The following is a 55,961-nucleotide window of genomic DNA, read 5'->3' on the forward strand; positions in this document are numbered from 1 at the left end:
CCCGCGGAGGTCCACCAGCCGCTTGATCTTCCCCACGGACCGTTCCAGCGTCTCCGGATCGACCACCTCGACGTTGACGGAGACCCCGATCCCCTGCTTGACGGCCCGGACCACGGCGGCGGCCGCGGCCTCCCGCCGGGCGGCATCCGCCTCCCGGCGCGCCTCCACCCGTACCGTCAGGGCGTCCATCCGGCCCTCCTTCGTCAGCCGTAGCTGGAAATGGGGAGCCAGACCGGCGGTCTTCAGGAGGATCTCCTCGATCTGGGTCGGATACATGTTCACCCCGCGCAGGATGATCATGTCGTCGCTGCGGCCCGTGATCTTCTCCATCCGGCGGAAGGCCGGCCGGGCCGTCCCCGGCAGCAGCCGCGTCAGATCCCGGGTGCGGTAGCGGATGACGGGCATGGCCTCCTTGGTGAGGGAGGTGAACACCAGCTCGCCGGGCTCGCCCTCCGGCAGGACCGTGCCCGTCAGCGGATCGACCACCTCGGGGTAGAAGTGGTCCTCCCAGATGTGGAGCCCGTCCTTGGTGGAGGCGAACTCCTGGGCCACGCCCGGCCCCATCACCTCGGACAGCCCGTAGATGTCCACGGCGTCGATGCCGAGCCGCTCCTCGATCTCCCGGCGCATCTCCTCGGTCCACGGCTCCGCGCCGAATATGCCCGTTCTGAGCGAGGTGGCCCGCGGGTCGATCCCCTGGCGCTCCATCTCGTCCAGCAGGGTCAGCATGTACGACGGGGTCACCATGATGACCTCCGGCCGGAAGTCCTGGATGAGCCGGACCTGCCGGTCCGTCATCCCGCCCGAGGCGGGCACGACCGTACAGCCCAGGCGCTCGGCCCCGTAGTGCGCGCCGAGGCCCCCGGTGAACAGTCCGTAGCCGTAGGCGATGTGGACGATCTGGCCGGGCCGGCCGCCCGCCGCCCGTATGGACCGGGCGACGACGTCCGCCCACGTCGAGAGGTCCCGCTCGGTGTATCCCACGACCGTGGGGCGTCCCGTGGTGCCGCTGGAGGCATGGATGCGGCGCACCTCCGCGCGGGGGACGGCGAACATCCCGAAGGGGTACTGGTCGCGGAGGTCGGCTTTGGTGGTGAAGGGGAACAGGGCGAGATCGGAGAGGGAGCGGCAGTCGTCGGGATGCACACCGGCCTTGTCGAAGGTCTCCCGGTAGAACGGCACCCGGTCGTAGGCGCGGTGCAAGGTCGCGCGCAGCCGCGTCAGCTGGAGGGCGGCCAGCTCGTCGCGGCCGAGCCGTTCGCCTTCGTCGTGGAGATCCGCGTAAGCCGCCATGCCCGTCACCTCATCGTGGAGAACCGACCGATCATTCGGTAGATTGCCAGGCTCCGACGGGGTAATCAATGACTCGAACGAGTGATCGTCTGTTGTGGCGGCCCGTGGGCCTGTCCGCGTACGGGGCTCTTGGCGGGTGCCGAGGCGAGCGCGCGGGGGCGGGGGCCTTCGAGCCGGGCGTCACCCGGGCCGCGCGGCGGGGGGTTGCGGCGGAGGCCCGGGTCCTGAGCGGTGGGCTGCCGCTGCGCGGAGCCGTTCCCCCACCCCCCCTTCCCGAAACCATGGGCTCCGCCCCCGGCCCCCCGTTCCTCAATCGCCGGAGGGGCTGGGCTGGGCTGGCGTGGCTGCTCTGGGCGCGGGTCAACGATTCGGGGCTCCGCCCCGTGTCCCGCTCCTCAAACGCCGGAGGGGCTGGATTTGGCTCGCCGCGGCTGGGTCGGGTGCGGGTCAAAGACCTGGGCTCCGCCCCGTGCCCCGCGCCTCAAACGCCGGCGAGGCTGAAGTGTGCGCGGCCAGTCTGCATGTGCCTGCCCGGGCTGGATTTTCCCGTCGCGGCCCCGACCCTGCGAATCCACCGCCAAGGCCAGGCCGGGCCCCCGGGCAGGGGCCCGCCTCCGCCAGGGGATTGGCCGGGCCCCCGGGCAGGGGGTCGGGGTCGGGTTCGCGGGGTGGCGGTAGGCCCGGCCGGGCGCCACGCGGGGGTTAGGTGTTGGCCTCCGTCGCCACCGTCTTCGCCCACCGGTAGTCCGCCTTGCCGCTGGGGGAGCGTTGGATGGTGGGGGTGATGACCAGCTGGCGGGGGATCTTGTAGCCCGCCAGGCGGGTGCGGCAGTGGGTCTGGATCTCGTCCAGGGTGGGGGTCGGGGCGCCGGCGCGGAGTTGGACCACCGCCGCCACGTGGCTGCCCCACGTCGGGTCCGGGACGCCCGCGACCAGGGCGTCGTAGACGTCCGGGTGAGACTTCAGCGCCTGCTCGACCTCCTCCGGATACACCTTCTCGCCACCGGTGTTGATGCACTGCGAGCCCCGCCCGAGCACGGTGACGATGCCCGCCTCGTCCACCGTGGCCATGTCACCGAGCAGCACCCACCGCTCCGTGCCCTTCTGGAAGAAGGTCTCGGCGGTCTTCGCCGGGTCGTTGTAGTAGCCGAGCGGAACGTGCCCCCGCTGCGCGAGCCGCCCCGGTACGCCCACCGCCACCGGCTCGTGCGTCACCGGGTCCACCACCTGCGTACGGTCGTTGACCTCCAGGCGGAAGCCCTTCTCCGGGCTCGAGTCGTTCGTCGCGCGACCGTTGGAGCCGGACTCCGACGACCCGAAGTTGTTCAGGAGCAGCACGTTCGGAACGAGGCGCTGGAATTCGGCGCGCACCGTCTCCGACATGATCGCGCCGGAGGAGGAGACGCTGAAGAGGGAGGACAGGTCCGTGCCCTTCAGCGGGCCGTTCAGGGCGTCGATGAGCGGCCGCAGCATCGCGTCGCCCACCAGCGACACGCTGGAGACCTTCTCCTTCTCGATCGTACGGAGCACCTCCTCCGGCGCGTACTTGCGGTGGATGACCACCCGCTGGCCGTAGTTGAAGGCGATGAACGAGGTGAGGGTGGACGTGCCGTGCATCAGCGGCGGGGCCGGGAAGAAGGTGAGCCCGGCGCCCTTCGACGCGACCCGCTCCGCCAGCTCCTCCGGCCGCTTGACCGGCTCGCCCGACGGCTCGCCGCCGAAGAGCCCGGCGAAGAACAGGTCCTCCGCGCGCCACATCACGCCCTTGGGCATGCCGGTCGTGCCGCCGGTGTAGATGATGAACAGGTCGTCGGGGGAGCGGGGCGCGAACCCGCGCTCAGGCGAGCCGGCCGCCTCGGCGTCCGCGTACGCGACGGGCGGGATCGAGGGCTCCGGCGCCGCCTCGGGGGTCGGCCCGACGCGGATCAGGTGGCGGAGCTTCGTCGTCTGCGGCAGGGCGGCGGCCACCCGCTCGGTGAACTCGCCCTCGAAGACGAGCGCGGCGAGGTCGGCGTCGTTGTAGAGGTAGACCAGTTCCTCCTCCACGTACCGGTAGTTGACGTTCACCGGGACCAGCCGGGCCTTCAGGCACGCCAGGACCGTCTGGAGGTACTCGATCCCGTTGTAGAGGTGCAGGCCTACGTGCTCACCGGGCTTGAGCCCGCTGTCCAGCAGGTGGTGCGCGACGCGGTTCGCCGCCGTGTCCAGCTCCGCGTACGTGAGGCGGCGCTCGGCGCCGGTCCCCGGGTGGTCCACGTACACGAGGGCCTCGCGGTCCGGAACCACGTCCACGACCGATTCGAACAGGTCGGCAAGGTTGTACTCCACCATTCCTCCTGACCCCGAAAAATGCCCATGGCTGGTCTGCTCCGGCGGTATTAGAGCGCCGCCGACCGCAAGTGGGAAGGGAGCAGCCCAAGAAATCTGACTGGGTGTCAGAAAACTATTGAACTGCACCCGCCCCCTACTGCAACCTGTTCTAGGTCTTGAGACGGGAGGACGGCAATGGGTGGGACGGAACACCTGACCGTGGAACGCCACGGCGCCACGCTGGTGCTCACCATGAACAGGCCCGAGGCGAAGAACGCGCTCTCGCTGCCGCTGCTGGTGGGGCTGTACGACGGGTGGCTGGAGGCGGACGCCGACGACGGGATCCGGTCCGTGGTGCTGACCGGCGCGGGCGGGGACTTCTGTGCCGGAATGGACCTCAAGGCGCTGGCCGGGAAGGGGATGGGGGGCGACCAGTACCGGGACCGCCTCAAGGCCGACCCCGACCTGCACTGGAAGGCGATGCTCCGGCACCACCGGCCGCGCAAGCCGGTGATCGCGGCGGTGGAGGGGTACTGCGTGGCCGGCGGGACGGAGATCCTGCAGGGCACGGACATCCGGGTGGCGGGGGAGGGGGCCACCTTCGGACTGTTCGAGGTCAAGCGGGGCCTCTTCCCGATCGGGGGCTCCACGGTTCGGCTGCCGCGCCAGATCCCGCGGACGCACGCGCTGGAGATGCTGCTGACCGGGCGGCCCTACTCCGCGGAGGAGGCGGCGCGGATCGGGCTGGTCGGGCGGGTCGTGCCGGAGGGGACGGCGCTGGAGGCGGCCCTGGAGATCGCGGAGCGGATCAATGAGTGCGGGCCGTTGGCGGTGGAGGCGGTGAAGGCCTCCGTGTACGAGACCGCCGGGCTGACGGAGTCGGAGGGGCTGGCGTCCGAACTCCTGCGGGGGTGGCCGATCTTCGACACCGCGGACGCGAAGGAGGGGGCGCGTGCCTTTGCCGAGAAGCGGGCCGCGGTGTACCGCCGGGAGTAGGCCGCGCGCTGCCCGGCCGGCGCTGGGGGCGCCGCCCCCGGCCCCCGCGCCTCAATCGCCGGCGGGGCTGGATTTTCCCCGGCCGGGGGTGGATCGGTGCCCGGGGTCGGGCTGAGAGACCTGGGGCTCCGCCCCAGACCCCGCGCCTCAAACGCCGGCGAGGCTGGAGTTGCCTCCCGACGCCGGATGCGCCCCGGCGAGGCGGGACAAGCCAGGTCCAGAGCCTGGGCCTGGGAAGTGCCCCTGCCGGGGGCTGGAAGTGCCCTGGCCGGGCTGGAAGTGCCCCTGCCAGGACTGGAAATGCGCCCCAGCCGGGCTGGAAAAGCGCCCTGGTGGGGTTGGACATGCGCCCTGGCGGGGCTGGAAGTGTCTTGGCCGAGGCTGGAAGCGCCCCTGCCAGGGCGGAAAAGAGCCCCGGCCGAGGCTGGAAGCGCCCCGGCCAGGGCTGGAAAAGAGCCCTGGCCGGGCTGGACGTGCCCCTGCCAGGGCTGGAAAAGAGCCCTGGCCGGGCTGGACGTGCCCCTGCCGGGGGCTGGAAGAGCCCTGGCCGGGCTGGAAATGCCCCTGGCGGGGTTGGGCATGCGCCCCGGCGGGGCTGGAAGTGGTCGGGTCGGGGCTGGAAGTGCCTTGGCCGAGGCTGGAAGTGGTCGGGCGGGAGGGTTGAGGAGTTGGACCCGTTCGTCCGCCGAACCGAGAATCGGAGAGTCGCCCATGACAGCTGCACCCCCACCGGAGGTGCTCCGTGCGCCTCTCGTCGTCGAGTTCCCCTTCACCCGGTCCCTGGGGCCCGTTCAATCCGCGTTCCTCACCGGGCTGCGCGAAGGCGTCGTGCTCGGCGTCAAGACCACCGACGGCAGGGTGATGGTCCCGCCCCTCGAGTACGACCCCGTCACCGCCGAGGAGATCCGCGAGCTCGTCGAGGTCGCCGCCACTGGCACCGTCACCACCTGGGCCTGGAACGATCACCCCCGCCCCAACCAGCCGCTCGGCACCCCGTTCGCCTGGGTGCTGGTCAGGCTCGACGGAGCCGACACCGCCCTGCTGCACGCCCTCGACGCACTCTCCCCCGACGCCGTCCGCACCGGCATGCGCGTGCGGGTGCGGTGGGCCGCCGAGCGGCACGGGGCCATCACCGACATCGCCTGCTTCGAGCCGTACGACGGGCCGGCGACCGGCGCAGCCGCCCCGCACGACGGGGAGTTCACCGACGCCGTCACCGGCATCGTCGCCCCCGCCCGGCTCGACTACACGTACAGCCCCGGCCGCGCCCAGACCGCCTACATCAACGCCCTCTCCGAGCGGAAGAACGTCGGCGAGCGCTGCCCCTCCTGCCACAAGGTGTACGTCCCGCCGCGCGGCGCCTGCCCCACCTGCGGAGTCGCCACCACCGACCAGGTCGAGGTCGGCCCGGCCGGTACGGTCACCACCTTCTGCATCGTCAACATCAAGGCCAAGAACCTCGACATCGAGGTCCCGTACGTCTACGCCCACATCGCCCTCGACGGCGCCGGCCTCGCACTCCACGGCCGGATCGGCGGCATCCCGTACGACCAGGTCCGCATGGGCCTGCGCGTCGAACCCGTGTGGACCGAAGGCGGCCGCTACCCCGACCACTACCGCCCCACCGGCGAACCGGACGCCGACTACGACGCGTACAAGGAGCTCATCTGATGGCCCGATACGCCCGTGAGGTCGCGGTCGTCGCCTTCGCGCAGAGCGACCACCTGCGCCGCACCGACGAACTCAGCGAAGTCGAGATGGTCATGCCGGTGCTCCACCAGGTGCTGGCCCAGACCGGCCTCAAGGCCGGCGAGATCGGCTTCACCTGCTCCGGCTCCAGCGACTACCTGGCCGGCCGCGCCTTCTCCTTCACCATGACCCTCGACGGGGTCGGCGCCTGGCCCCCCATCTCCGAGTCACACGTCGAGATGGACGGGGCCTGGGCCCTCTACGAAGCCTGGGTCAAGATCCAGACCGGCGAGGCCGACACCGCGCTCGTCTACTCGTACGGGAAGTCCTCGCCGGGACCGGTACGCGACGTGCTGACCCGGCAGCTCGACCCCTACTACCTCGCCCCCCTCTGGCCCGACTCCGTGGCCCTGGCCGCCCTCCAGGCCCAGGCCCTCATCGACGCGGGCGAGACGGACGAGCCCGCGCTGGCCGCCATCGGAGCCCGCAGCCGCGCCGCCGCCGAGGCCAACCCGCACGCCCAGCTCAGCGGACCGGTGCCCCAGGGCGACTACCAGGTCCGCCCCCTGCGCACCGGGGACTGCCCGCCCATCGGCGACGGCGCGGCCGCGGTGATCCTGGCCGCGGGCGACACCGCGCGGCGGCTGTGCGAGCGCCCCGCCTGGATCACCGGCATCGACCACCGCATCGAGGCGCACGGCCTGGGCCTGCGCGACCTCACCGACTCGCCGTCCACCCGGATCGCGGCGCAGCACGCGGGGGTCTTCGACGCCCCGGTGGACACGGCGGAACTGCACGCGCCGTTCTCCTCCCAGGAAGTCGTGCTCCGCAAGGCCCTCGGCCTCGGCGAGGGCGTGGCCGTGAACCCCTCCGGCGGCGCCCTCGCCGCCAACCCCGTCATGGCCGCCGGCCTGATCCGCATCGGCGAGGCCGCCGCCCGCATCCACCGCGGCGAGTCCGACCGGGCCGTCGCCCACGCCACCTCCGGCCCCTGCCTCCAGCAGAACCTGGTCGCCGTCCTGGAAGGGGACCCCGTATGAGCACCACGGGCAAGGAGCCGGTCGCCGTCGTCGGGATCGGCCAGACCAAGCACGTCGCCGCCCGCCACGACGTCTCCATCGCCGGACTGGTCCGGGAGGCGGCGGCGCGCGCCCTCGCCGACGCCGAGCTGACCTGGGCGGACATCGACGCGGTCGTCATCGGCAAGGCCCCCGACTTCTTCGAGGGCGTGATGATGCCGGAGCTGTACCTGGCGGACGCGCTCGGGGCGGTCGGCAAGCCGATGCTGCGCGTGCACACCGCCGGCTCGGTCGGCGGATCCACCGCGCTGGTCGCCTCCAACCTCGTCGCGGCGCGCGTCCACCGGACCGTCCTCACCCTGGCCTTCGAGAAGCAGTCCGAGTCGAACGCCATGTGGGGGCTCTCGCTGCCCGTCCCCTTCCAGCAGCCGCTGCTGGCGGGCGCGGGCGGGTTCTTCGCCCCGCACGTACGCGCGTACATGCGGCGCACCGGCGCGCCGGACACGGTGGGATCGCTGGTCGCGTACAAGGACCGGCGCAACGCGCTGAAGAACCCGTACGCGCACCTCCACGAGCACGACATCACCCTGGAGAAGGTCCAGGCCTCGCCGATGCTGTGGGACCCGATCCGGTACTCCGAGACCTGCCCCTCCTCGGACGGGGCCTGCGCGATGATCCTCACCGACCGGGAGGGCGCGGCCCGTTCGCCGAAGCCGCCGGCCTGGGTGCACGGCGGGGCGATGCGGAGCGAGCCGACGCTCTTCGCGGGCAAGGACTTCGTGTCGCCGCAGGCGGGCAAGGACTGCGCGGCCGACGTCTACCGACAGGCCGGGATCACCGACCCGCGGCGGGAGATCGACGCGGTGGAGATGTACGTGCCGTTCTCCTGGTACGAGCCCATGTGGCTGGAGAACCTGGGCTTCGCGGAGGAGGGCGAGGGCTGGAAGCTCACCGAGGCGGGGGTGACCGAACTCGACGGGGACCTGCCCGTGAACCCGTCCGGCGGGGTGCTGTCCACCAACCCGATCGGCGCCTCCGGCATGATCCGCTTCGCGGAGGCGGCGCTCCAGGTCCGGGGCCAGGCAGGGGAACACCAGGTCTCGGACGCCCGGCGGGCCATGGGGCACGCGTACGGCGGCGGCGCGCAGTTCTTCGCCATGTGGCTGGTGGGGGCGCAGCCGCCCGCCTCCTGACGGAACCGTCCCCCCGAGGCGGGGGTGCCGGGGTGCCGGACCGGTCACGGGTGACTCACCGTGGCCTGTGCGGCACCCGCTGCGGTGGTTAACCTTGCCCCCGGACGACGTACCGGGAGGAGCACGCACGTGGCCGAGAGCATGACTTCACAACCCCTCGCCGGCTGGGGCAAGCCGGACCTCGATCTCACCGAGGCGGACTGGCAGTCGAGCAGCAGGGGAGCGGGGGACGTCCAGATCGCCTTCGTCGAGGGCTTCATCGCGATGCGCAACAGTTCGCGGCCGGAGAGCCCTTCGCTGATCTTCGCGCCGGACGAGTGGCGCAAGTTCGTGCTGAACGCCCGGGGCGGGGAGTTCGACCTGACGTAACCCCTGCGGGGCCGCGCGGCGGAGCTCCCCGCGGCGAAGCCGCCAGGCGCCGGTTCCGGTGGGACCCGGCGCCGGGTGGGGCCGGTGTCGGTGGGGCCGGGCGCGCGCCGGGGCACCTCCTCGGGCGCCGAACGTGGCGCCGGGGACGGACAGTTCCGCGGAACAGTGTTCGGCGCCCTGCGGGGCGCCCCGGCACACACCCGGCCCCGCCGAAACCGTCGGGGCCGGGCCCGTAAAGAAGATCGGAATCTTTCGTCGTACCGGGCTTCGCCACCCGTGCGCGGGCGTACGCTGGTGCTCCGAACAGGTCTGGGGGGTACCAGTCATGACGGACCGCCGGACCCGTGCGCGGCGCACCATGGTCGAGCGCGAGGCCGAACTCGCCGTCGTCGAGGAGACCCTGGGCCGGCTCACCGGTCCCGCGCAGGACGAGGGCGGCGGGCTGCTCGCCTTCTCCGGCCCCGCCGGACTCGGCAAGACCACCCTCCTCGCCGAAGTGCGCCGCCGGGCCCACGCCCGTTCCTGCACCGTCCTCGCCGCCCGCGGCGGTGAACAGGAGCAGAGCCAGCCGTTCCACGTGGCCCGCCAGCTCGTCCAACCCCAGCTGGCCGGCGCCTCCGAGCGGGAACTGCGCGCCGTCCTCGGAAGCTGGTACTCCATCGTCGGCCCGGCCCTCGGACTGTGCGCCCCCGAACAGGGCGCCCCGCCGGACCCCCAGGGTCTGCGCGACGGACTCGACTGGGTCCTCGCCCATCTGGTGGCCCAGCGCGCCCCCGTCACCCTCGTGCTCGACGACGCCCACTGGGCCGACCCCGAATCCCTCGGCTGGCTCGCCGCGTTCGCCCCGCGCGCCGAGCACCTCCCGCTGCTCCTCGTCGTCGCGTACCGTCCCGACGAACTGCCCGCGCACGCCGATGCCTTCCGTACGCTGCCCGGCCGCGCGGGACACCGTCCCCTGACGCTCGCGCCGCTGACCCCGCCCGCCGTCGCCGCCCTGGTGCGCGAGGCGGTCGGCCGCCACGCCGACGAGGCCTTCTGCCGCGAGGCCTGGACGGTCACCGCCGGCAACCCCTTCGAGGCCGTCGAACTCACCGCCAAGGTCCGGGAGAAGGGCCTGGCCCCGGTCGAGGCGAGCGCCCCGCTGCTGCGCGACCTCGCCGCCGCCCAGCGCGGCAGCGGACTCGTCGCCCGCCTCGAACGCCTCGGCCCCTCCACCGTCCGCTTCGCCTGGGCCTGCGCCGTCCTCGGCACCGCGATCCCGCAGGAGCTCGCCGCCCGGGTCGCCGCGCTCGGTGCCGAGGAAGCCGTCCACGCCACCGCCCGGCTGCGGGACGCCCGCATCCTGTCCGCGGCTACCGAAGAACCCGGCGCGGGGCTGGAGTTCGTCCACCCGCTCATCGCCACCGCCATATACCGCGCCATCCCCGACGCGCTCCGCGTCGCCCTGCACGGCAAGGCCGCCGCAGCCGTCGTCGACGCCGGGCTCGGATCCTCCGCCGCCGCCCGCCACCTGCTGGAGACCCACCCCGAGAACGACCCCTGGGTCGTACGCACCCTGCGCGAGGCCGCCGGCGAGAACCTCCGGGCCGGCGCCCCCGAGGCCGCCCGCCGCCAGCTCGCCCGCGCACTGCGCGAGCCCCCGGGATTCGACGAACGCGCCGCCGTCCTCTACGAACTCGGCTGCGCCTCCCTGCTCACCGAGCCCGCCAACACCGTCAACCACCTGCGCGACGCCCTCGCCGAGCCCGTGGACGACCCCGCACTGCGCCAGGGCATCGTCATCCGGCTCGCTCAGGTGCTCGCCCACACCGACCACCTCGCCGAGGCCTCCGCGGCGCTGGCGCGCGAGATCCCGCGCACCCGGGACGCGCGCGCCCGGCTGCGCCTGCAGTCCGAACAGTTCATGTGGGACGCCTTCAACGCCGCCGAGCCCGACTCTCCGGCCCGCTCCCGCCGGCTGGCCCAGCTCGCCGGCCGGCTGACCGGCCGCGACCTCACCGAGCGGTACGTCATCGGGCTGCGCGCCTGGGACGCGACCCTGCGCGGCGAACCGGTCGACGTGGTCCTCGGCCACGCGGCCCGTGCCCTGGGGGACTCGCTCAGCTGGGCGCACGAGGACCGCGGCTTCGAGGTACCGGTGCTGGTCGCGCTGACCCACATGTACGCCGACCGGCCGTGGCGGGCCGAGGAGCTGTTCGACGCGGGCACCGCCGAGTTCGAGCGGCAGGGCTGGCGCGGGGCGCACCTCTCCTTCGCGTACAGCCTGCGCGCCTACATCCGCCACCGGCGCGGCCGGCTCGCCGAGGCCGAGGAGCTGGCCAGGGCCGGACTGACCCTCGCCGAACGGGTGGGCCGGCGCACGCCCGTGCACTGGTACGCCATCGCCATCCTCATCACCACCCTGCTGGCGCGCGGACGGGTGGACGAGGCCTGGGAGCTGGCCCGGGAGCACGAGTACGGTCAGCCCTTCCCGGCGGCCGTGGTCTTCCCGGACTCCCAGACCGTATACGCCGAACTGCTCCTGGCCCGGGGAGACGTCAAGGCGGCCGCGGTCGAACTGGAGGCGGTGGACCGCCGGCTGACCCCGCGCGGCATCCAGAACCCGGCGTGGTGCCCGTGGCAGCTCCACCTGGCCCGCGCGGTGTCCGGGGACGACCCCGGGCGGGCGAGGGAGCTGGCCGCGGACGCCGTACGGCGGGCCCGCGTGTTCGGCGCCCCGTCGGGCATCGGCCAGGCGCTGCGCGTGGCGGCGGAGGTCGCGGAGCCCGCCGACCGGGCCGGACTGCTGCGGGAGGCGGTGGCGCTGCTGTCGGCCTCCCCGGCGGGATACGAACTCGCCCGCGCGCTCGCCGCACTGGGGGCGGAGCTCGGGGACCACGGACTGCTGGCGCGGGCCGTGGTGACGGCCCGCGACTGCGGCGCCGACGGTCTGGCGGCGCAGGCCACCGAAACCCTGCTGGGCCTCGGTGGCGAGCTGCCCTGCCGGTCCTCCGGGGAAGGCGGCCTCACGGAGCAGGAGCTCCGGGCGGCGCGCGAGGCGGTCCGCCAGGGAGGTGGCGCCGCGGAGCAGGACCTGTCCGCGGCCTGCCGCAAGCTCGGCACCGACCTCGCCGGCCTCCCGGCCGCCCTCGACGCGTACGCGCCGTAGGCCTGCCGCTCTCACGCGTCCGAGGCGGGAGGGACCGTCGCGCCGCGGGAAGGGTGATCCCCATGGACCACACCGAGCGCATCGCCCACTTCCGCGCCGAGGCATCGGCCTTTGAACGCGCCGCCCGCCGCGCCCTCCCCCCGGGCCGGCCGGCGCCGCTGGTCCCCTCGTGCCCCGGCTGGTCGGTCTCGGACCTCATCGGGCATCTGGGGGGAGTGCAGCGCTACGTCGTCCACATCCTGCGGGAGCGCCTCACCGACGCCCCGGACCCGGGCGACCCCACCCTGTACGGGCTCCCGGCCGACCCGGACGTGCTCGCCGCCTGGCCGCGGCCCGAGGGGGCGCCGAACCGCGCAGCGGCGCCCGACGCGCTGACCTCCTGGTACGCACAGGGCGCGCGGGCGCTGGCCGGGCTCTTCCGCGAGCTCGGGCCCGACGTACCGGTGTGGACCTGGGCGGACGAGCAGAGCTCGGGCTTCTGGCTGCGGATGCAGACCATCGAGCTGGCCGTCCACCGCTGGGACGCGCAGTCCGCGACCGGCACCCCCGGCCCCCTCGCCCCGGCGCTGGCGGCCGATGCCGTCACCCAGACCTTCGAGGTGATGGCTCCCGCCGCCCGCTCCCGGCAGCAGGCCCCGCCCGGAACGGGGGAGCGGTTCCGCTTCCGGCGCACCGACGGCCCCGAATCCTGGACGGTCACCTGCACGGCCGGGGAACTCCTCCTGGAGCCCGGTTCCACCGGCCCGGCGGACGTCGAGGCCGCGGCCCCCGCCTCCGACCTCGCGCTCTTCCTCTGGCGCCGCCTGCCACCCCGGGCCCTGCACGTCACGGGCGACGCCGGCCTGCTGCCGCACTGGTTCACGCTGGTCCCGCCGATCTGACGGGCCCCGCCGACAGGAGCGGCCGCGCCGGGCCGCCCGCACGGGTCGGCGCCCCGGCAGCCGCCATGAGGGGGCCCCCGGGCCGGAAAACCCCTCCGGCCACGTACCATGGCGGCATGTCCTTCCTCCGCCGCCACCGCGCCGCCACACCCGCCGGCCCGGACTTCGACGTCCTGGCCATGGACCCGGGGGACTGGCCGGGCAATCTCGGGGCCGGGCTGCTGCCCGCGTCCGACGGCAGCTGCCAGGGCGTCTTCCTCCGCTACGACCTGTTCGGTGGACGCGGCCCCGCGATGATCATCGGCAACCTCCCCGAGGGCTCCCCCGCCCGGGACCTCTCCGAGGGGCAGGTCCCCTTCGAGGTGGCCCAGCTCCTCGACGCCCTCGAGAACGACGAGGACGTCGAGGTCACCGGCGCCGAGGACTGCCCCGTCATGCAGGGCGACAACCTCCTCATCGTCCGGAAGATCAAGCTGTCGGAGTCCCGTATCTCCTGCGTGCAGTTCGACCGCAGCGACAACGTGCTGGTCACCATCGCCAGCTGGGACCGCCCGATCACCGATGACCTCTATGCCCTCCTGAAGCCGCTCCCCGCCGAGCTCTTCCAGCAGGGCTAGGCGACCCTACGCGGTGTCCGCGATGTCGTTCGCCGCCACATAGCCGAACGTCATCGCGGGGCCGATCGTCGATCCGGCCCCCGCGTAGCTGTGGCCCATCACGGCCGCGCTCGCGTTGCCCGCCGCGTACAGACCCCGGATCACCGAGCCGTCCGGGCGCAGCGCCCGGGCCCGTGCGTCCGTCACGATGCCGCCCTTCGTCCCGAGGTCGCCCGGCACGATCTTGAAGGCGTAGAACGGTGGAGCCCAGATCGGCGCCAGGCACGAGTTCGGCTGTACGTTCGGGTCCGTGTAGTAGTGGTCGTACGCGGTGTCGCCCCGGTGGAAGTCCGCGTCGGTCCCATTCCACGACTGCGCGTTGAACCGGTTGAGGGTCGCGCGCAGCGCGGCGGCCGGGACCCCGATCTGGCCGGCCAGCGCGTCCCACGTCCACGCCTTCTTCGCCGCCCCCGCCTCGTACCAGGAGTCGGGGAAGACGATCGTCGGCAGGACGTCCTTGAACAGGTACTTGTTGCGGTAGTTCTGATCCACGATCAGCCAGGCCGGGATGTGCGAGCCGACCGCACCCCGGTCCTTCTCGTACATCACGTGCACGACATCGCTGTACGGAGCCGCCTCGTTGACGAACCGCGCGCCGTTCGCGTTCACGATCAGCCCGCCCGGCAGGGTCCGTTCGGCGAGGCAGAAGTACGGCTCCCCGGGCAGCGGGATCGACGGACCCCACCACGCGTCCTCCATCAGCGCCAGCGCCGCACCCGCCCGCTGCCCCGCCCGGATGCCGTCGCCCGTGTTCTCCTTCGCGCCCACCGACCACTGCGTGCCGATCGGCTGCTGCTGGTACTGGGCCCGCATCGACGCGTTGTGCTCGAAGCCGCCCGACCCGACGATCACCCCGCGCCGGGCCCGTACGGTGCCCCGTACGCCCTCCTTCTCCACCACGACGCCGGTGACCGCCCCGGCCTCCTGCACCAGGTCGACCAGCGGGCTGTTCAGCCAGACCGGGACCCCGGCCCGCATCAGACCGGCCCGCAGCCCGGCCGCAAGGGCCTGGCCCATCGTCAGCGGCTTCTGACCGAGCAGCGCCGCTTTCGTGCCGCGCGCCAGGCACTCGGTGGACACGGCCAGGCCCTTGGCGGACACCGCCGCCAGGTTCAGCCACTTGTAGTCCGAGCTGAAGACCACCATCCCGGCCGGGACGGGCATGTACGCCGGGTTGAGCCGGGCCAGTTCGGCGCCGAGGACGTTCCCGTCGATCTGGTCCGGCTCGATGGAGCGGCCGTTCGGCAGCCCGCCCGGCAGGTTGGGGTAGTAGTCGCTGTACCCCTCCATGAACCGGAACCTGAGCGGGCTGTTGGCCATGACGAAGTCCAGCATCCGGGGCCCGTTGGCCAGGAACGCCGCCTGACGGTCGGCCGGCACCTCGGAGCCCACGACGGCCGCCAGGTACGCCGCCGCCTTCTGCGGGGTGTCGGGCACGCCCGCACCGAGGATCACCGAGTTGTTGGGCAGCCAGATCCCGGCCCCCGAACGCGCCGCGGACCCGCCGAAGGTGGGCGCCTTCTCCACCACCAGCACGCTCAGGCCGCGTTGGGCGGCGGTGAGCGCGGCGGTCATCCCGGAGGCCCCCGATCCGACGACGACCACGTCGTACTCGCCGAGCAGGGGCCCCTCCTGGGCGCCGGCGGCGCGCGCCGCCGCGGCCGGCAGCACGGTGGCGGCGAGCACCCCGGCCCCCGTTCCGGCGAGGACGGTACGCCTGGACGGGAGGCCCTGGGGGGAGGGGGCAGTGCGTGAAGCGCTTGCGGACATGGGCAGGCTCCAGCGGTGTGGGGAGGGCGGGGGATGGCTCCAGCACGTCTGATGCTGAGTCAGAAAAGTGTTCGGGGGATCATGTGATGTCAAGGCATCCGGCGCCGCCGCCTCCAGTACGCCACCGTCACCACGCCCAGCAGCGGACCCCACAGCACCAGCGGGGCGTAGCAGACGTAGAACCACAGGGCCGTCCAGCCGCCCACCTCGCTGGGGAAGTCAGCGGGTATCGGATCGCCCAGCAGGGTGGTCCCGGCCACCTGCGTCACCGCCGCGAGGACGGTCCACAGCGCGGTCAGCGCGAGGGCGCCGAGCGCGGCGGGGACGGCGGCGGCCGCCCTCGGGACCCGCCGGCCACCCAGGACCGGGATCCATCGGGGAACCACCTCTCCCCACGCCGCGACCAGCCCCACGGCGGTGAAGGCCAGCAGCTCGGACACGACCGAGAGGATGACGACATACACCTCGATCGGCAACCACTCCGGCAACTGCCCGGTGTCCGCCCCGGCGTGGTCGACGAAGAGGAGGCCCAGCCGCCAGAGCCCGGACGGCAGGACGGTGAAGGGAATCGCGTACGCGGCGATCCGCGCCCAGCGCGGAACTCCCGCGACCGGCTCGTGCGCGGCCTTCCAGGCGGCGCGCATCCCCCTCACGGGCGAACGGGTCTCGACGTGCACGAACATGGCTTCCTCCGGAGCCGCGGGCACGGATTGCCCGGTCTCCTTCGAAGATCGCAGCCACCCCGGCGCCGCGGATCCCCCGCGCGGGGGGACCCCACCCCCCGTACGGGGGAGACCCATCAGCCCTGAGGCCCACTCCCCGCGCTCGCCCCCCGCCCCCGCACGAGCGAAGTCCCGTGGCGGTGGGAGCCACGGGACTTCGCGCTTCGGGGGGCGTCGGGGTCAGCGGGTGCCGACCGCCGCGCGGACCGCTCTGCGGGCCATACCGGCGTCGTCGTGCAGGCGGCGCAGCAGCAGCCGCTGCTCCTCGCCCGAGGACAGGGCCCCCGCCGGCAGGGGCTGGGCCGGGGCGGTCGCCAGCATGGAGCGCTGGACGGCCGTCTCCGACATCCGGATCTCCCGGGTGAGCACCAGCATCAGGTTGATCAGGAAGGAGTCCCGTACGGCAGGACCGGCCGACTGGGCGAGCCGGCTGATCTGGCTCCGCGCGGCCGGGGCGTCGCCCAGCACCGTCCACAGCGTGGCCAGGTCGTAGCCGGGCAGGTACCAGCCGGCGTGTTCCCAGTCGAGCAGGACCGGCCCGGCCGGGGACAGCAGCAGGTTCGACAGGAGCGCGTCACCGTGGTTGAACTGGAGCGGGGTGCCCGACAGCTTCACCCCGTGCAGCAGCTTCTGGAGGTCTCCGAGGTCCCGGTCGGTCAGCAGACCCAGCTCGTAGTCACGGGCGATCCGCCGGGCGTAGTTCAGCGGGGTCCCGAACAGCTCGGCCGGCGGACGCCATTGGTTGACCCGGCACACCGCGCCCAGGGCCGCCCGCAGGTCGACCCGCGGCGGGGCCTCGACCGGGTGCCGCTGGAGTGCGGCGACCCGGCCCGCCATCCGCTCGACGACCAGTACGCAGTTCTCCGGGTCGGCGGCGATCAGCCGGGGCACCCGGACGGGCGGGCGGTGCCGGACGAAGGTCCGGTACGCTCCTATTTCGTGCCGGTAGCGCTCGCGCCATTCCGGCGAGTGGTCCAGTAAAACCTTCGCGACGGCGGTCATCCGACCCGTCGTCCCCACGAGGAGGACCGAGCGGCCGCTGCGCCGCAGCACCTGGACGGGCGCGAACTCGGGACAGATGCGCTGCACCGAGGCGAGCGCGGTGCGCAGTTGCGCTCCCTGCGGCCCCGAGAGGTCGATTCTTCCGCTGAGCGGCTGTGAACCAACACCCGGCATCCGCCGCGCCCGTACGGCGCCCTGCGCCGGAGCCGCGGGGCGGCCGGGTTCGAGGTAGGGGCCCCCGCCCGCCTGGAGCGTGCGGTGCGGCCGGACCGGGGCGGACACGGAGGACGTTGATGCGTACATGGAGTTACGGATCCCTTCGTGCGCCGACGAGTTGCGTACGCCGCCCCGCCGATCCCGTACTTCACCCTGGGGAGTTCCGCCGGTGACCGGGTCGGGGAGGCGCATTCCTACCTGACACCCGGTTGTGGGTGGCGGACTATCGAGCGTGCCCTGGCGAAGCCTGGCGAATATGCGCGGGGCCACTGACGGCGGGCTACTGTCAAATCAGCCGAGAACCTGGGGGCTTGACGTGAGCAAAGGTCCGAACACCCGCCTCAACGACCTGTTCGGCCTGGCCGGCTGGTCGAAAGGCGAGCTGGCGAGGATGGTCAACCGGCAGGCGGCGGCCATGGGCCACCCCCAGCTGGCCACCGACACCTCGCGGGTGCGGCGCTGGATCGACATGGGGGAGACCCCGCGCGAACCGGTGCCCACGGTACTGGCAGCACTGTTCACCGAGCGGCTCGGTCGTGTCGTGACCATCGAGGACCTCGGGTTCGTACGGCAGCGGCGCGCCTCCAAACGACAGCCGGACGGGGATCGGCAGAACCCCGACGGAATGCCCTGGGCGCCCGAACGCACAGCCGCGGTCCTCACCGAATTCACGGGAATGGACCTCATGCTCAACCGACGCGGTCTGATGGGCGCGGGCGCCGTGCTCACCGCCGGCTCCGCCCTCAGCAACGCCATGTACGACTGGCTCCACACCGACCCCGCCCCCGCCAAGGAGGCACAGCGCTTCGGCGACGCCTTCCAGGCCGACCCGGCGGGCTACGACCGCTACGAGGCGGCCCCGATCGGCTCGCAGGAGATCGAGGCCCTCGAGCGTTCCGTCGAGGTGTTCCGCGCCTGGGACGCCTCCAGAGGCGGTGGGCTGCAGCGCAAGGCCGTCGTCGGCCAGCTGAACGAGGTGGGCGGGATGCTCGCCTACCACCACCCCGACCACCTCCAGCGCAGGCTGTGGGGGGTGGCGGCCAACCTCGCGGTGCTCGCGGGCTGGATGTCCCACGACGTGGGCCTCGAACCCACCGCGCAGAAGTACTTCGTCATCGCCGCGCACGCGGCCCGCGAGGGCGGCGACCGGCCGCGCGCCGGTGAGGCGCTGTCCCGCGCGGCCCGCCAGATGGTCCACCTGGGCAAGCCCAACGAGGCCCTGGACCTGATGAAGCTGGCGCAGTCCGGCTCCGGCGAGCAGACCCTGCCGCGCACCCGCGCCATGCTGCACACCATCGAGGCCTGGGCGCAGGCCGCCATGGGCAAGGGCCAGGCCATGCGGCGCACCCTGGGCGAGGCGGAGGAACTCTTCGTCTCCGACAAGGGCGATGTCCCGCCGCCGAGTTGGATGCAGCACTTCGACGAGGCGGACCTGCACGGCATGCAGGCGCTCGCCTACCGCACCCTCGCCGACCACGACGCCACGGCGGCTCCGGTCGCCGCGCGCCATGCCAGGGAGGCCCTGCGGCTGCGCGGCGACGGCTACCAGCGCTCGCAGATCTTCGACTACATCTCCATGGCCTCGGCCTGCTTCATCGCCGACGATCCGGAACAGGCCGACCGCTACGCCCGCCTGGCCCTCGTGTCGATGAACGAGACCTCCTCACACCGGACATGGGACCGGCTGCGCGAGATGTACCGGCTCACCGGCCAGTACGCCGGCTACGCGCGCATCGAGGACCTGCGCGAGGAGATCAAGCTGGCCCTGCCCGACAGCCCCGCGCCACGGGCCCGGGGCGCCGCCATCTGACCCGGCCGGAGACGGCACGGCACACACACGGGAAAGGCCGCGCCCCATGGCGCGGCCCTTGGCCCCCTACCGGTCGGCTCCCGAACGTCCGGGCGGCCTGCGGTCCTCATCCCGAGCGGTGCGACCCCGACCCCGACCCCGAGCTCGGCCTCAACCGCCGACCCGTGCGACCAGCACGCACGCGTCGTCCTCGCGCTCGCTCTCGCCGAACTCCTCGATGACCATCCGTACGCAGTCCTGCGCCGTCCGCGCCGCCGAGAACCGCGGCGCCAGCGCCAGCAGTCGCTCGGTGCCGTCCGCCCGGCTGAACTCGATGCTGCGCGGCGTCAGTCCGTCCGTGTGCAGGACGAGTACGTCGCCCGCTTCGAGCCGTTCCTCGGCCTGCCCGTACGAGGCCCCGGAGGTGGCGCCCAGCAGGACGCCCTCCGGCGGCAGCAGGGAGCGGCCGGACCCGTGGCGGAACAGCAGGGGGGCCGGGTGTCCGGCCTGCGCCCAGGACAGGACCCGGCGCGCGGGATCGTAGCGGCAGCACACGGCCGAGCCGAGCGCGGGCTGTACGGAGGTCTCCAGCAGCTGGTTGAGCCAGCCCATCAGCGGGCCCGGCTCGATACCGGCCATGGCCATGCCGCGCAGGGCGCCGAGCATCATCGCCATGCCGGAGGTGGCGGTCACGCCGTGGCCGGTCAGGTCGCCGACGGTCAGCATCGAGCGGCCGTCGGGGAGTTCGAGCGCGTCGTACCAGTCGCCGCCGATCAGCGCGCTGGTGGCGGACGGCAGGTAGTGCGCGGCCACGTCCAGCGTGCCGGTATTGCTGTGCGGGAACCGCAGGGAGCCGCGCCACGGGGGGAGCACGGCTTCCTGCAGCTCGACCGCCAGCCGGTGCTCGGTCTGCGCGATCTCCCGCTGGCGCTGGAGCGAGTCACGGGACTCGCGCACCGCCCGCTGGCTCCTGCGCAGTTCACTCACGTCCCGCAGCACGGCCCACATCGAGGCGGTGCAGCCGTCGGAGTCGAGGACCGGCTCGCCCCTCATGTGCAGCGTCCGGACCCGGCCGTCGGCCCGGACGATGCGGAACTCGCCGTCGATCGCCTTGCCGTCGACGAGGCAGGCGGTGACCCAGGCGGTGAGCAGCGGCTGGTCCTCGGAGAACAGGGTCGAGCCCAGTTCGTCGAGGGGGAGCGCGCCCGCCTCGGGGGACCGGCCGAAGATCTGGAACAGTTCGTCGGACCAGCTGACCTCGTCGGTCAGCAGGTTCCATTCGGCACTGCCGACGCGCGTCTGTGCCTCGGGTCCGGCCTCGGGGGCCGCCTGCGGCAGCTCGATGGCCTCGGGCGCCGGCGGCAGCCCCTCCTTGAGCTGGCCCAGGTGTTCGCGGAGGTCGTCGAGGTGGTGCACGGCGAGGTCGCACAGCGCGCGCTGCCAGCGGCCCTGGGCGTCGTCGTCGTCCACGACGGTGTCGCGGCGGACCGCGTCCACTTCTCCCCGCAGCCGACGGGTCTGAGAGATCAGCGCGTCCACCGACCCTGGCTCTGGAGGCTGCGCGGGACGGTCCGCGAACAGGTGGGACGGCATGAGAACTCCGATACAGGCGCGGCACGGCCAAGTCTGAAGGAAGGACCGGTTACGACTGTTGCACAGGCGGCGACGGCGTGTAAGGCGTTTGGCAACATCCGTAACGGTCTTGCTTCTGGCATATGCCGTAGGCCTCCAGGACCTCCCTTTTGTGTGCGAATGAATCCGGTCAGCGGCTGTAACTACACGCTGAGGGGCACCGGGTGGATCTCGTCCGCCGGGTGCCCGGTCCGCTCGTGGATGCGCCGGACCGCGTCGGCGGACGGTCCCGTCGACAGGCAGTAGACCGTGCCCGCCTCGGGGTCTGCCCACGCCTTCTCGAAGTGCACGCCCTCTTCGGACTCGATCGCCAGGTCGGCGCGGTGCGCTTCCATCAGCTGTTCGGCGGTGATGCCTTTCATGCCCGTGTGGACATCCATGAAGGTGGCCATCTCGGGGCACCTCCTTCCGTTTCCTCCATCGTCCGCCCGCGGCCGGAAACCGGCCTTTCGGCGGAGCCGGATCGATCGTACGGCCGAGGTGTACGAGGGGCCGCAGCCTCCGTACCCGCGCGAAGACCGAATCAAGGCGGTACACCTCGATACCCTCGAACGAAGGACTCCGCTCGGACGTTGGGCCCGCTCCCCGGTCTTCCCACGTCACCCCCCGATCGCTACCCTACGTGCCGGTAACGAGCCGGGGGAGGCCCGCACGAGAGCGGGCCCGCGCAGGGTGGGGACACGAAGACATGACCGGGCAGCACCACCCGGAGGGGCACAGCCGCCGCTCCTTCCTCACCTACCTCGTCGCGGCGCCGACCCTCGCCCTCGTCACCCGAGCCGGCACCGACGTGCTGGCGCCGCAGCCCGCCCACGCCGTGGTGCCGACACTGCCCGCCATCGCCGACGTGATCGACCTCGGGGACCTGTTCATCCTGGCCGGCGCGCCCACCTCGGCCCTGCTCGCCCTCGCCGTCGAGGCGGACGGCACCATCCGCTTCCGGCTGCCGCGCGAGGAGGTCGGCCAGGGCCTCACCACCGCCGTGGCCATGCTGGTCGCGGAGGAACTCGACGCGCCACTGGCCCGCGTACGGGTGGAGCTGGACGACGCGCGGCCCGAACTGCTCTTCAACCAGCTCACCGGATCCTCCAACTCCATCCGCTCCCTCTACGGGCCCGTACGCCAGTGCGCCGCCACCGCCCGGGCCCGCCTCGTCGCGGCCGCCGCGGCCCGCTGGGGCCTCGCCCCGGCCGTGCTGGCCACCGCGAACGGCGCCGTCCGCGCCCCCGACGGCCGCACCGCCGACTACGGCGGCCTCGCCGCGGCCGCCGCCGACCCGGGCCTCGTCGTCCTAGGCGCCGCCCCCAAGAAGACGGCCAAGCACACCCTCGTGGGCAAGCCGACCGGCCGCGTGGACGCCCGCGCCATGGTCACCGGCGCCCAGCGCTACACCCTCGACCTCGACGTGCCCGGCGCCAAGCCCTGCGTGGTGCGCCGACCGCCCACCCTCGGCGGCAGCGTCCGCACCGTCGCCAACCTCGCCGCCGTCAGGGCCATGCCGGGCGTCCTGCACGTGGTGACCGTCCCGACCGGGGTCGCCGTCGTCGCCGAGACCTTCGGCCAGGCCCTCGACGCCAAGGCCGCCCTCCAGGTCACCTGGGGCCCCGGTCCCGCGGACCAGCTCTCCGACGCGCAGATCCGCACGAAGCTGCGCGCCGCCACCCCGCCGCTGCTCGTGCCGCCGCTGCTGACCCCGTACGTCGACGCCGAGTTCGACTTCGCCTTCGTCAGCCACGCCCCGATGGAAACCAACTCCGCCATAGCCGACGTACGGGACGACCGCGCCGAGATCTGGTCCGGCCTCAAGTCCCCGATCGTCGCCCGCGAGACCATCGCCGCCGACCTCGGCCTGCCGCTGGACAAGGTGAAGGTGCACGTGGTCCAGGCCGGCGGCTCCTTCGGCCGGCGCCTCTTCTTCGACGCCGCCCTGGAGGCCGCCCGGATCTCCAAGGCCTGCCGCCGCCCGGTCCGCCTGATGTGGACCCGCGTCGACGACACCCGGCACGGCCGCATGCGCCCCGCCACCCACCACAGGATCCGGGCCACCCATCTCCTCGGCGAGGTGCTCAGCTTCGAGCACCGGGTCGCCGCCGCCGAGACGGACTTCCGGCACGGCCTCGGCGAGATCATCACCGCCACCGCGGCGCACCTGCCGCTCGGCATCGGCAACGCGACGCTCGCCCAGACCCTGTTCCTGACCACGGTGAAGTCCCCGTACCACTTCGGCCTGACCACCCAGGCCCTCACGGAGGTGCCCACCGGCATCCCCACCGGCTCCTGGCGCTCGGTGTACTCCGCCAACACGCGCGGCGCCGAGGAGATCGTGGTCGACGAACTCGCCGCCGCGACCGGCAAGGACCCGTACCGCTTCCGGCGCACCTTCCTGAAGACCGACGCCCAGCGCGCCGTCCTCGACAAGGCGGCGCAGGAAGGGGAGTGGGGGCGGCCGATGCCGCCCGGGTGCGCGCAGGGCATCGCCTTCCACGAGGAGTACAAGTCCCGCACCGCGTGCCTGGTCGAGATCGACACCCGCGATCCGGAGCACGTCCGCGTCACCAAGGCCGTCATCGCCGTGGACGTGGGCCTGCCGGTCAACCCGCGCGGGCTGGAGGCACAGATGATCGGCGGCCTCACCGACGCCATCTCCACCACCCTGCGCGCGGGCATCCACATCGACAAGGGGCTACCGCTGGAGGGCAGTTACAGCCAGTTCCACTGGGCGAAGCAGCGGGACACGCCGCGCGACCTCCGGGTCTTCGTCCTGCCGGCCACCGGCGAGGAGCCCGGCGGCGCGGGCGAGCTCGGCGTCCCGGCGGCGGTCGGCGCGATCGCCAACGCCTGGGCCCGGGCCACCGGTTCCAAACCCCGCAGCTTCCCGCTCGACTTCGACGTCGACTTCACCCCCTACCCCCGATAACCCCGGATCCAGGAGTACGCCGTGCCCTCGCACACCTTCACCGTCAACGGGCAGAGCGTCACCGTGGACGCGCCCGACGACCTGCCCCTGCTGTGGGTGCTCCGCGACATGCTCGGGGTCCGCGGCCCCAAGTACGGCTGCGGCGTCGACGTCTGCAAGGCCTGCACCAGCCACCTCGACGGCTCCGACATCCGGCCGTGCGTGGTGCCCGTCTCCGCCTGCGCGGGCAGGTCGGTGACCACCATCGAGGGGCTGGCGGACGGGGACGACCTGCACCCGGTCCAGGAGGCCTGGCTCGAACAGGACGTCGCCCAGTGCGGTTTCTGCCAGCCCGGTCAGATCATGGCGGCCGTCGCCCTGCTGAAGCGGACGAGCGAGCCCACGGACGAGGACATCGACGCCATCGCCAACATCTGCCGCTGCGGAACCTACTTCCGCATCCGCGAGGCCATCCGCAGCGCGGCGGCGAGAATGTAGGGGGCGAACGGCGGCGGATCCCGGTGCTTCCCCCGTGCCCAGCGACTGGGCCGCGCCGGGATCGGCCGCTCGTGGGCAAATCTATGCGGGTGCGCGCCCGCCCGCAGGGTTCGCTCCGCCCAGTGACGGGCCGAGACCGGTTTCACAGCGCACAGTGTGCGGCCGGTGGTTGAATGCGGCGGTGTCCCGGTCCGACGACGTCCTCAAGGTCCACCGGCTCGCCCACACCGGCGGGTCGGCCGCGCTGCTGGAGTGGCTCGCCGCCCGGCTGGGCGGATGGACCGGCGTGGTGGACGCGGAGGAGGAGCGGGGGCCGGAACAGGCCGTACGGGGCGCCGCCGAGATGCGGGCCCGCGGCGTACGGTCGGCCGTGCTGCAGGGCGGCGGCCCGGCCACCCTGCTGTTCGCGCTCGACGGCCGGCGCACACTGGCCGCCGTGCTGCCGACCCCGCACCACCCGGGGGCGGCCGCCCTGCTCGCGGACGCCGCCGTGCCGCTCGCCCTCGTACTGCGGGCGGAGGAGGCCGTACGGCGCGAGGAGCGGGCCGCTCTCGCGGAGGCGCGGGCCCGCGAGGCGGTGCTGCACCTGCTGATGAACGGGCGGACGTCCACCGCGCACCAGATCGCCGAGGCGCTCGGCCCGTCGCTGCCCGAGCCGATGCGGATGTACGTCGTCGAGTGCCGGGCCGGGCAGCGCGCCGAAGTGTCCCGGCTGTGCGAGGAGCTGACGGGCGGCCGGGCCTGGATCGTGCGCTGCCCGGTCTACGTACGCCACCTCATCGTGCTCGTACCGGCGGGCGCGGCGGACGCGCCGGGCGACCACGACCCGCTGGCCGGGGCGCTGGCCGGGGTGGCCCCCGACTGCACGGTCGGGGTCAGCGGGCAGATGCGCCTGCGGGAGGCGCCGGCCGCCTATACGCAGGCCTTCCACGCGCTGGCCGTGGCCCGGGGCCGCGCCGAACGCCACGCCCGGTTCGGGCCCGGCCCCGAGCTGGAGCTCGCCGCACACGGGGCGGGCGCCGGCTGGGCGCGGGCGCTCCTGGCGCCGCTGCACGCGTACGAGCCGCGGCGCCCGCAGGATCCCGGCGGGCAGGGGCTGCGGGCGACCGCGCACGCCTGGCTGAACTTCACCTCGTACGCGACAAGGCTGCTGAAGGTCCACCGCAACACCCTGGCCGCCCGGCTCCGGCTGGTCGAGTCCGTACTGGACCTGGACCTGACGCGCCTCGGCGACCAGGCGGCCCTGTCCCTCGCCCTGCGCCTGACCCCGGGCGGCGGCGCGGCTCGGAACGCCGATGCCCCGGGCCGGGGCCTCCCGCACCTCGACGCCGTCCTGAGCGATCCCCGCCTGACCGCCTGGGCCCGCGCCCACCTGCGCCCGCTGAGCGGACCCGGTGCCCCGCCGGGCGCCCGCGAGACCGTCCGCACCTGGCTGGCCCACGACGCCCAACTCGCCCCGGCCGCCGCGGCGCTCGGCATCTCCGTCCCCGGCGCCCGCAAGCGGCTGACCCGCGTCGAAGCGCTGCTGGAACGCTCCCTGCTCCAGTCCCCGAGCGCCCGCCACGACCTGTGGCTCGCCCACCGGGCCGAGGAGCTCGCCGGGTGACACAGCGCCAAAAAGGGGCGAATGGGGTAGATGGTGCACGATCATGCCCCAATGAGGCGTATCAATGTGAAACGCGTGCTGGTCGGTGAAGCCCTCGACACCGCGCGCCTGGGCGAGACCCTGCTGCCCAAGCGGCTCGCGCTGCCGATCTTCTGCAGCGACCCGCTCTCCTCGGTGGCCTACGCCACCGAGGAGATCCTGCTGATCCTCGCCCTCGGCGGCGTCGCGCTGCTCCACCTCACCTGGTACGCGGCCGCCGCGATCGTCTTCCTGCTGGTGGTGGTCGTCGCCTCGTACCGGCAGACCTGCCACGCCTACCCGGGCGGCGGCGGCGCGTACGTGGTCAGCTCCGAGAACCTCGGTCCCACCGCCGCTCTCACCGCCGCCAGCGCGCTGCTCATCGACTACGTGATGACCGTCGCGGTCTCCGTCGTCTCCGGAGTCGCCGCCATCACCTCCGCCATCCCCTCGCTGAGCGACCACGAAGTGGCCATGTCGGTGGGGTTCGTGGTGCTGCTGACCCTGATGAACCTGCGCGGTGTCCGCGAGTCGGGCCGCGTCTTCGCCATCCCCACCTACGGCTTCGTCCTGGTCATCTACCTCATGTTCGCCTTCGCCGCGGTACGGCTGGCCACCGGCGAGACCATCCGCGCCGAATCCGCCCACCTGCCGATCACCGCGGCCGGCACCTACACCGGCCTCGCCGTCGTCCTCCTCGCGATGCGCGCCTTCGCCTCCGGCTGTACCGCGCTCACCGGCGTCGAGGCGATCAGCAACGGCGTCCCCGCCTTCCAGAAGCCCAAGGCCAAGAACGCGGCGACCACGCTCGCCGCGATGGGCGTGCTCTCCGTGACCATGTTCATGGGCATCACCGCTCTCGCCATGGCGTACAAGGTGCACGTCGCGGCCGACCCCACCGAACTGGGCCTGGCCCCCGGCACCCCGATGTCCACCGCGCTCGCCCAGATCGGCCGCGCCACCTTCGGGAGCTGGCACTTCCTCTTCTACCTGCTCCAGGCCGTCACCGCCGGCGTGCTGGTCCTCGCCGCCAACACCGCCTTCAACGGCTTCCCGATGCTCGCCTCGATCCTGGCCAAGGACCGCTACGCGCCCCGCCAGCTCTTCAACCGCGGAGACCGGCTCGTCTACTCCAACGGCGTTGTCCTGCTGGCCCTGACCGCCATCGCCCTCATCGTCGCCTTCGACGCCGAACTGACCCGCCTCATCCAGCTCTACATCATCGGCGTCTTCGTCTCCTTCACCCTCTCCCAGGCCGGCATGGTCCACCACTGGCGCAAAGAGCTCGCCTCGCCGGCCACCCCGCGGGAGGAGCGCGTGCACATCCACCGCCGGCTCGCCATCAACGCCGTCGGCGCCACCCTGACCGCCCTGGTGCTGGTCATCGTCCTCATCACCAAGTTCACGCACGGGGCCTGGCTGGTCGTCATCGCCATGCCGCTGCTGTTCCTCGGGATGAAGGGGGTGCGCCGCCACTACGACCAGGTGGCCCGGCAGGTCGCCGTCGACCCCCGTGCCAAACCGCGCAGGCCCGCCCGCCACGAGGTCCTGGTCCTCGTCTCCTCCGTGCACGCCCCGACGCTCAAGGCCATCGGCTACGCGCAGGCCCTGCGCCCGGACACGCTGACGGCGGTCACCGTCGCGGCGGACGAGGAGGAAGGGGCCCGGCTGCGCGAGGAGTGGGCCGAGCACGACCCGGGCCTCCCGCTGAAGATCCTGCACTCGCCGTACCGGGAGGTGGTGGGCCCGATCCTCGCCCACATCCAGGAACTGGCCGCGGACAGCTCGACGGACGTGCTGTCGGTGGTGATCCCGGAGTACGTGGTGGGCCACTGGTGGGAGCAGCCCCTGCACAACCAGAACGCGCTGCGGCTGAAGGCGCGGCTGCTGTTCACGCCGGGGGTGGCGGTGATCGACGTGCCGTACCTGCTGGAGTCGGCGGGCCGTGAGTAGCGGGCCCGGCAGCCTGATGCGGGGGACGGCACCTCGGCGAGGACCGGACCCACCGCATCCGCTACGGTGAGCGAAGCACTGCACCTGTAGTACTCACCGGCCATGGCCCCCAGGTGATGAGCCGCCCACCTCCACTCCCCAGGGACCCGCCCATGCGCCAGAACCCGCAGCGCCGCGCCGCGCTCCTCGACGCCGCGATCGAAGTCCTGGCGCGCGAGGGCTCACGCGGCCTGACCCTGCGCGCGGTGGACGCGGAGGCGGGCGTCCCGACGGGCACCGCCTCCAACTACTTCGCCAACCGGGCCCAGCTGCTCGTCCAGATCCTGCACCGCACCCGGGAGCGGCTGACCCCCGACCCCGCCGACCTGACCGGCCCGCTGGACACCAAGGTGCTCCTCGGCCGGCTCCTGGAGCGCATGCGCCGCGAGCGCAGCGTGCACATCGCGATGCTGGAACTCCGCCTGGAAGGCACCCGCCGCCCCGAACTCCAGGCGGAGCTGGCCGGCTTCCAGCGCGCGGAACTCGACGCGAACGTCGCCTGGCACCTGGACGCGGGCCTGCCGGGCGACCCCCAGGGCGTGGTGCTGCTCTACCTCGCGATGCTGGGCCTGATCGTGGACGACCTGACGGCTCCCACCATGCTGGACGGCTACCCGGAGCAGGCCCTCATCGCCGCCATGGTCGAGCGCCTCCTCCCGCACCACCCCACGAGCTGACGCCGCGGCCGCCGCTCAGCCGGCCATCTCGCGGATCACCCGGCGGGCCAGGACGGTGCGCGCCGGAGCCAGTTCCGCTGCGATCGCGGCTGTCCTGGAGTCCTCGCAGACGACCTGCGCCGGGTGCGGTTCGCCCGCGGCGGCGACGCGGCGGCGCAGGTGGGTCGGCGGGTGGGTGCTGTCCACATGGTGCCCCCGCCGGGCGGCGACCCGGCGCAGCCGCTCGTACTCCCGCTCGGGCACGGCGCCGGCATGCCGGGCGAGCCGTTCCCACAGACCCTGCTCCGCGCGGTCGCGCGCCTCGCGCCCGGCGCGCCCGCCCCGCACCTGCGCCGCCACCGACTCCCGGCGCAGTTCCGCCTCCATCGCGCGCAGGATCAGGAGCCGGTCCAGCAGACCGACGGCCGCCGCCGTGGATCCGGCACGGACCGCGCTCGCGTCGGCCAGGTACTCGGCCCGCTGCGAAGCGCGCAGGGTGAGCCGGTCGAGCAGCAGGAGCAGTCCGTACGCGGCCCAACGGGGCACGAAGGTCGCCGCGTTCACGAACCGGTCCTGCAACCGCCGTGCGGGCGTCGGCGCGAGCACGTGGAGCCAGACCGACAAGGAGTGCAGCGCCCCGTGCGTGAGCCGCGAGCGCCGGAGGTCGCCGTGGGCGAAGTGGCCCAGCTCGTGTCCGAGGAGCGCCACGCGCTCCTGCGGCGGCAGGATCTCCCACAGTCCGAGCCCCAGGAGCAGCATCCGCCGCTGTCGCAGCCCGTAAACGGTCACGGCCGCACCGGCGTTCGGCTCGACCACCACGGCGTCCACCCCGGTGGTCCCGATCGAGGCCCCGACCTCGTCGATCAACTCGAACAGCCGCGGCGCGTCCGCCCGGTACAGCACCGGCGCGTCCTTCGGCAGCCGCATCGGCCTCGGCCGCAGCACCGACGCGATACCGAGCAGCAGGAAGCCGATCACCGGCTGCACCCCGGTCTCCCAGCCCAGGACGATCAACAGCACCCCGGCCAGCACCAGGAGCGCGGTCACCCCGTGCACGAGCAGGGACACGGCGCAGGCCAGCACGGTCGCCGTGCCCCGCACCGGAGCCGCCCCGCCGTCCGCCGCGCGTTCCATCTCGGCCGCCAGCTCATCCCCGTACTGCTGGGCGAGGCGCCGCCGTGCGGCCGCGATCCGCCCGGGCTGCGGGTCCGGCGCGCCCGGGTCCACGTTCCAGTCGCAGGCCGCGCACCACTCGGCGTACCGCTCGTCGACGGGCACGGCGCCCCCGCACTCCGGGCACTCCCGCGTCGCCGAGGCGGCCACCTCACTGCTGATCTCCACGATCCCCTCCTGCCGCGATCCTCATGGATCCGCGGTCGGGGCAGGATAGGCGGCGGCCCCGTATCCGGGGCGGTCGGGGCGGGTGCGGTGATCTTATGCTCAGGTTTACGCGAGTCAGCTGGTTTTGCGGCCGGTGAGCGACTTTGATGGGTTTGCCAGGCCTCGTACCGGAGCAGGGGGACTACTCATGGGCAGCGACGACAGCCAGAAGGACAGCACACCCACCCTGATCGGTTCCGTGCAGCGCGCACTGCGCCTCGTGGAAGCGATGTACGCCGAGGGCGGGGCCACCGCCAAGCGGCTCGCCCGGCTCACCGGCATTCCGCTGCCCACCGTCTACCACCTGCTGCGCACCCTGAGCCACGAGGGCTACGTCCAGCGCGAGGGCGGGTCGTTCCGGCTCGCGGACGATCTTCCGCTCGCTTCGTGATCAAAAGTCGACGGGTTCCGGCCACGCAGCCGCGTGGTTCCGCGCATGTTCCAGCGGAAAATGCCAGAACCCCCTTCCGCACTGTGGAAGTTGAGTAAGTTCCCTCCTGTCGCGCCGTACGACCGTGCACCCAGCACGTCCGGCCGGGAGGGGAGCCCGCGTGCCCGGGATCGACGAATGCCTGCTCGAAGCCATGGCCCTGCCTGGTGCGCGGGGGGCCGCGCTGGTCGACTGGAGCAGCGGGCTGGCCCTCGGCACCGCCGGGGACTCGCCCGTCGGGGACCACGAGACCACCGCCGCCGAGACCGCCGAGCTGGCCCGGGCGGCCGCCGAGTACGAATCCTTCGCCCCGGCGGACGACGCCCCCTTACGGGGTGACGCCGCCGGCCCGCCCGTCGAGGACCTGATCGTCACCACCCGCACCGGCTACCACGTGCTCCGCTTCGTCGAGACGAGCTTCGACAGCAGCGTCTTCCTGCACCTCTGGCTCGACCGCGCCGACGGCAACCTCGCCCTCGCCCGCCACAAACTCCGGGCCCTCGCCGAGGGGCTGGTACTCAGATGACCGACCCCGCCACGGCCCGCGGCGCGACCGCCTCCGCCGCCGTCTCCCCCCTCCTCACCCGGCTCGCCGCCGAACGCGCCACCGGCGCCCTGCTGCGCGACCGGGGCACCCTCTTCCTCGAGGACGGCCGCATCGTGCACGCCGAGAGCCCGGCCACCCCCGGCCTCGACGTCCTGCTCACCACCGGCGGCGCCCTCGCCCCCGAACGCTGGCGCGAGGCCGTGGACCGGGCCGGCGCCCGCCGCCAGGTGGCCCGCTTCCTCGTGGACAGCGGCGGCCTCGCCGGCGGCGAGCTGGAGATCTGCCACCTCGCCGCGATCTTCGACGCCGCCTTCTTCGCCCTGTCCCCGGGCAGCGGCCCCTCCCGTTTCCGCCGCGGCGCCACCCACTGGATCGGCTCCGTCCGTTCCGTCCCGGCCGCCGCTGTGGAACGCGAGACCCGCCGCCGCCGGGAGCTGCTCGACGCGGTCTGGCCGTACCCGCAGCTCGACACCGCGCCGGTGGTGCCGCGGCCCGCCGCGCCGGGCCAGACGGTCACCGCCCGGCAGCGGATCCTGCTGGGCCGGGCCGACGGCGTCCGCACCCCGGCGGACCTCGCGTGGACCCTGGGCCGCCCCGCCTTCCACACGCTGCTCGACGTACGGCGCCTCGCGGCGGCCGGACTGGTCGAGACCCCGCACGCCCCGGCCCCGCCGCCGGCCGCGGAACCCCTGCCCGACTGGATGACCCAGACCCAATCACCGGACGTGGCGCTGCTCCGCCGCTTACGCGACGCACTGGAGGCAAGCCTGTGAGGCTCCCGCTGCGACCGGCCCTGCGCGCCGACCGCTCCGAGCGGAGGCAGCCCGAAAGGAGAAAGGCCGACATGAGCACGGTGCCCGCCGAGGCGGAGGCCGAGATACTCGCCGAGCTCCGCAGGCTGCGGGCCCGGGTACCCCAGCTCACCGGCGCCCTCGCCGCCAGCGCCGACGGCCTGGTGCTCGCCCAGGACAGTGCCGCCTCCGAAGCCGAGACCGTCGCCGCCCTGACCGCGGCCGCCCTCGGGGTCGCCCAGCGGCTGAGCGACAGCACCGGCCAGGGCGGATTCCGGGAGCTGCTGGTGCGCGGCGAAAACGGATACGTCGCCACCTACGCCGCGGGCGAGGCGGCCGTCCTCACGCTGACCGCCGAGCCGCGCGTGAACGTGGGGCGCCTCCACCTGGAGGCCCGGCGCTCCAGCCTGCGCATAGCCGAGCTCATCGACCACACCCTCGGGCGGCGGGGCGCCGACGTCCCGCCCGCCTGAACCCCGTACAGCCAACCCGGCAGGACCGAACCGAAAACAGGACCGGAAGAAAGAGGAACCCCTCATGGCAAACGTCGAGACCGCCCTCAAGGAAGCCACCACCACGATCGACGGCGCGATCGGTGCCGCCCTGGTCGACTACGGCAGTGGCATGGCCCTCGGAACCATCGGCGGCGGCAAGGACCTCGACCTCACCGTCGCGGCCGCCGGGAACACGGACGTGGTGCGCGCCAAGGTCCGCACGATGGAGATGCTCGGCCTCAAGGACGAGATCGAGGACATCCTGATCACCCTCGGCGGCCAGTACCACCTGATCCGTCTGCTGAGGGGCCGGGGCGCCTCGGGATTCTTCCTCTACCTGGCCCTCGACAAGCAGCGGGCCAACCTCGCGATGGCGCGCCACCAGTTGAAGAAGATCGAAGCCGAGCTGGAGGTCTGACCGGGGATCGTCGAGGTGGCGGGCGGCTTAATTCTTTGCCGTCCGCCTCGGCGATGAGCTCTGGTATGTCCGGAATGAGGGGAGTTCATGATTCTGCTACAGAGTAAGATGCTGTGAGTAGCTGATCATCGATAAAGCATAAAACGCTGGAGAACCCGCCACCCATGCCACCGCGCCTGAGCATCGTCGTCCCCGTCTACAACGTCGAGCTCTACCTCGACGAGTGCCTGGAATCCATCGCCGCTCAGACCTTCGACGACTTCGAGGTCATCCTCGTGGACGACGGGTCCACGGACACCAGCGCCGTCATCGCCAAGGCGTTCGCCGCGCGGGACAAGCGCTTCCGGGTGGTGATGCAGGAGAACGCCGGCCTCGGCGCCGCCCGCAACGTGGGCGCCCGGCACGCCCACCCGGACAGCGAGTACCTGGCCTTTGTCGACAGCGACGACACCATGCCGGACTACGCGTACGAGCGGCTCATCGGCGCGCTCGACGAGACCGGCTCGGACTTCGCCGGCGGCAACGTGAAGCGCTTCCGCTCCGTCGGCATGCAGCAGTCCTGGGGACACCGGGCGGCCTTCGCCAAGACGCAGCTGAAGACCCACATCTCCAAGTTCCCGGCGCTGGTCACCGACCGCACCGCGTGGAACAAGGTCTACCGGCGCACCTTCTGGGACGAGCACGGCTTCCAGTACCCCGAGGGCATCCTCTACGAGGACGCCCCGGTCAGCATCCCGGCGCACTACTTCGCCTCCAGCGTCGACATCATCAGCGACTGCGTCTACCACTGGCGCGTGCGCGAGACCGGCGAGCGCTCCATCACCCAGCGCTCCACCGACCCGGTCTCCCTCATCGACCGCGTCACCTCCGTACGCCTGGTCCGCGAGTCCCTCAAGGCCAAGCAGGGCGCCAAGTACACCCGCTACCTGCGCGACTACGACTACAACGTGCTGAGCGAGGAGCTCCCGCTCATCTACAAGTACGTCGGCGAGGGCGGCCCCGAGTTCCGCGCCGCGTTCGTCAAGGAGGTCGGCGGCCTCATCCGGGAGATCGGCACCGGCCCCTGGTCGGACCTGACCGTCGCCGACCGCCTCAAGGCGTACCTGGCCGGCGAAGGCCGCGTCGAGGACTTCATCGCCCTCCAGCACCACCAGCGCGACTACCACTACAGCGTGCCGGTCAAGGGGCTCGCCCGCCCGCAGGCGGACTACCCCTTCCTCCAGGGCCGCCCGCCGGTCCCCGCCAAGATCCTCACCCTCGGTCCGCGCGAGCGCCGCGTCGTCAGCCGCCTGGAGCAGGCGGCCTGGGCCGACGGCAAGCTGCTCCTGCGCGGCTACGCGCTCCCCGGCCACCTCGGCGCCGAGAGCCGCCTCGGCTCCCGCAAGATGCTCGTCTTCCGCGAGGGCGGCAAGCGCCGCCGCTCGGTCGTCGGCACCCGTACGGTCGCCTCCCCGATGGCCACCGTGAAGTCCCCGCACCTCGCCCTGCGGCACGCCGACTGGGCCGGCTTCACCGCCGTCGTCGACCCCTCGATCTTCCAGTCGGGCGGCAAGTGGCACGAGGGGATATGGACCACCTCCATCGCCGTCACCGGCGCCGGCGGCCTGCACCGCGCCCGCCTCAGGGGCGGTGAGCACGACACCGGCCAGAACCCGCCCCCGCACTGGGTGGCCCCGGACGTCCGGATCGTGCCCACCGTCGCAGGATCCCTCACCATCCAGGTGGAGCTCGTCCGCGCCCGCGCCCTGGACGTGCGGCCCGCCGGCGACGACGCCGTCGAGATCACCGGTGAGCTCTCCGCCGAGATCGCAGGCGCCGCCTCCCTCCAGGCCGTCCACGTCACCACCGGCACCCTGGTCGGCATCCCGCTGGAGACCGGCACGGCCACCGCCGGGCGGATCCCCTTCACCGCCCGCGTCCCGCTGGCCGAGCTGGCCGCCGTACCGGACGCTCCCTGCGAGCCCGGCGAGTGGACCCCGGAGCCCTGGAGCCTGTCCGTGATCGGCGCGGACGGCACCGAGCACCGCCTCGTCCACGACGAGCGCGCCGGGTTCGAAGGCCTCGTCGTGCGCCTGCCCGGCGAGGACGCCGGCCGCACCCTCTTCGCCAAGCGCGGCAACACCGGACACCTGACCCTCTCCGTCCAGCCTTCGCCGCCGCTGATCGACTCCGTCGACACCGAGGACGGCACCGTGACCCTGCGGGGCCGGTTCGTCGCTCCCACCGACGAGCCGTACGAGCTCGTGCTGCACAACGTGCACGGCGTGGAGTTCAGCTACCCCGTCACCCGCGACGGCGACACCTTCGAGGCCGCCTTCGCGCCGGTGCTTCCCGAGGCCTACGCCGGCAGGACCACGCTCCCCGAGGGCCGCTGGTGGCCCACGCTGCGCCCGGCCGCCCAGGGCGGAACCACCGCCGGCCTGCTCGGCGTCGACCGAGGCGCCCCCGTGCAGATGGGCCCCGGCCTCCTCTTCTCGGGGCCGCACAACGTCACCGTCCAGGGCCGCCGGATGCGCGTCGAGACCCGCTTCCACGACCGCATGGCCCTGGTCGCCGACCCGCTGCTCAGCCCGCACGACCGTTCCAACTACGCCCAGCGCGTCGCCCGCTTCGAGACCTACCCGGCGCAGCGCGCCCTGCCGGTCAAGGACATGGTCGTCTACGACACCTTCCAGGGGAACGGCGCCGGGGACTCCCCCCGGGCCATCCACGAGGAGCTGGTGCGCCGCGGCGAGAAGCTGGAGCACATCTGGCTGGTCAACGACGGCCGCGCCGAGGTCCCGGCGACCGCACGCGCCGTGCAGTACGGCAGCGTGGAGTCCTGGGACGTGCTGGCCCGCGCCCGCTACTTCGTGACCAACGACAACGTGCCCCGGCGCTTCGACCGCCGGACCGGGCAGGTCGTCGTCCAGACGTGGCACGGCACGCCGGTCAAGCAGATCGGCCACGACTTCGTGCACGACTACTACACGAGCCCCGAGATCCTGGAGGGCCTGGCGCACGACAGCGCCCAGTGGTCCCTCCTCGCCTCCCCGAGCTCGTACGCCACGCCCCTCCTCAAGCGCGCCCTCGGGTACGACGGCGAGGTCATCGAGGCGGGCAGCCCGCGTACGGACGCCCTCGTACGGCCCGACGCGCAGCGCGTCGCCGAGGTCCGGCGGCGGCTCGGCATCCCCGAGGGCAAGAAGGTCGTCCTCTACATGCCGACGTGGCGCGAGAACTGCGAAGGCTGGTCCGGGGGCTACAAGCTCGACCTGCGGATCGACCTGGACGCGGCGCGCCGGGAGCTCGGCGAGGACCACGTCCTGCTGGTCCGCGGCCACCACCACGTGGGCGAGCAGGTCCGCGAGGGCGTCCGCGACGGCTTCGTCGTCGACGTGTCCCGCTGGCCCGACGCGGCGGACCTGCTGCTCGTCGCCGACGTGCTGATCTCGGACTACTCCTCCGCGCTCTTCGACTTCGCGCTGACGGACCGGCCGATCCTGCTCTTCACGTACGACCTGGAGCACTACAAGGGCACCCTGCGCGGCTTCAACTTCGACCTCGAGGCGAAGGCGCCCGGCCCGATGCTGTCGGACTCGGCGAGCCTGATCGAGGCGGTGCGCAACGCCGACGCCCTCGGCGAGCAGTACGCGCAGGCACGCGCGGCCTGGCGCGAGGAGTTCTGCGACCTGGACGACGGCCACGCCACCGAGCGCGTCGTCGACCGCATGCTGGAGCTGGGAGCAGGCCCCGCGAAGTAGCCCGTACGGGCGAAATCCCGGCTGAAAGCGGACCGGCCCCGGGCCCACCGATGAATTTCGGGCCCGGGGCCGGTCTGTATGTGAGGAACGGTGACCACCGTCCCCACACCGGCCAGGAGGCAGAGATGAGCGGCAACGGTTTCACCACGTGTCTGTGGTTCGACGGCAACGCGGAAGAGGCCGCCCACCACTACGTGTCCGTCTTCAAGGACGGCAGGATCGGCCGGATCGGCCGCTACACGGATGCGGGGCCCGGGCGGGCGGGCTCGGTGATGATCGTCGAGTTCGAGATCAACGGCCAGAAGTTCACCGGCCTCAACGGCGGACCGCAGTTCCCCTTCACCGAGGCGGTCTCCTTCCAGATCCACTGCGCCGACGAACCCGAGGCGGACTACTACTACGACGCGCTGACCAGGGACGGCGGCCAGGAGTCCGCCTGCGGCTGGGTCAAGGACAAGTTCGGGCTGTCCTGGCAGGTCATCCCGCCCGGGGCCATCGATCTGGTCAGCGACCCGGACCCGGAGCGGGCCGCGCGCGCCACCGCCGCCATGATGAAGATGAAGAAGCTGGACGTGGCGGAGATGCGGCGCGCCGCCGACGGGTTCTCCGGCTAGAGCGCCTCCGGCTGCGCGGCGATCCCGGCCAGGAGCGCCGGCAGGGCGGTCCCGATCGGCTCGCGGACGACCTCGTCGGCGAGGGAGTCGTACGGGGTCTCCTCCGCGTTCACGATGATCAGCCGGGCCCCGGCCTCCGCGGCCATCCCGGCCAGGGAGGCCGCGGGCTGCACCTGGAGGGTGGAGCCGACGGCGATGAAGACCTGGCAGCCCTTGGCCACGGCCATCGCCTGCCCCAGCACCACGGGGTCGAGCCGCTCGCCGAACATCACCGTCGCCGCCTTCAGGATCCCGCCGCACGCCAGGCAGGCGGGATCCGGCTCCCCGGCGGCGACCCGGGCCAGGGCCTCGTCCATGGCGGAGCGGGCGTGGCAGGCGGTGCACACCACCGACCTCGCGCTGCCGTGCAGCTCGAACACCTTGCGCGCGGGCATCCCGGCGAGCTGGTGCAGCCCGTCCACGTTCTGCGTGATGACCCGGACCGGGGTGCCGCCGCGCTCCAGTTCGGCCACGGCGAGGTGCGCGGTGTTGGGCCGGGCCCCGAGGGCGCCGAGCTCGGCCCGCATGAGCCAGGACCGGCGGCGGATCTCCGGATCCGCCATGTAGTACGCGTAGGTCACGAGCTTCTCGGCGTCGGGTTCCCGACGCCAGAGCCCCTGCGGCCCCCGGTAGTCCGGAATCCCCGAATCGGTGGACATTCCTGCCCCACTGAACACTGCGACGAGCGGCTTTCCCATGATCCGACCGTACGCACCGGAGCACTCCGTCCGCGAACGAATTCCGGCGCTCCGCGGCCGGCGGCCCCTGCGGGCGCGGCGGGCCGGTCTTCCGGTCTCGCCCCGAACCGCTCCTTCACTCGTTCGGTCCCGCGGGTCACGATCGTCTTCCGCCGGTCACACCACGAGGGGCGGGTGCCGGTGGGACCGGGTCCGGGCGGCGGCGGAGGGTCGTTTCTGCGGTGAATCCCGACCCCCACAGGAGTGAGATCCGCCCGCCCGCCCTCCCGAGGGGCCGGGTGGGCGGGTACAAAACGGACATGAAGCTCATGACGTACCGCCTCGGCGCCCTGCTCCTGACCCTGCTCGCCGGGCCAGCCCCGCTGTCCGTCGCCGCCGCACATGCCGCCCCGGCCCCCGCCCGTGCCCCCGTGGCCCCGCAGCCGCACGACGCCACCAAGATCAGTACCTTCCTCACCGGTTTCTACGGCCATCACGGCCCGACCGACTACGACCGGGCGAACCGGGTCTCGCAGCTGCTCAAGGACAGGCAGCTGGAAAGAGCGGACGCCGACGTCCTCCTCTGCTCCCGGAACGCACCGCAGGACATCTCCATCGGCCCGGTCACCGTCGCCCCCGCGGCCGGGGTCGGCTGGGCCACCGTGACCACCACCTGGGATTCCGGCACCACAGACACCTTCACCGCGTACGTGCGCCTCGACTCCCAGCCCATCCACCTGGACGACGTGATCTGCGCGGGCTGACGCCCCGCGGGGCGCGTGCCGTCGGCGGAGCTCCATCGCGGCCCATCCGTACGGGTCTTGACGGCTGATCAGGCGCTGCTGTGGGGCTCCCGCCCCGTCTGGTACAACACGGGGCATGACGGGATTCGAGATCACCGGCGCGAGCGCCGCCGACATGGAACTGATCCGCGGCTGGGCCGACGAGGAGGGCTGGAACCCCGGGGACTCGGACCGGTTCGCCTTCGCGGTCGCCGACCCGGAGGGCTTCCTCGTCGGCCGGCTCGACGGTGAACCGGTGGCCAGCATCTCCGCCGTCCGCTACGGCGCGGGCTTCGGCTTCATCGGCTTCTACATCGCCCGCCCCGCCGTCCGCGGCCAGGGTTACGGCATCCGGCTGTGGCACGCCGGGATGGACCGGCTCCACGGGCGGCTGATCGGCCTGGACGGGGTCGTCGACCAGCAGGACAACTACCGCAAGTCCGGATTCCGTTCGGCCTGGAACAACATCCGCCACGAGGGAGTGCCGCGCGGCGGGGACGCGGCCGCCGAGGACTTCGAGGTGGTGGACGCGGCGACCCTGCCCTTCGGGCAACTCGCCGCCTATGACCGGCGGTTCTTCCCCGCCGCGCGGGACGCCTTCCTCTCCGCCTGGACGGCGCTGCCCGGCCGGACGGCGCTGGCCGCGGTCCGCGACGGCCGGATCGAGGGGCTCGGCGTCATCCGCCCGTGCAGCGGCGCCTCCCGGATCGGCCCGCTCTACGCCGCCACCCCCGGCGTGGCGGCCGGCCTGCTGCGGCGGCTCGCCGAGCACGCACCGGACGGACTGGTCTCGGTGGATGCGCCGGATGCCAACCCGGACGCCGTCGGGCTGTTCACCGGCCTCGGCCTCGCCCCCACGTTCGAGGCCGCCCGGATGTACACGGGGCCGGCCCCCGAGGTGGAACTGGCCGGGATCTACGGGGTCACCAGCCTCGAACTCGGCTGACGGGGCCGGGAGTCCGTCCCGGCCCCGGCGGGCCGCCGGGCGGCGGTCGGCGCGCCGCCCGGCCCGCTCCGTTCGCCGGACGGGGCGTCAGAAGCCGAACAGCGCGCCCGCGGTGTGCCGCAGACCGCACGGGTTGGCGAAGGTGTACGAGTAGTTCAGCCGGCGGCCCTGCCACACGCCGTCGGCCGTCACCGTCATCGGGTTCCACTCCCTGGTACACGCGGTTCCGGCACCGGGCGCCGCGACGGCGTCCAGCTCCGCCGCGTTCGCCCGTAAGTCGGCACAGGCGGCGGCCGGGTTCGGGTGCGTACCGCCCGGCGTCGGCGCGCACACCAGCGTCACGGCGCGCATCACCGTGCCCGCGTCGGCGTCGTCACCGGCGCTCACGCTGAGCACGAGCGCGGAGGGCGCGTAGAGGCTGGAGGCCCCGGACGGCGCGGCTCCGGCCGTTCCCGGCCAGGCCAGCGCGGTGAGCGCGGTGAGCGCCATGGCGGCGGAACCGAGCCCGAGACCCTTTGCGATGGACCGCATTGCGAACACTCCTCTGGGTTGGTGTTTCGGATAGCGGACAGAGTCTTGCCGACACGAGCCGTGAACGCCCGTTCGCACCACCGTTTTTCGTCACCGATCGTGTACGGATGAGCGCAGACCGCAGCGGGCCGGGGGCCTCTGACCAGTGGGGGAGCGGGCCGCCGAATCGGCCGAACACCGACCGGGAGACGTGCGCGAAACCTTTGCGGAGGGCCTACGGGCGCGGCCGGCGTGTCCGAATGTGACAGGGAATCGTCATTGCGGCCATGGGGCGTGGCCGTGGAAGATCGGTTCATGCCCACTTCGCACCGAGTCGTCATCGCGGTCTTCCCCGATGTCGACCTCCTCGACGTCACCGGCCCTGCCGAGGTCTTCTCGCTGGCCAACCGGGAGACCGCGGGCCGCGCCGGCTACGAGGTCCGCCTCGCCGGGCCGGTCGCCGGAGCGGTCCGTACGTCGGCGGGTGTACGGCTCCTCACCGACCTGGCCTTCGACGAGGTCGGCGGGGAGGTGGACACCCTGCTGGTGCCGGGCGCGGTCGACATCACCGATGACGGCCCGGTCGCCCGCATCGACGACACCGTCGTGGCGTGGGTGAAGGAGACCGCGCCGCACGCCCGGCGGGTCGCCTCGGTGTGCGTGGGCGCGCACCTGCTGGCCGCGGCCGGCCTGCTGGACGGGAAGACGGCCACCACCCACTGGTCGACCGCCGCACAGCTCGCCGCCGACCACCCGCAGGTCACCGTCGACCCGGACCCGATCTTCGTCCGGACCGACCGCGGCCGGGTGTGGACCGGGGCCGGGATCAGCGCCTGTCTGGACCTGGCCCTGGCCCTGGTCGCCGAGGACCTCGGCGAGCAGACGGCCCTCTCCGTCGCCCGGCAGCTGGTGATGTACCTCAAGCGGCAGGGCGGCCAGAGCCAGTTCTCCGTCCCGCTCAGCCGCCCGGCCGCCGAGCGCCGGGACATCGACGAGCTGCGGCTGTGGATCGCCGAAAACCTCGACGAGGACCTCTCCGCGCCGGCCCTGGCCGCACGGATGTGCCTCAGCGAACGGCACTTCGCCCGCGTCTTCACCCAGGAGACGGGCACCAGCCCCGCCGCCTACGTGGAGGCGGCCCGCATCGAGGTGGCGCGGCGCCTGCTGGAGACCACCGACGGCCGGCTCGACCGGATCGCGGCCGCCGCGGGCCTCGGTTCCGCGGAGACCCTGCACCGGGCGTTCCGCCGGCAGCTGGCCACCACCCCGGCGGCCTACCGCCGCCGGTTCCGCACCCAGGCCGGCTGACCGGCCGCACAGCACCCCCGACCACCCTTTTCCCCCGGCACGAGCGAGGCGGACGGCTTCGCCCTGCCCTTTTCACCGATGAGAGGCATCCGATGAGCACGAACACCGCGTCCAAGACCCTGCGCGACGTGAGCGGACAGGACAACGAGCCGCCGCGGCTCGCCGACTCCGCCCTGATCCTGATCGACTTCCAGAACACCTACCGCACCGGCGTCATGGCCCTGGAGGGCGCCGAGGAGGCCCTCGCCGCCGGCGCCCGCCTGCTGGAGCGTGCCCGCGCCGCGGGCACCCCGGTGATCCACGTCATGCACGGCGGCGGCGAGAACACCCCGTACGACATCCGCGCCCACATCGGCTCCATCAGCGACGAGGTCGCGCCGGCGGAGGGCGAGCCGGTCGTGGTCAAGCAGGTCCCGAATTCCTTCCACGGCACCGAGCTGGAGAAGACCCTGGCCGACCTGGGCTTCGCACCGGGCAGCGGCAAGGACCTGGTACTGGCCGGGTTCATGACGCACATGTGCGTCACCTTCACCGCGGAGGGCGCCTTCCACCGCGGCTACCGGCCCACGGTCGTCGCCGAGGCCACCGCCACCCGCGCCCTGGCCGCCCCGGACGGCACGGTCGTGCCCGCCTCCGCGCTCCGGGCCGCCGCCCTGACCACCATCACCGACGTGTTCGGCCTCGTGGTTCCGACGGTGGAGGCCCTGCGCGCCTGACGGGGGTAGGCACGCAAGGCCGGCGGGCGGGGGCCCGGCCGGGCGAACCGGCCCACCCCCCCCCCGCCCCGGGCCGGGCAACCCCCGCCCCGTTGACCGGGCGCGCCACCGCTCCCGGGGGGGGGGGCCCCCCCCCCCCCCCCCCCCCCCCCCGCCGCGGGGGGGGGGGCGCCCCGGGGGGGGGGGGGGCCGCCCGGCGACCGGCCCCCCCCCCCCCCCGCCGCGGTACGGGGCTAGCCCGCCGAGGCGCGCGGGGCGTACAGCTCCAGGAGCCGGGTACGGGTCTGCTGGAGCCGCAGGGCGAGCACCCGGCCGACCCAGTGGCCGATCGCCGATCCGAAGGCGGGATCGGCGTCCATCAGCATCCGCACGCCCGCACCGTCGAACTCGTACGCACGCACCGGTGTCATCGCCTCGGCGCCCAGCTGCCACACGTAGGGCGGGAACAACCACGACCAGCCCACCAGCTCACCGGGGCCGAGGTTCTCCACCGGCGCGGGCCTGCGGCCGGGCACGGGGATCTCGAGGGTCACCGTGCCGGAGCGCACGATCCAGAAGGACTCCGCCTGGGTGCCTTCGTCGAAGATGCGGGCGCCCTCCGCGAAATTGACCTCGCGGGCCTGGGACATCAGCCGTCCCCGGTGCTCGGTGGACAGCATGGCAGCGATTCGTACGGGGGAAGGTGTGCTCACGACGGCCTCCGATCAGCCCCCCACGACGCGACTGCTATCCCCAGTGTCGCCGACGGCGCCGGATACCGGCCGGGGTCGGGCGGCGGTTGTTCCGGATCGGCCCGATCCGGCCCAGTGCCGGGCCCGCACGCGCCCCACCAGGCACGTTCCACCTCGTACGCCCCGCCCCGCCTAGTCCTCGGCGTTCGCCTCCAGGCAGGCCAGCTCCATCGCGTCCAGCACCGCCTCGTGGCTGCGCCCGCTCAGCTCGGCGACGTTCTCGATCTGGGCCGTGGCCCAGGCGGCGAGGGTCATCACCAGCACCCGGAGCCCGTCCGTGCCGTGGTCGGCCAGGATCGCGTCGGCGACGACCATGGCGTCCTCGGGCACCTGCTCGGGCGGCTCCAGACCCGCGAGACCACGCAGCATGGTGAGGGTGCGGCGGGAGATCTCCGGCGTCATCCTCGCCAGCCGCATGTCCTCTTCCTCGTCCATCAGTCCCACCCCTCCGGTGCCGTGCTCCCCGTCACCCCAGGCACGGTAGAGGGGCCCGGCCCCGCGCGGGGCCCGTTTCGCCAGGGTGACCCTGGGTGAACGGATGACGTCGGGGGGTACCGGGGGAGGCCGCCCGGCCCCGACGCGATTTGGCATCCGATGCGTCAAGTGGCGTGAACGGTACGTCGATTCACCCTAGGGTGCGGCCGTACGCATGGCCGCGGACGGCTGTTCGGCGGTTTTCGGCCATCGCCCACCGGGCCGCGCGCCACACGGCCACACCGCACACCGAACTGGGGGGTTCATGCGCAGATCCAAAGGGCTGGTCGCCGCCCTCGCCCTCGCCCTGTCCGTGGCCGGCACCGGCACCGGCGCGGGCATCGGCCTCGGCCTCGTCCCACCGGCGGCGGCCATCACCCCGCCCGTCGCCTTCACCGCCGACGCCCTGCCGACCTGGCAGCCCAACGGGGTCGTCTGGGCCCTCGCCGAAGCGGGCGGCCAGGTCTTCGCCGGCGGCACGTTCTCGGCCGTACGCCCGCCCGCGGGCGGCGCCGGCGGCGAGCAGCCCGCCGTGAACTTCGCGGCGCTCGACGCCGCGACCGGCGCCCCGACCTCCTGCACCCTGTCCTTCACCGTCGGCTCGGGCACCGCCACCGTCCGCGCGCTCACCCTCTCGCCGGACAAGAAGACCCTCTACGCGGGCGGCTACTTCGGAGCCGTCAACGGCACCCCGGTCTCCAGCCTCGCCGCCATCGACGTGGCGAGCTGCACCGTCAAGCCCTCCTTCCGCCCGGCCTTCGCGGCCACCGTCCGCGCCCTCGCCGCCACCGCCGACACCGTCTACGCGGGAGGCGACTTCCTCACCGTGGCCGGCCAGCCGCGTGAGCGCTTCGCCGCCGTCGACGCGGCCGACGGGACGCTGCGGCCCTTCACCGCCGACGCGGACGAGCCCGGGCGCGCCGTCGAGGTCACCCCGGACGGCAACAACGTGGTCCTGGGCGGCGACTTCTTCACCGTCAACGGCACGAACAGCCACGCCCTCGCCGTCGTCAACGCCACCAGCGGAGCCCTCACCAAGGCCTACCCCGGCTTCATCGAGACCAACTCCGTCGTCAAGGACATCGCGACCGACGCGACCGGCTTCTACACCGCCAACGAGGGCACCGGCGGCGGCGTCTTCGACGGCCGCATCGCACTCAACCTGAGCGACCTGGGCCAGCGCTGGCGCGACACCTGCCTCGGCGCCACCCAGGCCGTACTCCCGTACCAGAGCGTGCTCTACAGCGCCTCGCACGCACACGACTGCTCCAGCGTCGGCGAGTTCCCCGACGGGCAGCGCCACCACCTCCTCGCCCAGCCCACCACCGGCACCGGCAAGCTGGGCTGGGCCCCCGACACCAACGACGGCATCGGGGAGGGCATCGGCCCGCGCGTCATGACCGTCGGCTCCAAGGGCGGCGTCCGATACCTGTGGGTCGGTGGCGAGTTCACCACCGTCAACGGTGCGGCGCAGCAGAGCCTGACCCGCTTCGCCTCCACCGGCGACACCGGCGCGCCCACCGTGCCCGTCGCGAGCGCGGCAGCCTTCGCGCCGGGCGAGGCCCAGGTGCGCTGGCGCACCAGCCTCGACCTCGACGACAGCGCGCTGACCTATAGGATCTACCGCAACGGCGCGGCCACGCCGATCGCCACGGTCGCCGCCGACTCGCTGTTCTTCCGGCGTCCGCAGGCCTCGTGGACCGACACCACCGTGACGCCGGGCCAGACGTACACCTACCGGGTGACCGCGACCGACGCGGCGGGCAACACCAGCGCCCTCTCGGGGGCGGCCGGCGTCACGGTTCCGACCTCGGTGGACGCCTACCCGAACCAGGTGCGCGCCGACGGAGCGCAGCAGTACTGGCGCTACGACGAATCCGCCCTGCCCTTCGTCGCCGACTCCTCGGACGGCGGCAACCAGAGCGGCACGCACCTGAACGCCCCCGCCCTGCGCCAGACCCCGGGCGCGGTCTCCGGCGCGAGCACCGCGATCGGCTTCAACGGCGCCGACACCCAGGTGTACGGGGACAAGCGGCAGACGGTGGGCAGCACTTACACCATCGAGACCTGGTTCAGGACGAACACCACCCGGGGCGGCAAGCTCTTCGGCTTCGGCAGCAACCAGGCACGCGGCAGCAACCAGTACGACAAGCACCTCTACATGACCAACGACGGGCGTCTGGTCTACGGCGTCTACACCGGCGCCACCCGCACCATCACCACCCCCGGCTCCTACAACGACAACCAGTGGCACCACGCCGTCGCGACCCAGGGCCCCGGCGGGATGACCCTCTACGTGGACGGCGACCGCAAGGGCACCCTCGCCGTCACCACGCACGAGAACTTCGCGGGCTACTGGCACGCCGGCGGGGACAGCCTCGGCGGCTGGCCCGACCGTCCCACCAGCGAGTACTGGGCGGGGCAGCTGGACGAGACCGCCGTCTACCCGACCGTCCTGAGCGCGGCGCAGGTACAGCACCACCACGCCCTCGCCACCGCCCCGGCCGACTCCGTGGCCGAGGTGACCGCAGCGGAGGACACCTACGCCAACGCGGGCGCGCCCGACGGCAATTTCGGGACCTCGGGATCGCTCGCGGTGCGCGGCACCTCGTTCTACGCGAGCTACCTGCGCTTCGACCTGCCCGCCGCGCCCGCGGGCACGGTACTGAAGTCGGCCGTGCTCTCCGTCAAGACGAGCACCATGAGCGGCGCCGGAACGACGGACACCGTGTCGGTGGTCCCGGTCACCGGGTCCTGGACGGAGGGCGGTACGACGTACAACAACCGTCCCGCACTGGGCGGTCCGGCGCTCGGCAGCTTCGCGGGGATCCCGGACGGCTCGGCGGTCCACACCGCCGGGCTGACCACCCAGACCGTCGCCGCGGCGCTCGGCGGCGCCTACAGCCTGGCGCTGACCAGCGCCGGCACGGACGCCCTGTGGCTGTGGTCCTCGGAGGCCCAGGCCAACGAGGGCACCCCGCGGCTGACGCTGACCTTCGGCGCGCCGTAGCCGCGAGGGAGGCCAGGACCGGTCCCTCAGGCGAGGGCGTACGTGAAGGTGTACGCGACGGAGGTGTCGCCGTGGTGGTAGGTGAACCCTCCGGAGCCGGTCAGTCCGGCCAGGTCCCCGGTGCCCGAGCCGGGGACCACCTCGAAGCGGCAGGTGGTCCCGGTGGCGTCGAAGCCGCCGCGCTCCTCCAGGACGAAGGTGCCCTTGTGGCCGTCGACGCTGCCGGCGAGCAACTCCAGCCCGCAATAGCCCCCGACGTTCTCGCCGGTGTAGGCGATCGCGTACGAGCAGGTCGTCGCGGCCGCCTCGATCCCGCCGGAGAAGGCGTTGGTGACGGTGGCGCGGGCGAGGCGCGGGACGGAGTCCGGGGGGCCCACGGGGTGCTCCTGCCAGTCCGCGAAGGTGAAGCGGCCGGTGGTCTCGACGGTGGTGGTCGGCGTGGTCATGCCCGTCCTCTCAGCGGTCCGGGCGGTCTCCTCCGCCCGGCGTGACCTCCAGGCTGGCAGCCGTACCTGACACCTTCTGTCAGGTACGGCAACAATGGCCGTCATGCGCGCCGACCGTCTCCTCTCCCTGCTCCTGCTGCTGCAGAACCGCGGCCGGATGACCGCGCCCGAGCTCGCCGGGGAACTGGAGGTGTCCCTCCGTACCGTCTACCGGGACGTCGAGGCCCTCGGCGCCGCGGGAGTCCCCGTCCTCGCCGACCGCGGCCCCGCAGGCGGGTACCGGCTGGCGGACGGCTACCGCACCCGCCTCACCGGGCTCACCGACTCCCAGGCCGGCTCCCTCTTCCTCGCCGGCGCCCCCGGACCGGCCCGGGAGCTCGGCCTCGGCGCCGACCTGACGGCCGCCCAGCTCAAACTCCAGGCCGCGCTGCCCGCCGCGCTCGCCGACCGCGCCCGCCGGATCCAGGAGCGCTTCCACCTTGACGCCCCCGCCTGGTTCCGGGACGCCGACCCCGTACCGCACCTCGCGCAGATCGCCCAGGCCGTCTGGGACCAGCGGGTCCTGCACACCCACTACCGCCGCTGGCGGGGCGAGGTGCACCGTGCACTGCATCCGCTCGGCCTCGTCCTCAAGGGCGGCATCTGGTACCTCGTGGCCCGGACCGAGGGGGCGGTGCGGACCTACCGCGTCTCCCGGTTCCTGGCGGTGGACACCGCGGAGGACGGCTTCGAGCGGCCCGCCGACTTCGAACTCGCCGCGCACTGGCGGGAGTCCACCGCACGCCTCGACGCGGCCCTCCACCAGCAGACCGCCGAACTGCGCCTCTCGCCCCGCGGGCAGCAACTGCTGCCGATGCGGTTCGGCGCCGCGGGCGCCCGGGCCCTGGCCGGGGCCGGCCCGGCCGACGCGGACGGCTGGGTGCGGCTGCGCCTCCCGGTCGAATCGGAGGCGGTCGCGGTCGGCGACCTCCTCCGACTGGGCATCGACGCCGAGGTGCTGGGACCGCCCGAACTCCGAGCCGCCCTGGCGGAGACGATCGCGAGCCTGGCGGAGCGGTACGACGTTCGCGTCAAGTTGCCATAGGTGGCTACATATATGAGAATTGATCATATATGCCCACATTGGGAGATGGTTCGAATGAATTTCGGCCACGACGAAGGACTCCGGCTGGCTCCACACGAGGAAGTTCCGCCGGAGAGAGTGGAAGAAGTCCTCGAGCAACTGTCTTCGATCCGTCAGGACGAGATCGCGCGACAGGCCACATTGGCTCGGAAATCTGCCAACATCGGGCGAAAGTACCGCGAGCGGCTGCGCAATGCCCTTGGCTCTGACGCCTATGATCAATATCGGTCAGCCGTGCTGTCTGACAGGAAATTCCGACGGCGCGACCTGGACCTTCCCTCGCATGTGAGAATCGATCCTTCGGACCGGGGTATTCGCGGTGATGAGGCGCTCAGAGCGCTGGAGATCGATCCGGAAGTGATACGGAGAGAGCGGCGTCGGGCGCAGGATCAGTTCGCATGTCTGCTTCCGAATCCGCCGGAGGAGGACGGTCAGTGGGTAGAAGTGCTCACGCCGGATCAGGTGCCGGACGAGGTGAAAGGCCGAACGATCAGGAGCCTGCAGTACTTCTCTCCTCCCTACAGTGATTTCGCGTGGGGTCATGACGGTTACTCCGACGGCGCGTTCACGAGGAGCCAGAGTGCCGGCGCGGATAACGTGACAGGGTTTGTCCGTACGTCCTCCTTGGTGGAAAACTACAACGCCGACGACTACGATTCGGCTTCGACTCAGGCTGCCGGCCTCGTTGGATTCTGGTACAAAGTGCCGACTTCCGGGTTGCTGGAGGTCTGGATCCACGTGCAAGTCAGCGTCGCGCGTCACCGGTTGATTTTGGTGGACGAGTGGGGCGTATCGGACTCGACCACTCGGCAGGACAATCAAATTGCGTTCAGGGCACAAGGCGGCGGAATTTTCACTCAGATGAGGACCAGCGTGGGATCAGGGTTCTATTTGCACCGTGATACCAGTGGTGTCTGGAATGTTGAAAACGTTACTCCGGGTCAGAAATACTGGGCGCACTTGTTCTCGGATGTCGCCTTCCCGGCCGGGACCTGGGTGCACGTCGAGGTCGGAACCCAGACCCTGACCTCCGAGTGGACCAACGACATGCAGGTGACCAGCGGTACCGACTTCCGGTACTTCATACCGCAGGCGGCGGTGGGATCCACCGGCGGCTGACCAACGAAAGCCGTACAGCGATGAAAGCATCCAACACTGAAAGGCCCCGTGTCGCCGCCACGATCCCCGTGGGGTGGAAGCCGGTCGGTGTGGCGGTGGACGTTCATGACCATGTCTTCGTCACCAACAGTGGTGTCAGTACGGTGTCGGTGATCAATTCCGTGACGAACGCGGTGAGCGCCACCCTCAACGTCGGACTCGGCCCGGAGAGCGTGGCAACAGACCCTCAATTCGGCGTCTACGTCGCCAACGGCGGCAATTTCACCGTGTCGGCCCTCGACAGGTTCCACGCCCTCGCCGCCACCATCAACGTCGGAGGCACGCCCGTCGTCCCGCCACCCGACAGGCTGAGGGTGGCGGTCGATCACCTCAGGGGTCTTGCCTACGTGGCCAACCGAGGTCTTGACAGGGTGTCGATCATTCGAATCAGCAGTGATCCCCCCTTCTCCTTCGAGTTCATCGAAGTAGACGGACCTCTCGGTGTGGCGGTTGATCCCGTAAGTCACCGCGTCTTCGTCACACGACCCGACCACAACAAGGTGTCGGTGATCGATACCACCACCACGACCCACGGGGACGTCATCTGGAACATCCCCGTCGGACACCACCCCACGGGTATCGCGATCGATTCCCAGAAGCGGCGCGCCTATGTGGCCAACTCCGGCTCCAACACCGTGTCGGTGATCGATATGACGACCGGTGGCGTCGCCGGCATCGACGTCGGCGCGAGCCCGACCGGTGTGGCGGTTGATTCCCACGGAGGCGTCTACGCCACCCACCCCGATGGCCTGGTGAGGGTGATCGATCCCGGCTCCGCCAGTGTGATCGCCAGGATCCCCGTCGGCTCCCAGCCGCAGGGACTGGTCTTCGAACCCCACAGCAACCGCATCTACGTGGCCAACTGCGGCGACGGCACGGTATCGGCCATCGACCTTGCCGCGACCAGTGCTCGCTGAGGCGGGTCAGCCGCGAGTCCGCGCCGCCGGACTCCCAACGGACCTCGCCGTCCTGGCGGTAGGGGGTCGGGCGGAGCCCGCAGGCCGCGGCGACCGCCGCCGAGGCGGTGTGGTCCGGGTGGACGTGCGCGACCAGGCGGACGATGGGGACCTCCGTCAGCCAGGCGGTGAGGATCCGGGCGGCCTCGGTGGCGAACCCGCGGCCCTGCCAAGGGGTTCCGATGACCCAGGCCAGCTCGGCGAGGTCCTGCGCCGGGGTGATCGTGGCCTGCACGGTGCCGACCAGCCGCCCCGTCCCCTGCAACCGCACCACCCAGTTCGCCCACACGACCCCGGCATCGGGCGACCCGCCCTCCAGCCGCTCGTACCGGGCCCGCAGCGCGTCCGCCGCCAATGGCGCCCCGCCGATGAAGGCATGCAGGGCGGGGTCACCCAGCACCCCGGCCATCTCCTCGGCGTGCCCGCCCTCCAGCGGCACCAGCTCAACCCGGGGCCCGCTCAGCGCGACGGGCCGGATCGCGGGCCGGCGGACCTTGTGAGCGGCCCGGGGGCGGGGGACGCCGTCGACCTCCAGGCAGACGCCGACCACCCGGTCGTAGCCGGTCCAGCCGTTCACGTGGCCGCGGTTGTTGCTGATCTGGACGCGCCGGCGGGAGGCATCGACGGCAGACACCAGGTGGAGGTACACCGTGCCGGATACACGCGCCAGGACGATGTCGCCGACCTCGAGCAGCGTCGGCTCAGCCGGCGCGACCCGGACCAGCTGCCGGCTGTGGATCAGCGGCGCCATCGATCCGCCGGTCAGCCGGAACTCCACGGTTTCGCCCCTGCCGATGCGTTCCGCCAGCGTGCCCAGTATGCCCATCGGGCGAGTTTCCCCTGATGGGGTCGTCCGAGCCAGAGGATTTCGGGGGTGTGGGCGTCAGCGAGGGGGTTCCACCTCCAGGAAGCGGCGGTGGCGGGGGCCGCGGTAGAGGAGGCATACCCAGCCGAGGCGTTCCAGGGCGGCCGCGCAGGCCGTCAGGCGGTCCTGTTCCTCCTCGGCCGCGCCGGCGCCGCGGGGGCCGACCCAGGTGACCTCCGCCCGGCCCGGCTCCGCGGTGGCGGTCACGCGGTAGCCCGTCCGCGCGGGCAGGCCCTGCGCGTCCACCGCCGAGGGCGGGATCCCCGACGCCTCCAGTGCGAGGGCCACCGCACGCGGCAGCTGCCGGACCTCCCACGGCGCGGGAACCTCCGCCCCCGCCGGTCCGTTGACCAGACGGCGGATCTGCAGCAGCCCCTCGTACGCCGTGCGCAGCTCCGCCGCGCGCCCGGCATCCGGTGGCCCGGCCGGGCCGTCACCGGTCGCCGCCTCGAAGCCCTGCCCGGGAACCGACACCACCTACCACCCCGCCCGTCTGAGTACCCCGTGCCCAACGGCCTGAGTATCCGCCCCGATTCCCCGCCGCGCCGCCGCTGGTCGAATGACGGCATGACCTCCGCGACGCCCCGCCCCCGCATGCAGCACGTGACCACCGCCGGTTCGGCCCTCGCCGTGGCCCTGGTCCCGCTCGTGGTCGGCGTCCTGCTGGCCAAGGCCATGGCCACGGACCCGATGACCCCCGTCAACGCCCTGATCGCGGGCGGCGGCCAGCGGGCCTCCCTGCCCCGGGGCGAGTGGCGCCGGCGCGGCCACAGCACCCTGCGCCGGCTGCGCACGGCCCGCCGTGACACGGCCCGCCGGTGCGCGCACGCCTGCGGCCGCCGCCCCTGAGGCCTCGCAGGCCGTCAGCGGCCGTACTGGCGCAGGCAGAGGTCCACGATGGACGGCGGGACCGTGCCCTCCGCGGCCGCGCACAGCTCCTCCACCCCCGGCGGCGGCGCCGGCTTCCGCCGCGGGTGGGGGGAGGCCGGCTTGGCCGCGCGCGGGCGGCGGGCCGTCGCCGCCGGTTTCGCGGGCCGGGCGGCGGGCGGCCGGGCGGCCTTGCCCGGGGGCTGCGCGGCGGCCGGGGCCCGATCCGGCTCCGCCTCCGAGCCGGCGGCGCCCGCAGCGGAGGACCCCGGCAGCTTCCCCAGGGGCAGCGGCTCCGGCACCTCCGGCGCGCCCACGGGCGGTACGGAACCCCGTACGGGAGCGGGAACGGGAACCGGAGCCGAATCCTGCGGGCCGACGGAAACACAGCCGGCGCTCGCGAGGAGCGCGAGGAGGGAGAGGGGCACGGCCCGGCGTAACAGCATCCGACCACCTTGCCGTACCGCCCGGCCGTCACCGGCCCCCGGCTCACGCGTCCGGGTGAAGCCGACCGGAGCGGAATCGATTCGCCGCCAGGGTGTGGACAGTGGGTAGGCCTGGATCCGCCGGTATGGCAAGGTCACGGGAACGGCAGTACGGGTGCCGGGGGAGGCGCGACCCCTGGCACCGCGTGCCGCCGCGCCCTGCCCGTCGATCCGCTCGTACGGAGTACCGACCCATGACCGCAGCCGCCGCGCCCGGCAACCCCGCGTCCCACCCGGAACCCGTGCCGCCCTCCGGTACCGCGCCCGGCCCCGACTCCGCCGCGGCCCAGGCCCCCGCCTGGAAGGGCTGGACGGCCGTGTGTGCCGTCGCGCTCGGGATCTTCTGCCTGATCACCTCCGAGCTGCTGCCCGTCGGCCTGCTCACCCCCGTCGGGGCCGACCTCCGCGTGTCCGACGGGACCGCCGGGCTCATGGTCACCGTGCCCGGCCTGGTCGCCGGCTTCTGCGCCCCCCTCGTCACCGTCGGCGCCGCCCGCGTCGACCGGCGGCTCGTGCTCTGCACGCTCATCGCCCTGATGGCCGCCGCCAACCTCGCCGCCGCCATCGCGCCGAACTTCGCCGTCGTCCTGGCCGCCCGCCTGCTCGTCGGAGTCAGCGTCGGCGGTTTCTGGGCCATCGCCGGCGGGCTCGCCGTCCGGCTCGTCCCCGGGCGCCACGTCGGCCGGGCGACCGCGCTCGTCTTCGGCGGTGTCCCCACCGCCTCGGTGCTCGGCGTCCCCGCCGGCACCCTGCTCGGCGAACTCGGCGGCTGGCGCAGCGCCTTCGCCGCGGTCGGCGCCCTCGGCCTCCTCACCCTGACCGCGCTGCTCCTCCTGCTGCCCCCGCTGCCGCCGACCCGGCACATCGGCTTCCCCGAACTCCCCGCCCTGCTCCGCGAGAACCGCGCCGTGCGCGCCGGAGTGATCGTCACCTTCCTCGTGGTGACCGGGCAGTTCGCCGCCTACACCTTCGTCCGGCCCATCCTGCAGGACGTCTCCGGCATCGACGCCGCCTACGTGAGCACCCTGCTGCTCGGCTACGGCGCAGCCGGGGTCGCGGGCAACTTCCTGGCCGGGACGCGCGATCCGTACCGCACGCTGCTCGCCGTCAGCGCCTGCCTCACCGTGATCCTCGGCCTGATCGCCGTCCTCCCGGGAGCGGTTGCCGGGACCGTCCTGCTGCTCGCCTGGGGACTCGTGTACGGAGGGGTTTCGGTGACCGTACAGAGCTGGATGATCAAGGCGGCCCCGGCCGCCGCCGAGGCCGCTTCCTCGCTGATGGTAGCCATGTTCAACCTGGCCATAGCCGCGGGCGCCCTGCTCGGCGGCCTCGCCGTCGACGGCATCTCCGCCCCCGCCGCCCCCCTCGGTGGGGCCGCCCTGATGCTGCTGGCCGCGGTCACGGTCTGGGCCACCTCCGTCCGCCGCAGGCCGGGCGATGCCGGTGACCTCAAGTGATCTGCGGGCAGAGACCGGATGGACGAGGGCAGATCGGACATCCGGCTTGACCAGGCCCGGCCCGGAGGTAAAGAGTGCGCCGGTCGAGAACCACCGCTTGAGCCGCACTTCGGAGACACCCCAGATGCGCATGTCCGTCCGCTCATTGCCCGAACCGGGGCACGCCCCGGCGCCGACCGGTGGTTCCCTCGCACTCGGCGGCACGCCCGGCCGCGCTCCGCGCGGAGCCGCCGCACGCGCCGTGACGGTCCCGGCCGCCCGGCGGCGCGGGGCCTGACCGGCCGGGTGGGGGCCGGCACCGCACCGCCGCGCCGGCCCCCGTCCCAGCCGGGGAGACACATGTCCCACGACTTCGACGAGAGCGGGACCGTCCCCGACGACGGCCTGTTCGTACGCCCGTACGCCCCCTCGGGCCGACCGCCCCGACCGCCCCACGAGACGGCGACCGGCCCCACCTGGCCGGAGAGCGGGCCCGTCCCCTACCCCGGCCCCGTCCCGGACCGGGAGCCTCCGCACGCCGCCGGCCGCCCTGCCCCCGCGCCCGCAGCCGCGCCCGGTGTCCGTACCGGCGACTTCGGGCGGCGCGCGCGGGCCCGCCGCGGGCGCCGGATCGCGCCCGCCGTCGTCATCGCCCTGGCGGCGCTCGCCGCGGCCGGGGTCCTGGTGCTCCTGCTGACCGACCCCGATCCGCAGCCGGCGCCCCGGGCCTCGCTGCGGCCCGACCTGTCCGTGCCCGTGCTCCCCGCGCGCAGCCCCGACGCCGCCGTCGGCGCGACGGGAAGCCACGCGCCCTCGGCCACGGCCGCCACCGCTCCGGCCACGCCCGGACCGTCCGGCTCGCCCGATCCCACCGCGAGCCGGAGCCCCAAGCCGACACCCCCGCCCAGCGCCTCCTCCGCGCCGCCGTCACCCGGCGGGGCGGGAACGCTGCGCCCGGGGGACCGGGGCCCCGAGGTCCGCGTCCTCCAGGAACGCCTGTTCGGGCAGGGGTTCACGTACGTCAGCATCAACGGCGTGTACGACGGACAGACCCGGCGCGGAGTGGCCCAGCTGCAGAGCGACCGGGGCATCACGGGCGACCCGAAGGGCGTCTACGGCCCGGCCACGCGGGCGGCGTTCGGCTGAGTGCGGGAGCGCCGGGACGGGGAGGGCGGCTTCACTCCTCGGGCCTGCGCGGACCGAGCTGGTCCACCAACTCGGCCAGGTCCTCGCAGACCTGTTCGATCTGCAGGCGGATGTTGTTCTGCTCGGTGACGAGCGCCGCCAGCAGCAGCCCGGTCAGGGCCGCCGCCCCGTTGAGGGCCTGGAGGTTGACCATGACCTCGAAGAGCGTGTGGTGGGCGAACGGTCCGATGTGCGCGGTCGCCGCCGAGATCGCGAGGACGGAGATGAGCAGGGCGCACGGCGCGCTCCCGGCGAGCTGGAACCGCACAGCCGCCCAGATCAGCAGGGGGAAGACGAGGAACAGCAGGGAGGTGGAGCTCCTCGTGGTCAGGACGGTGACGGCGGCGGCGGCCAGGAGCAGTACGGCCCCCTCGGCGGCACGCAGCAAGTCCCGGGGCACGTGCGCGCGGGTCAGGGCGAGCAGGAACGGTGTCCCCACGAGGACGCCCATGGCGTCCCCGGCCCACCACGCCGACCACACCGGCCAGAAGCGGCCCGGTGCCATGTCGCCGGTGAGGACGAGCACCCAGCTTCCGACGGACGCGCTGACCAGCATCGGCAGCAGGCCGCCCAGGAACACCAGCGCCACGCCGTCGCGCAGCCGGTCCAGTTCGACGCGGAAGCCGACCCGCCGGAGCAGCAGGTAGGCGCAGACCGGGGCCAGGGTGTTGCCCGCCATGATCCCGAGGCTGGCGAGGTGGAACGAGCCCATCCGCTCGATGACGAAGTACGTGCCGAGGGCGATTCCCGGCCAGATCCGCAGGCCCGCCCAGAGCAGGCAGGCGAGGGCGATGCCCGTGGGCAGCCACAGGGGCGTGACCGCCGCCCCCTCGACGACCACCTGCTGGAGCAGACCGATCCGCGCGGTCACGTAGTAGGCGGCGCAGACGCCGAGGATCCACAGGGATGTCCCGGCCGGCCGTCGCCATTCCTCGGTGCGCACCAGAGCATCAGACAACAGGCCCCGCCCGGGGCGGAGCATGACACGCGCTACACGGTCGGGAGCGGGACGCGGGCCGGGCCGGGGCCGGGGCCGTCAGGGGCCGGCCGCGTCGTGGCGCAGCACGAGCACGGCGGCGTCGTCGGCGTGGCCGGTGGAATCGGCCACCTTCATCACCTCGGCGGCCAGCTCGTCCGGGTCGGCGCCCGCCGCCTCCCGGACGACGCGGGCGACGCGCTCCAGCCCCACGTCGATCGGGAACCTCGGCCCTTCGACCACCCCGTCGGTGAGCAGGACGATCGCCCCCGCCTCCGTCAGCCGGCGCCGGGTCACGGCGTAGCCCGCCCCGGGCAGCATGCCCAGGGGCAGCCCGCCGTCGTCCTCGGAGAAGCCGTAGGCGCCGTCCACCGTGGCCCACACGGAGGGGACGTGCCCGGCCCGGGCGCTTTCGAGCTCCCAGGTCTCCGGGTCGAAGCGCAGCAGGACGCAGGTGGCGAAGAGGTCCCCGTCCGTCGAGAGCAGGACGTCGTTGGTCCGGC

General features: G+C 73.0%; 49 protein-coding genes and 1 pseudogene (2 of these 50 only partly in view). 32 read left to right on the forward strand and 18 right to left on the reverse strand.

The window, feature by feature from the left end; translation table 11 throughout:
* Positions 1 to 1,293 carry the 5' portion of a phenylacetate--CoA ligase PaaK gene (gene paaK, locus ACFTXQ_RS12175; protein WP_382639031.1) on the reverse strand. Its footprint begins 36 nt before the window's first position, so the window shows 1,293 of its 1,329 coding nt (coding positions 1-1,293); the start codon lies at positions 1,291 to 1,293; the stop codon falls past the left edge of the window.
* Positions 1,294 to 1,995: 702 nt separating this feature from the next.
* Positions 1,996 to 3,621, reverse strand: coding sequence for an acyl-CoA synthetase (locus ACFTXQ_RS12180; RefSeq protein ID WP_382639280.1), 1,626 nt, complete (start codon positions 3,619 to 3,621; stop codon positions 1,996 to 1,998).
* A gap of 177 nt (positions 3,622 to 3,798) precedes the next feature.
* Between ACFTXQ_RS12180 and ACFTXQ_RS12185 the strand changes: the two genes are divergently transcribed.
* The 8 genes from ACFTXQ_RS12185 to ACFTXQ_RS12220 all read left to right on the forward strand — a co-directional run bounded on the left by ACFTXQ_RS12185 (position 3,799) and on the right by ACFTXQ_RS12220 (position 13,515).
* On the forward strand, positions 3,799 to 4,599 hold the full coding sequence (locus ACFTXQ_RS12185) for a crotonase/enoyl-CoA hydratase family protein (protein WP_382639034.1): 801 nt from the start codon (positions 3,799 to 3,801) through the stop codon (positions 4,597 to 4,599).
* Between the two features lie 711 nt (positions 4,600 to 5,310).
* The gene (locus tag ACFTXQ_RS12190) at positions 5,311 to 6,270 is read left to right on the forward strand and encodes a Zn-ribbon domain-containing OB-fold protein (RefSeq protein ID WP_382639037.1); all 960 of its coding nucleotides are present in this window, start codon (positions 5,311 to 5,313) and stop codon (positions 6,268 to 6,270) included.
* Entirely contained in the window at positions 6,270 to 7,328 is a 1,059-nt protein-coding gene (locus ACFTXQ_RS12195; RefSeq protein ID WP_382639039.1) for a thiolase domain-containing protein, read from the forward strand. The genes ACFTXQ_RS12190 and ACFTXQ_RS12195 overlap by 1 nt, the downstream gene beginning before the upstream one ends.
* Positions 7,325 to 8,500: a thiolase domain-containing protein gene (locus ACFTXQ_RS12200; RefSeq protein ID WP_382639042.1), complete on the forward strand. Its 1,176-nt coding sequence runs from the start codon at positions 7,325 to 7,327 to the stop codon at positions 8,498 to 8,500. Before ACFTXQ_RS12195 ends, ACFTXQ_RS12200 begins: the two co-directional genes overlap by 4 nt.
* A 141-nt stretch (positions 8,501 to 8,641) precedes the next feature.
* Positions 8,642 to 8,869: a DUF397 domain-containing protein gene (locus ACFTXQ_RS12205; protein WP_382639283.1), complete on the forward strand. Its 228-nt coding sequence runs from the start codon at positions 8,642 to 8,644 to the stop codon at positions 8,867 to 8,869.
* Positions 8,870 to 9,194: 325 nt separating this feature from the next.
* Positions 9,195 to 12,017, forward strand: coding sequence for an ATP-binding protein (locus tag ACFTXQ_RS12210; RefSeq protein ID WP_382639045.1), 2,823 nt, complete (start codon positions 9,195 to 9,197; stop codon positions 12,015 to 12,017).
* A gap of 62 nt (positions 12,018 to 12,079) precedes the next feature.
* The gene (locus tag ACFTXQ_RS12215; protein ID WP_382639048.1) at positions 12,080 to 12,898 is read left to right on the forward strand and encodes a maleylpyruvate isomerase N-terminal domain-containing protein; all 819 of its coding nucleotides are present in this window, start codon (positions 12,080 to 12,082) and stop codon (positions 12,896 to 12,898) included.
* Positions 12,899 to 13,014: 116 nt separating this feature from the next.
* Positions 13,015 to 13,515 (forward strand): hypothetical protein, encoded by a 501-nt coding sequence (locus tag ACFTXQ_RS12220; RefSeq protein WP_382639050.1) that lies wholly within the window; start codon positions 13,015 to 13,017, stop codon positions 13,513 to 13,515.
* Positions 13,516 to 13,521: 6 nt separating this feature from the next.
* On the opposite strand, the gene kstD is transcribed toward ACFTXQ_RS12220, so the two are convergent.
* The 3 genes from kstD to ACFTXQ_RS12235 form a co-directional block, all read right to left on the reverse strand.
* The gene (gene kstD, locus ACFTXQ_RS12225) at positions 13,522 to 15,324 is read right to left on the reverse strand and encodes a 3-oxosteroid 1-dehydrogenase (protein WP_382639053.1); all 1,803 of its coding nucleotides are present in this window, start codon (positions 15,322 to 15,324) and stop codon (positions 13,522 to 13,524) included.
* 89 nt (positions 15,325 to 15,413) lie between these two features.
* The gene (locus tag ACFTXQ_RS12230) at positions 15,414 to 16,007 is read right to left on the reverse strand and encodes a hypothetical protein (protein ID WP_382639285.1); all 594 of its coding nucleotides are present in this window, start codon (positions 16,005 to 16,007) and stop codon (positions 15,414 to 15,416) included.
* Positions 16,008 to 16,226: 219 nt separating this feature from the next.
* Positions 16,227 to 17,351 carry an aminoglycoside phosphotransferase family protein gene (locus tag ACFTXQ_RS12235; RefSeq protein WP_382639056.1) on the reverse strand — a complete coding sequence of 375 codons (1,125 nt, stop codon included), beginning with the start codon at positions 17,349 to 17,351 and terminating at the stop codon, positions 16,227 to 16,229.
* A gap of 229 nt (positions 17,352 to 17,580) precedes the next feature.
* On the opposite strand from ACFTXQ_RS12235, the gene ACFTXQ_RS12240 reads away from it, so the two are divergent.
* The gene (locus ACFTXQ_RS12240; RefSeq protein WP_382639059.1) at positions 17,581 to 19,074 is read left to right on the forward strand and encodes a hypothetical protein; all 1,494 of its coding nucleotides are present in this window, start codon (positions 17,581 to 17,583) and stop codon (positions 19,072 to 19,074) included.
* Between the two features lie 150 nt (positions 19,075 to 19,224).
* On the opposite strand, the gene ACFTXQ_RS12245 is transcribed toward ACFTXQ_RS12240, so the two are convergent.
* Together ACFTXQ_RS12245 and ACFTXQ_RS12250 are read right to left on the reverse strand one after the other, a co-directional pair.
* Entirely contained in the window at positions 19,225 to 20,646 is a 1,422-nt protein-coding gene (locus tag ACFTXQ_RS12245; RefSeq protein WP_382639062.1) for a PP2C family protein-serine/threonine phosphatase, read from the reverse strand.
* Positions 20,647 to 20,828: 182 nt separating this feature from the next.
* Entirely contained in the window at positions 20,829 to 21,077 is a 249-nt protein-coding gene (locus tag ACFTXQ_RS12250; RefSeq protein ID WP_382639065.1) for an SCO4226 family nickel-binding protein, read from the reverse strand.
* A 296-nt stretch (positions 21,078 to 21,373) separates the two neighbouring features.
* Between ACFTXQ_RS12250 and ACFTXQ_RS12255 the strand changes: the two genes are divergently transcribed.
* The 5 genes from ACFTXQ_RS12255 (at position 21,374) to ACFTXQ_RS12275 (ending at position 28,372) form a co-directional block, all read left to right on the forward strand.
* The gene (locus tag ACFTXQ_RS12255) at positions 21,374 to 23,602 is read left to right on the forward strand and encodes a molybdopterin cofactor-binding domain-containing protein (protein WP_382639068.1); all 2,229 of its coding nucleotides are present in this window, start codon (positions 21,374 to 21,376) and stop codon (positions 23,600 to 23,602) included.
* Positions 23,603 to 23,623: 21 nt separating this feature from the next.
* Entirely contained in the window at positions 23,624 to 24,079 is a 456-nt protein-coding gene (locus tag ACFTXQ_RS12260; RefSeq protein WP_382639071.1) for a (2Fe-2S)-binding protein, read from the forward strand.
* Between the two features lie 181 nt (positions 24,080 to 24,260).
* Positions 24,261 to 25,685 (forward strand): helix-turn-helix domain-containing protein, encoded by a 1,425-nt coding sequence (locus ACFTXQ_RS12265; protein ID WP_382639074.1) that lies wholly within the window; start codon positions 24,261 to 24,263, stop codon positions 25,683 to 25,685.
* Between the two features lie 51 nt (positions 25,686 to 25,736).
* Positions 25,737 to 27,656 (forward strand): APC family permease, encoded by a 1,920-nt coding sequence (locus ACFTXQ_RS12270; RefSeq protein WP_382639077.1) that lies wholly within the window; start codon positions 25,737 to 25,739, stop codon positions 27,654 to 27,656.
* Positions 27,657 to 27,808: 152 nt separating this feature from the next.
* Complete coding sequence (locus ACFTXQ_RS12275) at positions 27,809 to 28,372, forward strand: TetR/AcrR family transcriptional regulator (protein WP_382639080.1); 564 nt, start codon at positions 27,809 to 27,811, stop codon at positions 28,370 to 28,372.
* A gap of 15 nt (positions 28,373 to 28,387) precedes the next feature.
* On the opposite strand, the gene ACFTXQ_RS12280 is transcribed toward ACFTXQ_RS12275, so the two are convergent.
* On the reverse strand, positions 28,388 to 29,692 hold the full coding sequence (locus ACFTXQ_RS12280; protein WP_382639083.1) for a M48 family metallopeptidase: 1,305 nt from the start codon (positions 29,690 to 29,692) through the stop codon (positions 28,388 to 28,390).
* A 187-nt stretch (positions 29,693 to 29,879) separates the two neighbouring features.
* On the opposite strand from ACFTXQ_RS12280, the gene ACFTXQ_RS12285 reads away from it, so the two are divergent.
* The 7 genes from ACFTXQ_RS12285 (at position 29,880) to ACFTXQ_RS12315 (ending at position 36,768) form a co-directional block, all read left to right on the forward strand.
* Positions 29,880 to 30,122 (forward strand): helix-turn-helix domain-containing protein, encoded by a 243-nt coding sequence (locus tag ACFTXQ_RS12285; RefSeq protein ID WP_382639086.1) that lies wholly within the window; start codon positions 29,880 to 29,882, stop codon positions 30,120 to 30,122.
* Between the two features lie 160 nt (positions 30,123 to 30,282).
* On the forward strand, positions 30,283 to 30,687 hold the full coding sequence (locus ACFTXQ_RS12290) for a hypothetical protein (RefSeq protein ID WP_382639089.1): 405 nt from the start codon (positions 30,283 to 30,285) through the stop codon (positions 30,685 to 30,687).
* Positions 30,684 to 31,481, forward strand: a complete 798-nt coding sequence (locus ACFTXQ_RS12295) for a transcriptional regulator (RefSeq protein ID WP_382639092.1) — start codon at positions 30,684 to 30,686, stop codon at positions 31,479 to 31,481. Before ACFTXQ_RS12290 ends, ACFTXQ_RS12295 begins: the two co-directional genes overlap by 4 nt.
* Before the next feature lie 71 nt (positions 31,482 to 31,552).
* Positions 31,553 to 31,972: a roadblock/LC7 domain-containing protein gene (locus ACFTXQ_RS12300; RefSeq protein ID WP_382639095.1), complete on the forward strand. Its 420-nt coding sequence runs from the start codon at positions 31,553 to 31,555 to the stop codon at positions 31,970 to 31,972.
* A gap of 64 nt (positions 31,973 to 32,036) precedes the next feature.
* Positions 32,037 to 32,411 (forward strand): hypothetical protein, encoded by a 375-nt coding sequence (locus ACFTXQ_RS12305; protein ID WP_382639097.1) that lies wholly within the window; start codon positions 32,037 to 32,039, stop codon positions 32,409 to 32,411.
* Between the two features lie 164 nt (positions 32,412 to 32,575).
* Positions 32,576 to 36,154, forward strand: a complete 3,579-nt coding sequence (locus tag ACFTXQ_RS12310; protein WP_382639100.1) for a CDP-glycerol glycerophosphotransferase family protein — start codon at positions 32,576 to 32,578, stop codon at positions 36,152 to 36,154.
* 125 nt (positions 36,155 to 36,279) lie between these two features.
* Complete coding sequence (locus ACFTXQ_RS12315) at positions 36,280 to 36,768, forward strand: VOC family protein (protein WP_382639103.1); 489 nt, start codon at positions 36,280 to 36,282, stop codon at positions 36,766 to 36,768.
* On the opposite strand, the gene ACFTXQ_RS12320 is transcribed toward ACFTXQ_RS12315, so the two are convergent.
* The gene (locus ACFTXQ_RS12320; protein ID WP_382639106.1) at positions 36,765 to 37,505 is read right to left on the reverse strand and encodes an NAD-dependent deacetylase; all 741 of its coding nucleotides are present in this window, start codon (positions 37,503 to 37,505) and stop codon (positions 36,765 to 36,767) included. The two genes, ACFTXQ_RS12315 and ACFTXQ_RS12320, sit on opposite strands and share 4 nt — an antisense overlap.
* Before the next feature lie 299 nt (positions 37,506 to 37,804).
* Between ACFTXQ_RS12320 and ACFTXQ_RS12325 the strand changes: the two genes are divergently transcribed.
* On the forward strand, positions 37,805 to 38,248 hold the full coding sequence (locus ACFTXQ_RS12325; RefSeq protein WP_382639109.1) for a hypothetical protein: 444 nt from the start codon (positions 37,805 to 37,807) through the stop codon (positions 38,246 to 38,248).
* Between the two features lie 115 nt (positions 38,249 to 38,363).
* Positions 38,364 to 39,212, forward strand: a complete 849-nt coding sequence (locus tag ACFTXQ_RS12330; protein WP_382639112.1) for a GNAT family N-acetyltransferase — start codon at positions 38,364 to 38,366, stop codon at positions 39,210 to 39,212.
* A gap of 87 nt (positions 39,213 to 39,299) precedes the next feature.
* On the opposite strand, the gene ACFTXQ_RS12335 is transcribed toward ACFTXQ_RS12330, so the two are convergent.
* A complete protein-coding gene (locus ACFTXQ_RS12335) occupies positions 39,300 to 39,743 on the reverse strand; it encodes a subtilase-type protease inhibitor (protein ID WP_382639114.1) in 444 nt (147 codons plus the stop codon).
* A gap of 294 nt (positions 39,744 to 40,037) precedes the next feature.
* Between ACFTXQ_RS12335 and ACFTXQ_RS12340 the strand changes: the two genes are divergently transcribed.
* Together ACFTXQ_RS12340 and ACFTXQ_RS12345 are read left to right on the forward strand one after the other, a co-directional pair.
* Positions 40,038 to 41,030: a GlxA family transcriptional regulator gene (locus ACFTXQ_RS12340; RefSeq protein WP_382639117.1), complete on the forward strand. Its 993-nt coding sequence runs from the start codon at positions 40,038 to 40,040 to the stop codon at positions 41,028 to 41,030.
* 92 nt (positions 41,031 to 41,122) lie between these two features.
* The gene (locus ACFTXQ_RS12345; protein WP_382639120.1) at positions 41,123 to 41,746 is read left to right on the forward strand and encodes a cysteine hydrolase family protein; all 624 of its coding nucleotides are present in this window, start codon (positions 41,123 to 41,125) and stop codon (positions 41,744 to 41,746) included.
* A 233-nt stretch (positions 41,747 to 41,979) separates the two neighbouring features.
* On the opposite strand, the gene ACFTXQ_RS12350 is transcribed toward ACFTXQ_RS12345, so the two are convergent.
* Positions 41,980 to 42,438 (reverse strand): Crp/Fnr family transcriptional regulator, encoded by a 459-nt coding sequence (locus ACFTXQ_RS12350; protein WP_382639123.1) that lies wholly within the window; start codon positions 42,436 to 42,438, stop codon positions 41,980 to 41,982.
* 171 nt (positions 42,439 to 42,609) lie between these two features.
* Complete coding sequence (locus ACFTXQ_RS12355) at positions 42,610 to 42,912, reverse strand: hypothetical protein (protein WP_382639126.1); 303 nt, start codon at positions 42,910 to 42,912, stop codon at positions 42,610 to 42,612.
* 304 nt (positions 42,913 to 43,216) lie between these two features.
* On the opposite strand from ACFTXQ_RS12355, the gene ACFTXQ_RS12360 reads away from it, so the two are divergent.
* The gene (locus tag ACFTXQ_RS12360) at positions 43,217 to 45,961 is read left to right on the forward strand and encodes a DNRLRE domain-containing protein (RefSeq protein ID WP_382639128.1); all 2,745 of its coding nucleotides are present in this window, start codon (positions 43,217 to 43,219) and stop codon (positions 45,959 to 45,961) included.
* A 26-nt stretch (positions 45,962 to 45,987) separates the two neighbouring features.
* Here the strand turns inward: ACFTXQ_RS12360 and ACFTXQ_RS12365 are convergent, their stop codons facing one another.
* Positions 45,988 to 46,407 (reverse strand): DUF3224 domain-containing protein, encoded by a 420-nt coding sequence (locus ACFTXQ_RS12365; RefSeq protein ID WP_382639131.1) that lies wholly within the window; start codon positions 46,405 to 46,407, stop codon positions 45,988 to 45,990.
* Positions 46,408 to 46,510: 103 nt separating this feature from the next.
* Between ACFTXQ_RS12365 and ACFTXQ_RS12370 the strand changes: the two genes are divergently transcribed.
* From ACFTXQ_RS12370 to ACFTXQ_RS12380, 3 genes are read left to right on the forward strand one after another with little or no spacing between them, the layout of a single operon-like run.
* Entirely contained in the window at positions 46,511 to 47,491 is a 981-nt protein-coding gene (locus ACFTXQ_RS12370; RefSeq protein ID WP_382639134.1) for a helix-turn-helix transcriptional regulator, read from the forward strand.
* Between the two features lie 54 nt (positions 47,492 to 47,545).
* Positions 47,546 to 48,649 (forward strand): hypothetical protein, encoded by a 1,104-nt coding sequence (locus ACFTXQ_RS12375; protein WP_382639136.1) that lies wholly within the window; start codon positions 47,546 to 47,548, stop codon positions 48,647 to 48,649.
* A 20-nt stretch (positions 48,650 to 48,669) separates the two neighbouring features.
* Positions 48,670 to 49,605 (forward strand): YncE family protein, encoded by a 936-nt coding sequence (locus ACFTXQ_RS12380; protein WP_382639137.1) that lies wholly within the window; start codon positions 48,670 to 48,672, stop codon positions 49,603 to 49,605.
* 130 nt (positions 49,606 to 49,735) lie between these two features.
* Here ACFTXQ_RS12380 and ACFTXQ_RS12385 read toward each other — a convergent pair.
* Both ACFTXQ_RS12385 and ACFTXQ_RS12390 read right to left on the reverse strand, forming a co-directional pair.
* A pseudogene (locus ACFTXQ_RS12385) lies at positions 49,736 to 50,470 on the reverse strand (GNAT family N-acetyltransferase); the annotation flags it as partial.
* Between the two features lie 57 nt (positions 50,471 to 50,527).
* The gene (locus tag ACFTXQ_RS12390) at positions 50,528 to 50,986 is read right to left on the reverse strand and encodes a hypothetical protein (protein ID WP_382639140.1); all 459 of its coding nucleotides are present in this window, start codon (positions 50,984 to 50,986) and stop codon (positions 50,528 to 50,530) included.
* Between the two features lie 90 nt (positions 50,987 to 51,076).
* Between ACFTXQ_RS12390 and ACFTXQ_RS12395 the strand changes: the two genes are divergently transcribed.
* Positions 51,077 to 51,358: a hypothetical protein gene (locus tag ACFTXQ_RS12395; protein WP_382639142.1), complete on the forward strand. Its 282-nt coding sequence runs from the start codon at positions 51,077 to 51,079 to the stop codon at positions 51,356 to 51,358.
* 14 nt (positions 51,359 to 51,372) lie between these two features.
* Here ACFTXQ_RS12395 and ACFTXQ_RS12400 read toward each other — a convergent pair whose 3' ends face one another.
* The gene (locus ACFTXQ_RS12400) at positions 51,373 to 51,822 is read right to left on the reverse strand and encodes a hypothetical protein (protein ID WP_382639145.1); all 450 of its coding nucleotides are present in this window, start codon (positions 51,820 to 51,822) and stop codon (positions 51,373 to 51,375) included.
* A gap of 233 nt (positions 51,823 to 52,055) precedes the next feature.
* On the opposite strand from ACFTXQ_RS12400, the gene ACFTXQ_RS12405 reads away from it, so the two are divergent.
* Entirely contained in the window at positions 52,056 to 53,318 is a 1,263-nt protein-coding gene (locus ACFTXQ_RS12405; RefSeq protein WP_382639148.1) for an MFS transporter, read from the forward strand.
* A gap of 339 nt (positions 53,319 to 53,657) precedes the next feature.
* Positions 53,658 to 54,443, forward strand: a complete 786-nt coding sequence (locus tag ACFTXQ_RS12410) for a peptidoglycan-binding protein (protein ID WP_382639151.1) — start codon at positions 53,658 to 53,660, stop codon at positions 54,441 to 54,443.
* 31 nt (positions 54,444 to 54,474) lie between these two features.
* Here ACFTXQ_RS12410 and ACFTXQ_RS12415 read toward each other — a convergent pair whose 3' ends face one another.
* Both ACFTXQ_RS12415 and ACFTXQ_RS12420 read right to left on the reverse strand, forming a co-directional pair.
* Positions 54,475 to 55,428, reverse strand: a complete 954-nt coding sequence (locus tag ACFTXQ_RS12415; RefSeq protein WP_382639288.1) for an MASE1 domain-containing protein — start codon at positions 55,426 to 55,428, stop codon at positions 54,475 to 54,477.
* 90 nt (positions 55,429 to 55,518) lie between these two features.
* Positions 55,519 to 55,961: the 3' portion of a PP2C family protein-serine/threonine phosphatase gene (locus ACFTXQ_RS12420; protein ID WP_382639154.1), read on the reverse strand. The gene runs 379 nt beyond the window's last position; the window shows 443 of its 822 coding nt (coding positions 380-822); the start codon falls outside the window, past its right edge; the stop codon is at positions 55,519 to 55,521.

This window comes from Streptomyces sp. NPDC057010 (assembly GCF_042673805.1).
Lineage (GTDB): Bacteria > Actinomycetota > Actinomycetes > Streptomycetales > Streptomycetaceae > Streptomyces.

Coding starts and splice junctions, on each gene's coding strand:
- ACFTXQ_RS12185 (WP_382639034.1), top strand. CDS start 3,799: ATGGGTGGGACGGAACACCTGACCGTGGAACGCCACGGCGCCACGCTG.
- ACFTXQ_RS12190 (WP_382639037.1), top strand. CDS start 5,311: ATGACAGCTGCACCCCCACCGGAGGTGCTCCGTGCGCCTCTCGTCGTC.
- ACFTXQ_RS12195 (WP_382639039.1), top strand. CDS start 6,270: ATGGCCCGATACGCCCGTGAGGTCGCGGTCGTCGCCTTCGCGCAGAGC.
- ACFTXQ_RS12200 (WP_382639042.1), top strand. CDS start 7,325: ATGAGCACCACGGGCAAGGAGCCGGTCGCCGTCGTCGGGATCGGCCAG.
- ACFTXQ_RS12205 (WP_382639283.1), top strand. CDS start 8,642: ATGACTTCACAACCCCTCGCCGGCTGGGGCAAGCCGGACCTCGATCTC.
- ACFTXQ_RS12210 (WP_382639045.1), top strand. CDS start 9,195: ATGACGGACCGCCGGACCCGTGCGCGGCGCACCATGGTCGAGCGCGAG.
- ACFTXQ_RS12215 (WP_382639048.1), top strand. CDS start 12,080: ATGGACCACACCGAGCGCATCGCCCACTTCCGCGCCGAGGCATCGGCC.
- ACFTXQ_RS12220 (WP_382639050.1), top strand. CDS start 13,015: ATGTCCTTCCTCCGCCGCCACCGCGCCGCCACACCCGCCGGCCCGGAC.
- kstD (WP_382639053.1), bottom strand. CDS start 15,324: ATGTCCGCAAGCGCTTCACGCACTGCCCCCTCCCCCCAGGGCCTCCCG.
- ACFTXQ_RS12230 (WP_382639285.1), bottom strand. CDS start 16,007: ATGTTCGTGCACGTCGAGACCCGTTCGCCCGTGAGGGGGATGCGCGCC.
- ACFTXQ_RS12235 (WP_382639056.1), bottom strand. CDS start 17,351: ATGTACGCATCAACGTCCTCCGTGTCCGCCCCGGTCCGGCCGCACCGC.
- ACFTXQ_RS12245 (WP_382639062.1), bottom strand. CDS start 20,646: ATGCCGTCCCACCTGTTCGCGGACCGTCCCGCGCAGCCTCCAGAGCCA.
- ACFTXQ_RS12250 (WP_382639065.1), bottom strand. CDS start 21,077: ATGGCCACCTTCATGGATGTCCACACGGGCATGAAAGGCATCACCGCC.
- ACFTXQ_RS12255 (WP_382639068.1), top strand. CDS start 21,374: ATGACCGGGCAGCACCACCCGGAGGGGCACAGCCGCCGCTCCTTCCTC.
- ACFTXQ_RS12270 (WP_382639077.1), top strand. CDS start 25,737: ATGAGGCGTATCAATGTGAAACGCGTGCTGGTCGGTGAAGCCCTCGAC.
- ACFTXQ_RS12275 (WP_382639080.1), top strand. CDS start 27,809: ATGCGCCAGAACCCGCAGCGCCGCGCCGCGCTCCTCGACGCCGCGATC.
- ACFTXQ_RS12285 (WP_382639086.1), top strand. CDS start 29,880: ATGGGCAGCGACGACAGCCAGAAGGACAGCACACCCACCCTGATCGGT.
- ACFTXQ_RS12295 (WP_382639092.1), top strand. CDS start 30,684: ATGACCGACCCCGCCACGGCCCGCGGCGCGACCGCCTCCGCCGCCGTC.
- ACFTXQ_RS12300 (WP_382639095.1), top strand. CDS start 31,553: ATGAGCACGGTGCCCGCCGAGGCGGAGGCCGAGATACTCGCCGAGCTC.
- ACFTXQ_RS12305 (WP_382639097.1), top strand. CDS start 32,037: ATGGCAAACGTCGAGACCGCCCTCAAGGAAGCCACCACCACGATCGAC.
- ACFTXQ_RS12310 (WP_382639100.1), top strand. CDS start 32,576: ATGCCACCGCGCCTGAGCATCGTCGTCCCCGTCTACAACGTCGAGCTC.
- ACFTXQ_RS12315 (WP_382639103.1), top strand. CDS start 36,280: ATGAGCGGCAACGGTTTCACCACGTGTCTGTGGTTCGACGGCAACGCG.
- ACFTXQ_RS12320 (WP_382639106.1), bottom strand. CDS start 37,505: ATGGGAAAGCCGCTCGTCGCAGTGTTCAGTGGGGCAGGAATGTCCACC.
- ACFTXQ_RS12325 (WP_382639109.1), top strand. CDS start 37,805: ATGAAGCTCATGACGTACCGCCTCGGCGCCCTGCTCCTGACCCTGCTC.
- ACFTXQ_RS12330 (WP_382639112.1), top strand. CDS start 38,364: ATGACGGGATTCGAGATCACCGGCGCGAGCGCCGCCGACATGGAACTG.
- ACFTXQ_RS12335 (WP_382639114.1), bottom strand. CDS start 39,743: ATGCGGTCCATCGCAAAGGGTCTCGGGCTCGGTTCCGCCGCCATGGCG.
- ACFTXQ_RS12340 (WP_382639117.1), top strand. CDS start 40,038: ATGCCCACTTCGCACCGAGTCGTCATCGCGGTCTTCCCCGATGTCGAC.
- ACFTXQ_RS12345 (WP_382639120.1), top strand. CDS start 41,123: ATGAGCACGAACACCGCGTCCAAGACCCTGCGCGACGTGAGCGGACAG.
- ACFTXQ_RS12355 (WP_382639126.1), bottom strand. CDS start 42,912: ATGGACGAGGAAGAGGACATGCGGCTGGCGAGGATGACGCCGGAGATC.
- ACFTXQ_RS12360 (WP_382639128.1), top strand. CDS start 43,217: ATGCGCAGATCCAAAGGGCTGGTCGCCGCCCTCGCCCTCGCCCTGTCC.
- ACFTXQ_RS12365 (WP_382639131.1), bottom strand. CDS start 46,407: ATGACCACGCCGACCACCACCGTCGAGACCACCGGCCGCTTCACCTTC.
- ACFTXQ_RS12370 (WP_382639134.1), top strand. CDS start 46,511: ATGCGCGCCGACCGTCTCCTCTCCCTGCTCCTGCTGCTGCAGAACCGC.
- ACFTXQ_RS12375 (WP_382639136.1), top strand. CDS start 47,546: ATGAATTTCGGCCACGACGAAGGACTCCGGCTGGCTCCACACGAGGAA.
- ACFTXQ_RS12380 (WP_382639137.1), top strand. CDS start 48,670: ATGAAAGCATCCAACACTGAAAGGCCCCGTGTCGCCGCCACGATCCCC.
- ACFTXQ_RS12395 (WP_382639142.1), top strand. CDS start 51,077: ATGACCTCCGCGACGCCCCGCCCCCGCATGCAGCACGTGACCACCGCC.
- ACFTXQ_RS12400 (WP_382639145.1), bottom strand. CDS start 51,822: ATGCTGTTACGCCGGGCCGTGCCCCTCTCCCTCCTCGCGCTCCTCGCG.
- ACFTXQ_RS12405 (WP_382639148.1), top strand. CDS start 52,056: ATGACCGCAGCCGCCGCGCCCGGCAACCCCGCGTCCCACCCGGAACCC.
- ACFTXQ_RS12410 (WP_382639151.1), top strand. CDS start 53,658: ATGTCCCACGACTTCGACGAGAGCGGGACCGTCCCCGACGACGGCCTG.